Origin of the sequence: Mycobacterium shimoidei (assembly GCF_900417275.1) — a bacterium.
Lineage (GTDB): Bacteria > Actinomycetota > Actinomycetes > Mycobacteriales > Mycobacteriaceae > Mycobacterium > Mycobacterium shimoidei.
In genome coordinates this window covers 1,563,960-1,619,137 of sequence record NZ_UEGW01000001.1, presented here as the reverse complement: position 1 = coordinate 1,619,137, position 55,178 = coordinate 1,563,960, and the positions used below count along the sequence as shown (strand labels likewise).

Here is a 55,178-nt window from a genome sequence, read left to right as displayed (position 1 = left end):
GGTATTGGACCGCATCGCCGGCGAACTACCCGACCACAATGCGCTGGTCACCCCTGATCGCACCCTGACCTTCGCCGAGCTGCGCCAGCAGGTGCGCCAGGCGGCCGCGGCCATGATCAAGCTGCGTGTTCACCCCGGCGATCGGGTGGCGATCTGGTCGCCGAACACCTGGCACTGGGTGGTCGCGTGCCTGGCGACGCATTACGCGGGCGCCATCGTGGTCCCGCTGAACACCCGATACACCGCCTCGGAGGCCGCCGACATTCTGGTCCGGACCAAGGCCCCCCTACTGGTGGCAATGGGCGAATTCCTCGGCGCCGACAAGCTCGCCGATTTGGACCGCGGGGCGCTACCCGAGCTGCGCCATATCGTGCGGGTGCCGATCGAGGCCGACGACGGCAACTGGGACGAGTTCGTCGCCGCCGGCTCCAACCTGCCGGCCGCGGACGCGCGCGCCGCCGCGGTCCGGCCCGACGACGTCTCCGATGTGCTGTTCACCTCGGGCACGACCGGCCGCAGCAAAGGTGTGTTGTGCGCACACCGGCAATCGCTGGCCGGGTCGGCGGCGTGGGCCGCCTGCGGGAAGATCACCAGTGATGACCGCTACCTGTGCATCAATCCGTTCTTTCACAACTTCGGTTACAAGGCGGGCATCCTGGCCTGCCTGCAGACCGGCGCGACGCTGATCCCGCAGCTGACCTTCGACGCCGAGCAGGCGATGCGCGCCGTGGCCGAGCACCGGATCACAGTGCTGCCCGGGCCGCCGACCATCTACCAGACGCTGCTGGACCATCCCGCCCGCGCCGACTACGACCTGAGCTCGCTGCGGTTCGCGGTCACCGGTGCGGCCACCGTGCCGGTAGTGCTGATCGAGCGCATGCAGGCCGAGCTCGACATCGACATCGTGCTGACCGCTTACGGTTTGACCGAGTGCAACGGATTCGGCACTATGTGCCGGCCCGACGACGACCCGGTCACGGTCGCCACCACGTGCGGACGCCCGATCGCCGATTTCGAACTGCGCATTGGAGACCGAAACGAAGTGCTGCTGCGCGGGCCCAACGTGATGCTGGGCTACCTGGACGATCCGGAGGCAACCGCGGAGGCTATCGACGCCGACGGCTGGCTGCACACCGGTGATGTCGGAAAACTCGATGCTGCAGGCAATCTGCAGATCACCGACCGGCTCAAGGACATGTACATCTGCGGCGGGTTCAACGTCTATCCCGCCGAGGTTGAGCAGGTGCTCGCGCGGCTCGACGGTGTGCTCGACGCAGCGGTTATCGGCGTGCCCGACGAACGCCTCGGCGAGGTCGGTCGGGCGTTCCTGGTGACCCGGCCCGGGTCTGATCTCGATGAAGAGACTGTGATCGCCTATGCCCGTGAGCATCTGGCGAATTTCAAAACGCCCCGGTCTGTGAGATTCGTGGACACCCTGCCGCGCAATGCCGGTGGCAAGGTGGTCAAACCGCTGCTGCGAGAGATGCCCTGATGGACCTTGAATTCGACGACGAGACCCGCGCGTTCCAAGCCGAAGTGCGCGACTTTCTGGCCGCCAACAAGAAGGCCTTCCCGACCAAGTCCTATGACACCGCCGAAGGCTTTGAGCAGCATCGGCGTTGGGACAGAGTTCTTTTCGATGCCGGTCTATCGGTGATTACCTGGCCGCGAAAGTACGGTGGCCGCGACGCCTCACTGTTGCAATGGGTCGTCTTCGAAGAGGAGTACTTTCGCGCCGGCGCCCCGGGCCGGGCCAGCGCTAACGGCACCTCGATGCTGGCGCCGACGTTGTTCGCCCACGGCACCGAGGAGCAGCGGGACCGGGTGCTCCCCAAGATGGCCAGCGGTGAGGAGATCTGGGCGCAAGCCTGGTCGGAGCCTGAGTCGGGCAGCGATCTGGCTTCGCTGCGCTCCACGGCCACCAAAACCGACGGCGGCTGGCTGCTGAACGGCCAGAAGATCTGGAGTTCACGAGCACCATTCGGCGACAAAGCATTCGGGTTGTTCCGTTCGGATCCCGACGCGGAGCGTCACCGGGGCCTGACCTATTTCATGTTCGACCTGAAGGCGGACGGGATCACCGTGCGACCGATCGCCCAGCTCGGCGGCGCCACCGGTTTCGGCGAGATCTTCCTCGACGACGTGTTCGTGCCCGACGCCGATGTGATCGGCTCGGTGCACGACGGGTGGCGTGCGGCCATGAGCACCTCGAGCAATGAACGCGGCATGTCGCTGCGCAGCCCGGCACGATTCCTGGCGGCCGCCGAGCGGCTCGCGCAGCTGTGGAAAACCAGTGACGAGAATGCTTTCGGTGATCAGGTGGCCGACGCGTGGATCAAGGCGCAGGCCTATCGACTCCACACCTTCGGCACCGTGACCCGGCTGGCCGAGGGCGGTGAGCTGGGCGCCGAGTCGTCGGTCACCAAGGTGTTCTGGTCCGAGTTGGACGTCGCCATCCACCAGACCGCGCTGGAGATCCGCGGCGCCGACGGCGAGCTCGCCGACTCCTGGACCGACGGCTTGCTGTTCGCGTTGGGTGGTCCGATCTACGCCGGCACCAACGAAATTCAGCGCAACATCATCGCCGAGCGGCTGCTGGGTCTGCCTCGGGAGAAGGCCAGATGAGATTCGACTTGGACGCACAGCAACGCGACTTCGCGGCCAGTATCGACGCGGCTCTCGCCGCAGCGGACGTTCCGGCGGCGGTGCGGGCCTGGGCCGGCGGTGACACCGCGCCGGGCCGCAAAGTGTGGGCGCAGTTGGCCGATCTGGGCGTCACCGCGTTGATGGTTCCCGAGCGGTTCGACGGTCTGGACGCGCATCCGGTCGACCTGGTGGTCGCGCTGGAGCGACTCGGTCGCTGGTGTGTGCCCGGGCCGGTAGCCGAATCCATTGCGGTCGCCCCCAGCCTGCTGGTCAACGACGATCGGAGCGCGGCCCTGGCCGCAGGCGAGCTGATCGCCACCGTCGCGCTGCCGCCGCACACGCCGCGCGCCGTCGACGCCGACGTCGCCGGGCTGGTGCTGCTGGCCGATGGGCGCGTCAGCGAAGCGCAACCCGGTGCGCAGCACGAGTCGGTCGACCCGAGTCGTCGGCTGTTCGAGGTCACCGCGGGCGCCGTGAGCTGGGAGGCCGACGTCGCCCGCGCCTTTGAGTTCGGCGCCCTGGCAACGGCGGCCCAATTAGTCGGTGCCGGTCAGGCGCTGCTGGATGCGGCCGTCGACTACGCAAAGCAGCGCGCTCAGTTCGGCCGGGTGATCGGCTCCTATCAGGCGATCAAGCACAAACTGGCCGACGTGCACGTCGCGGTCGAACTGGCCCGCCCGCTGGTTTACGGTGCGGCGCTGTCGCTGGCTGCTGGCTCGCCCGACACCGCACGCGACGTCAGCGCCGCGAAAGCGGCGGCCTCGGATGCCGCGTTGCTGGCCGCCCGATCGGCGCTGCAGACCCACGGCGCCATCGGCTTCACTGCCGAGCACGACCTGTCGCTGTGGTTGTTGCGAGTGCAGGCGCTGCGATCGGCCTGGGGTGACCCGGCCGCGCATCGGCGACGGGTCCTGGAGGCGCTATGACCTGCGCCGGCGACGATGCAGTGGGGGCACCTCCCGCTTGCGGGGGACGCAGCGATGAGGAGGAGCGGCGCCATGACTGACGAGCGGGAATTGCTGCGCGAGACCGTGGCCGCGCTGGTGTCCAAGCACGCCACGCCGGAGGCGGTCCGAGCGGCGATGGAATCGGAGCGGGGCTACGACGAGTCGCTGTGGCGGCTGCTGTGCGAGCAGGTCGGTGCCGCCGCGCTGTTGGTGCCCGAGCAGTACGGCGGGGCCGACGGCAGCCTCGGCGATGCCGCGGTCGTCCTCGAAGAGCTCGGTAAGGTGCTGGCGCCAACGCCCTTGCTGGGCACCATGCTCGCCGAACTCGCGCTGCTCGCCGCCGACGAGCCCGACACCGCAGCACTGCAGCGGCTGGCAGAGGGCACGGCCGTCGGCGCCGTCGTGTTCGACGCCGATTACGTGATCAACGGCGACATCGCCGACATCCTCGTGGCGGCCGACGGTGGCAAGCTCACCCGGTGGACGAAATTCAGCGCCCAGCCCGTCGCGTCCATGGACCCCACCCGCCGCCTGGCCCGGGTCACGTCAGAGACCACCGCGCCGATGGGCGCCGACCCCGGCATCGCCGACACCGCGGCCATTCTGCTGGCCGCCGAGCAGATCGGCGCCGCGACCCGCTGTCTGGAGCTGACCGTCGACTACACCAAGGAACGCGTGCAGTTCGGCCGGCCGATCGGCAGCTTTCAGGCCCTCAAGCACCGCATGGCCGACCTGTACGTCGCGGTGCAGGCCGCGCGGGCGGTCGTCAACGACGCCATCTCGGAGCCGTCGGCCACATCAGCGGCGCTGGCCAGGGTGGCCGCCAGCGAGGCATTCAGCACCGTGGCCGCCGAGGGCATCCAACTGCACGGCGGCATCGCAATCACCTGGGAACACGACATGCACCTGTATTTCAAACGCGCGCACGGTAGTTCGCAGCTGTTCGGGGCGCCGCGCGACCACTTGCGCCGGCTTGAATCGGAACTGCTCTAACCTGACGCAATGAACAAGGTCGCGTTGCGAGCGGGCATCCCGCCGTTTTACGTGATGGATGTTTGGCTGGCGGCCGCAGAGCGGCAGCGCACCCACGGCGACCTGGTCAACCTGTCGGCGGGCCAGCCCAGTGCCGGGGCCCCCGAACCGGTGCGTGCCGCGGCGGCGGCAGCACTTCAAACCAACCAGCTCGGCTACACGGTGGCGTTGGGCATTCCGGAGCTGCGCGCCGCGATTGCCGCGTCCTACCAACAGCGGTACGGATTGCAGGTCGACACCGACGACGTGGTGGTGACGACAGGGTCGTCGGGAGGGTTCTTGCTCGCGTTCCTGGCTTGCTTCGACGTCGGCGATCGGGTGGCGCTCGGCAGTCCGGGATACCCGTGCTACCGCAACATCCTGTCCGCGCTCGGATGTGAGGTCGTCGAAATCGAATGCGGCCCACAGACCCGGTTCCAGCCCACCGCTGCCATGCTGGCCCAGCTCGATCCGCCCGTTCAGGGCGTGGTGGTGGCCAGCCCGGCCAACCCCACCGGAACCGTCATCCCGCCGGAAGAACTTGCGGCGATCGCTTCCTGGTGTGACGCCTCCGGCGTCCGGCTCATCAGCGACGAGGTCTACCACGGCCTGGTCTACCAGGGTGCACCGCAGACCAGTTGTGCATGGCAGACATCGCGAAATGCCGTGGTGGTCAACAGTTTTTCCAAGTACTTCGCAATGACGGGCTGGCGGCTCGGCTGGCTGGTAATGCCGTCGGAGCTGCGTCGCGCAGTCGACTGCCTCACCGGAAACTTCACCATCTGTCCGCCGGTGCTGTCCCAGTACGCCGCCGTCGCCGCGTTCACTCCCGAAGCGATCGCCGAAGCCGACGGCCATCTGCACCAGTACGCGATCAACCGCGGGCTCTTGCTCGACGGTCTGCGCGACATTGGCATCGACCGGCTGGCCCCTACCGACGGCGCCTTCTACGTCTACGCCGATGTGTCGGACTTCACCACGGACTCGTTGGACTTCTGCTCGAAACTCCTGGCGGACACCGGGGTTGCGATTGCTCCCGGTATCGACTTCGACACTGCGCACGGTGGGTCATTTGTCCGGCTGTCCTTCGCAGGCCCGAGATCGGATATCGAAGAAGCTTTGCGTCGCATGCGGAGCTGGCTTGGCCGATGACTCTCGTCATCTCCGATCACGAGCGTGCTGCGCTGGCCGAGGTGGCGCAGTTCCCGCTGTTGTCCGCCATCACCGGGCGTCGATCGCGACGATTTCCGGTGGGCGGCCGGATCCCTGCCGGAACGCTGGCCTACACAAGTCGCCGACAGGTGCAGCCGTTGTCGGAAGTCGAACGGGCACTGGTGCTTTCAATTACTGCCGGCGTCACCGGATGGCACTACGGGATTGCCCACCACCCCGGCTACGCCCCGTCGCTGCCCAACTACTCGGGCAGTGCCAGCGGTCGAACGTTTCCATCGGCGGCCGGCTTCCACACCAGCCAGCTGTTCTTCACCGACGACAGCGGGACATATCTGTTGCCTACTCGCGACGAGCCGCCACGGGAGTACGGAAGTATCGAGGACTGGATCAGCCACACCGCGGCGTCTTATGTGCGGATCTCGGACGCCCGCCTCGAAGTGCCGCGCGAAGAACCCCACATGGAGGGCCACAACACCTGGATCGGCAACCATCCGGGGAGCTTGCTGGCCTTTCCGGTGGCCGATCTCGCCGAGCATCTGATGGAGAATCTGTGGTTCTTCGCGGCCAACGGCTATCTGGTCGTCGACGACATCAACCGGCGCAATATTCCAGGGATCGAGCACTTTTCGTCACTGGCCCACGCTGATGACCCCATCCCGCTTTCGTTCGTGGAGCAGTACACGCTGACCGAGGCGACCGCGGAACTCGCGATCGCCGCCAACAACGGGGCTTTGGCGCTACAGGCGCTGGGCCTCGGCGGCTGGATCTACGACGGCCTGAACCGGTTGTCGGTGTTGGATGGACTGGGCTTCGTGTCTGACGACGACGAACGCTGGCCGTTCCCGAATGCCACCGGTCTGCCTGGATTTTTCGAGACCCTCAGCCCACCACATGTGCCGTCGGTTTCGGCCGGAGTGCACAAGCTTGTGGAGCGGAAATTCGGTCCCGGTGGGCCTTTCCACTCCGACACCCCGGGGCCGTGGTCGGACTCACCGAAGGTGCGGGCCTCCGCGCTGCCGCCCGAGGGCATCCAGGAAGTGGTGAGCTTGGAGGCGTCGTACATCTACGACACCTTCGGCAAGCTGCCGGGCACCGTGCCGACAGTGCACGTGCTGATGTATCTGCAAGCGCAGCATCTGGACACCGATTTTTACGACGCGTTCTTCGGCCCGGGCGCCTACCTGCACACGCACGCCGAGCATCAGGCGCGCTGGCACGGGCAGTAACCGACCAGAGCTAAAGCCAGGTGTCCTGGGTGGTCGTGGTCAGGAATGCCTCCAGGTCGTCGCGCCACTGCGCCGGCGTGGTCTTGTCCGGCTCGATCCCGGTGTATTCCCCGCGGTAGAACAGCAGCGGTCGCGGCTTGATCTTGGGTGCCTCCGACAACGACTTCACCGCGCCGAGGACCACGAAGTGGTCGCCGCCGTCATGTACCGAGACCACCGTGCAGTCGATGAACGCCAGCGATCCGTCGATGACCGGCGAACCCAACGGCGAAAAGGTCCAATCGATTCCAGCGAACTTGTCCGGTTCCTTGGAGCCGAAGCGGGCGGACACGTGCTTCTGGCTCTCGGTCAGCACGTTGACACAGAACTTGCCAGTGGCCTCGATGGCTTTCCAGGACCTCGACACTTTGGTCGGGCAGAACAACACCAGCGGCGGGTCCAACGACAACGCTGCGAACGACTGGCACGCGAAACCGACCGGAACGTCGTTATGCACGGTGGTGATGATCGTGATCCCGGTGCAGAACTGACCGAGCACCTGCCGGAAGGCCTGAGAGTCGATCTGCTCCGACATCGCTACCCGCGCATGCCTACCGAGAAGTCGTGGCCCCACAGGCTCACCGCGGTGCTTTCCCGGGCGACCCAGTCGTGGTCGTCGACTTGTCTTCCCTCGCAGCCGAATTCGACGTCGAATCCGCCTGGTGTCTTCATGTAGAACGACAGCATGAGGTCGTTGACGTGCCGGCCCAATGTCGCCGACATCGGCACCTTACGGCGCAAGGCCCGGTCCAGGCACAGGCCGACGTCGTCGCAGTTCTCCACCTCGACCATCAGGTGCACGATTCCGCTCGGGGTGGGCGCCGGCATGAACGCCAGGCTGTGGTGGCGCGGGTTGCACCCGAAGAAGCGCAGCCAGGCCGGCGGCCCGTCGGCGGGCCGTCCGACCAACTGCGGTGGCAGCCGCATCGAGTCCCGCAGTTTGAAACCGAGCACGTCGCGGTAGAAGTGCAGCGCCTCGGTGTCGTCACGGGTGGACAGCACCACGTGGCCCAGCCCCTGCTCGCCGGTGACGAATTTGTGCCCATAAGGACTGACCACCCTGCGGTGCTCCAGCGCGGCGCCGTGAAAGACCTCCAGGCAGTTGCCCGACGGGTCGGAGAACCGGATCATCTCGTCGACCCGGCGGTCCGCCAGTTCGGCGGCGGTGGCCTCTTTGTAGGACGTTCCCTCGATGTCGAGCCGATCCCGGATCTCCTGCAGGCCTTCGGCGTTCGCGCATTCCCAGCCGCTCTCCAACAACCGGTCGTGCTCTCCGGGCACGATCACCAGCCGGGCCGGAAAGTCATCCATCCGCAGATACAGTGTTCCTTCGGGCGCGCCTTGGCCCGCGCCTTTGCCCTCGACCATGCCGAGGACTTTCAGGCCGAATTCGCGCCAGGCCGCGACGTCGGTGGCCTCGATGCGCAGGTAGCCCAGGGACCGGATGCTCATCACCCACCTCCCAGGAAATCGATCGTGAGCCTGTTGAACTCGTCGAACTTCTCCACTTGCGCCCAATGCCCACATTGCCCGAAGACGTGCAGCTGCGCACGAGGAATGGTTTTCAGCGCAACAAGTGCCCCGTCCAGGGGATTGACGCGGTCCTCGCGGCCCCAGATCAGCAGTACCGGTTGACGCAGCCGGTACACCTCGCGCCACATCATGCCCAGCTCGAAGTCGGCGCCGGCGAACGACTTCCCCATCGCCCGGGCCGCCGTCAACGATTCCGGGGTGCTGGCCAACTCGAAACGCTGGTCGACCAGTTCCGGGGTGATCAACTTCTGGTCGTAGACCATGACCCGCAGAAACGCCTCGAGGTTCTCGCGGGTGGGTTCGTTGGTGAACTTGCCCAGCCGTTTGACGCCCTCGGTCGGGTCGGGCGCGAACAGGTTGACGCTCAAACCGCCCGGACCCATCAGCACCAGTCGGCCGGCCCGGTCGGGATAGTCGAGCGCAAAGCGCACCGCGGTGCCTCCGCCCAGCGAATTACCCACCAGCGGAACGCGTCCCAGCTCCAGCTGGTCGAACAATCCGTGCAGAGCCCGTGCGGCGTAGCGGTTGAACTGCCCGTGCTCGGCACGCTTGTCCGAGTGTCCATAGCCAGGCTGGTCGACGGCCAGCACGTGGAAATGCTTGGCCAGCACCGCGATGTTGCGGGAGAAGTTGGTCCAGCTCGACGCACCGGGCCCGCCGCCGTGCAGCAACACGATCGTGGGACCACTGCCGGCTTCGTGATAATGCAGCTTCAGCGGACCGTCGACGTCGACCTCCGCAAAGCGCGAGGTCGACTCGAACGTGAGCTCCTCGGTCGCGGTCACGGCTTACACCATCGTGTCGCCGGGCGGCAGCCCGAACTCGTGGTTCCCGAAGATCACGTACGCCCGCTCCGGGTCGTTGGCGGCGTGTACCCGACCAGCGTGGGCGTCACGCCAGAAGCGCTGCACCGGTTGGTCATTGGCCAGCGCAGTGGCGCCGGAGGCCTCGAACAGCCGGTCGATCGAAGCGATCGCCCGTCCGGTGGCGCGCACCTGGTCGCGTCGGGCGCGGGCGCGCAGCGCGAACGGGATCTCCTTGCCGGCTGCCAACAGTGCGTACTCGTCGCTGACGTTGCCGATCAGCTGCCGCCACGCCGCGTCGATGTCGCTGGCGGCCTCGGCGATGCGGACCTTGGCGAAGGGATCGTCTTTGGCTTTCTCGCCGGCGAACGCGGCGCGCACCCGCTTGCCCTGGTGCTCCACGTGCGCGTCGTAGGCCCCATAGGCCATCCCGACGATCGGTGCCGAAATCGTAGTGGGATGGATTGTGCCCCAAGGCATTTTGTAAACAGGTGCGGTGTTGGTCTTATAGCCGCCCGCCGTCCCGTCGTTCATCGCCTTGTAGGACAGGAACCGATGCCGGGGCACGAAAACATCCTTGACGACGATGGTGTTGCTACCGGTGCCGCGCAGCCCGACCACGTGCCACACATCCTCGATCTCGTATTCACTGCGCGGAATCAGAAAGCTGCCGAAGTCAACAGGCCGGCCGTCCTTGATCACCGGGCCGCCCACGAAGCACCAGGTGGCGTGGTCGCAGCCCGACGACCAGTTCCATGACCCGCTGACCAGGTAGCCGCCGTCGACCACGGTGCCAGCGCCCATCGGGGCGTACGACGAGGAGATCCGTACCGTCGGGTCGTCGCCCCAGACTTCCTCCTGGGCTTTCTGGTCGAACAGCGCCAGGTGCCAGTTGTGCACGCCGATGATCGAGCCCACCCACCCGGTCGAGCCGCACGCGCTGGCCAGCCGTCGGGCCGCCTCGTAGAACAACGCCGGGTCGCACTGCAGGCCGCCCCACTGCTCGGGCTGCAACAGGGTGAAGAAGCCGACCTCGTCGAGCGCCTTGACGGTCTCGTCCGGCAGCCGGCGCAGGTCCTCGCAGGCCTGCGCACGCTCACGCAGCTGCGGAAGCAAATCGTCGATACCCGCTAGGACCGCCTGGGCGTCACGCTGTTGAATGGAAGCTGACATAGACCAAAGACTAGAACACGTTCCGATTTGTGTCGAGCAGGGTATTCCTGCGGCTGGTAGCGATACCTAACGCGGTTTCTGTAACCTGTTCTAGTTATGACCGAGGGAAAGGCGCCGGCGGTGACGGACATCGTGCCCGACGAACCGCTTGGCAGCCACGTCCTGGAACTGCAGATCGCCGAGGTCCTCGCCGAGACCGACGACGCGCGGTCGCTGGTGTTCACCGTGCCCGACGGGGCCGACATTCCGGCCGACCGGCTGCGGTACGCCCCGGGCCAGTTCCTGACGCTGCGCGTGCCCAGCGAACGCACCGGGTCGGTGGCCCGCTGCTATTCGCTGTGCAGCTCACCGTTCACCGACGACGCGCTCACCGTCACCGTCAAGCGCGACAAAGACGGCTACGCGTCGAACTGGCTGTGCGACCACGCCCACCCCGGGATGCGGATTCATGTGCTGGCACCGTCGGGCAATTTCGTGCCCAAGACGCTCGACGACGATTTCCTGCTGCTCGCCGCGGGCAGCGGGATCACCCCGATCATGTCGATTTGCAAGTCGGCGCTGTCGGAGGGCAGCGGTCAGGTGGCGCTGATCTACGCCAACCGTGACGAGCGTTCGGTGATCTTCGGTGACGCGCTGCGCGAGCTGGTCGCCAAGTACCCCGACCGGCTGACCGTTGTGCACTGGCTGGAGTCGCTGCAGGGATTGCCGAGCGCCACCGCGCTGGCGCAGCTGGCCGCCGCCTATACCAAGCGCCAAGCCTTCATCTGCGGGCCCGGGCCGTTCATGCAAGCCGCGCGGGAAGCCCTGGACTCGCTGGAAGTCCCTGCCGCCCAAGTGCATCTCGAGGTCTTCAAGTCGCTGGAGTCCGATCCGTTCGCGGCGGTGACGATCGAGGACACCGGAGACGAGCCACCGGCGACCGCGGTGGTGCAGCTGGACGGCGAGACGCACACGGTGTCGTGGCCGCGCGGCGCCAAGCTGCTCGACGTGCTGTTGGACGCCGGTCTGGACGCGCCGTTCTCCTGCCGGGAGGGGCACTGCGGCGCGTGTGCCTGCAGCCTGCGCAAGGGCAAAGTGAACATGGAGGTCAACGACGTGCTGGAGCAGCAAGACCTCGACGAGGGGCTGATCCTGGCCTGCCAATCTCGCCCGGAAACCGATTCGGTCGAAGTCACTTACGACGAGTAGGGCCGAGGGTTAAGTTCTGCTGATGACCAAGCAGCTGGCGATTTCAGTGGCAGGCGTCGGATTGGCGTTGGCGCTGGCGCCCCCGTCCTCGGCGGCGAGCAACACCGCCACCACCTTGATGCCGATCGACGAGGCGACCCAACTGGAGACCCGCGCCGTCCTCGATTGTCACCGCGCGACGGGCAGCTGCGACTTCACCGTCGGGGCCGCATTGCGAAGGCCCGACGGGATATCGGGCTTTCCGCCCGACCTTTGGGCCAGGCAAAGCACGGAATTTCGCACCATGAGCCGGACGACGTACCTCGACGTCCATGCCGACGGTCAATACGAGCGGATCCAGAAACAGGGTGGGACCGACGTGATGACCGACATCTACATGGGTGAAGGGCCGCCCGAGAAGTATCAGAGCAGCGGCCGGATCGACGCCACCGACTGGCACACCGGCCAGCCGGAGACCAACGTGAACGTCATCATGTGTACGCACATTCAGGTGGTCTATGCCGGGGTCAACCTCACCTCGCCCAGCACCTGTGCACAGACCGGGTTCTCCTGAGCGGCAACGACATCCCTACATGCGCGAGCTGCGCTCGACGTGAGCCAAAAATTGGCGTGACTCGCGGGGGTTCCGCAGCACATGAACGTCGGCATAGGAGGCGTCGGCAGCTATCGCGGCCGTAATCCGGGGAAGGCTGCGGCGGCGATAGCAAATCACCCAACGCCAGAACTCAAGCTTTTGTCGTGACCGGCGCGCGGCTTGCCATACGCAGCGCCACAAGGAGAAGTCGAGCACGATAACGGTGTCGGCGGCCCTCAAACGCTCTGTGAGCACGTCATACTCGCCGAGATCGCCGTCAAGAATCCACCGGTCGTCGTGGACGAGTTTCTGCTGAAGCGCCGTCCACTGATCAGGGCCCATCGGAGTGAGATCGGGCGCCCAGAAATATTTGTCGAGTTCTACCACCGGCAAACCCGTGATCGAGCCGAGCTTTGCCGCAAGAATCGATTTGCCCGCCCCTCCACGGCCGAGCACGACAACGCGCTTCATCTACTGCCAATGCAGTCTATTGGCTCCCGCAACCGTCTGCGCCGCCAAATTGCGCTGAGGGTCGTGATTCAGCGAAAACCACGACCCTGACTGCAATCTCGCGGTGCGTCCGTCAGCGCGGGAGGCCCAGCAACCGCTCCGCGGCCAAGGTGAGCAGGATCTGCTCGGTGCCGCCGGCGATTGTCAGGCAACGGGTGTTGAGGAAGTCGTGGACGGTGCGGTTGTCGGCGATGCCCGCGCCCTCGGAGAGCTCCATGCGGAATTCCGCCAGCGCCTGGCGGTATCGCACCCCGATGAGCTTGCGCACACTGGATTGCGCGCCCGGGTCCTGTCCGCCGACGGCGAGCTGGGCGATCCGCTGGTCGAGCAGCGAGCCGACCTGCGCGGTGATGATCAACCGCGCCAACCGATCCTGTTGGGCGACATCGAGATTCATCTCTGAAACCGTTGCGAGCAGCTCCTCCATCGGATTGCCCAGCGCAGTCCCGGCGGCCATCGCCACCCGTTCGTTGGCCAGGGTGGTGCGGGCCAGCCGCCAGCCGTCGTTCACGTTGCCGACGACCATCTCGTCCGGCACGAACACACCGTCGAGAAAGACCTCGTTGAACAGCGAGGCGCCGGTGATCTCCCGCAGCGGCCGGATGTCGATGCCGGCCGAACTCATGTCGACCAGGAAGTAGGTAATCCCTTTGTGTTTGGGCGCTTCCGGGTCAGTCCTGGCCAGACATACTCCCCATTGCGCTTTGTGCGCCGACGACGTCCAGACCTTTTGTCCGGTGAGCTTCCAGCCGCCGTCCACCCGCTCCGCCTTGGTGCGCAGCGCCGCCAGATCGGAGCCCGCACCCGGCTCGGAAAACAGCTGACACCAGAAGATTTCCCCGCGCAGGGTAGCGGGCACGAAGCGCTCGATCTGTTCGGGCGTGCCGTGTTCGAGAATGGTCGGCGCCGCCCACCAACCGATCACCAAATCCGGCCGGGACACACCCGCCGCCGACATCTCCTGGTCGATCAGCAACTGTTCGGCAGGACCGGCGCCGCGGCCGTATGGCGGCGGCCAGTGCGGGGCCAACAGCCCCGCTTCGGCCAGCGCCGCTTGACGTTGATCGGCGGGCAGCGCCGCGACCTTCGCGACCGCCTCGGCGATCTGGGGCCGCAGGTCGGCGACGTCGCTGAGGTCGATGGACAGCTTGCGCCTGACACCGGTCTGGGTCAGCGCGGCCGCGCGGCGCAGCCAGCGCGGTGAGCCGCCGAGGAATTGCCCGATGCCGTAGGCGCGGCGCAGGTACAGATGCGCGTCGTGTTCCCAGGTGATGCCGATGCCGCCGAGCACTTGGATGCAGTCTTTGACGTTGGCCTTGGCCGCCTCGATCCCGACGCCGGCCGCGATGGCGGCGGCGATGGACAGTTGGCTGCGCTCCGAATCGGCGGTGGCGTGGGCGGCGTCGGCGGCGGCGACCGCAGCCTGCTCGGCCCGGCACAGCATCTCCGCACAGATGTGCTTGATCGCCTGGAAGCTGCCGATCGGCTTGCCGAACTGCTCGCGCACCTTGGCGTAGGCCACCGCGGTGTCCAGCGCCCACCGGGCGATTCCCGCCGCCTCGGCGGACAGCACGGTCGCGGCGAGATCTTCCAGTTGCGGCGCATCTAGCGCCGTGACCGGGGCGGAGTCCAGGACCACTCGGGCCAGCGGCCGGGAGAAGTCGGTGGCCTGCAGTGGCTCGACCGTGACGCCGTCGGCGCCGGCCTCGACCAGCAACCATCTGCCGTCGGTCGGCACCAGCAGCAGGCCATCGGCGTCGGCGCCGAGCACCCACGGCAAACTGCCCGACGCGCGTTGCGCCGCGGCGTCGAGGGACACGTCGCCGGTGAGCGCCAGCCCGGCCACCCGCTCGCCGGACATCAGCGCGCCCAGCGGTTCGGGATCCTCGACTACCAGCGTGGCCAGCGCCGTCGTCGCCACCGGTCCGGGGACCAGCGCCTTGGCCGCCTCGTCGACCATGGCGCACAGGTCCTCGATGCTGCCGCCGGCTCCGCCACGGTCGTCGGGAACCGCCACACCGAACAGGCCGAGACTGGCCAGACCGGCGAAAACCGGTCGCCAGGCCTGCGGTTTGCCCTGCTCGATGTCGCGGACCGCCGCCGTTGTACCTGCCCCGGCGGCCCAATCGCGTACCAGCTCACGCGCCGCGAACTGTTCGTCGGTGATAGTGACTGGCACGGTTAAGGCTCCTCGGTTGACTAGAACGTGTTCTAATAGTGCCAGCGATCGACCGTCAAGTCGAACGCCATCGCAGCAGGACATGCCGCTGCCAGGGTGGCACGGATGTGAGAGGTTCGCGCTCGAACATGCGTATCGTTTTGAGCGGGAACGCAAGAGGAAGGAGCTGCCCGTCACATGTCTCGCCCCGTTTCGGAGCCAGCGGCGTCCAAACCGGGCCGCGCTTCTGATGCGCAGCCCCGCGAGGTCATGAACGTGGCCGTCCTAGCGGAGTCCGAGCTCGGATCCGACGCCCAGCGCGAGCGTCGCAAACGGATCCTGGACGCGACGATGGCGATAGCCTCCAAAGGCGGCTACGAGGCAGTTCAGATGCGCGCGGTGGCCGACCGGGCCGACGTCGCCGTCGGCACGCTGTACCGCTACTTTCCGTCCAAGGTGCACCTGCTGGTTTCGGCACTGGGCCGAGAATTCGAACGCATCGACGCCAAGACCGACCGGTCGACGCTGACCGGAGGGACGCCGTATCAGCGGCTGAGCTTCATGGTCAGCAAGCTCAACCGCGCGATGCAGCGCAACCCGTTGCTGACCGAGGCCATGACCCGGGCCTACGTGTTCGCCGACGCGTCGGCCGCGGGCGAGGTCGACCACGTCGAAAAGCTCATCGACTCGATGTTCGCCCGGGCCATGGCCGACGGCGAACCGACCGAGGATCAGTACCACATTGCCCGGGTGATCTCGGATGTGTGGCTGTCCAACCTGCTGGCGTGGCTCACCCGGCGCGCATCGGCCACCGACGTCACCAAGCGGCTGGATCTGGCGGTGCGGCTGCTGATCGGAGACCAGGACCAGCCAAAGACCTAAGGGTGATCGCAAGCGCGGCGTAGCCGGGCGCAGCGGGTCACCCTCAAAGAGTCAAGGGTGATCGCAAGCGCGGCGTAGCCGGGCGCAGCGGGTCACCCTCAAAGAGTCAAGGGTGATCGCAAGCGCGGCGTAGCCGGGCGCAGCGGGTCACCCGCAAAGATTCAGCCCGGAGGCCCGGCGGTACGTCCGCGGATCAACTCGGTGTCCAGCATCTCGACGACCGGCGAGCCGATCCTGGCGGAGTTCAGAAGTTCGCCGGCACGCCGGCCTTTGCGCAGACTCGGCTGCGCCACTGTGGTCAGGCCCCGGCTGATCGCTTCGGGTATGCCGTCGAAGCCGGTGACGCTGATCTGACCGGGCACGAAGATGCCCCGGCCGCGCAGGTAGTCCATCGCCGACAGCGCCAGCACGTCGGCGGTACACATCAGCGCGGTGATCCGCGGGTTGGCCTCCAGGGCGACTCTGGCCGCAATACCGCCCGACGCCGCAGTGTGCTCGTAGCTTTCCACCACGGTCAGTGACTCGGGTGCGATCCCGGCTGCGGCCATCGCGTCGCGGACACCGTTGACACGGTCGCTTTGCACCTGAAACGTCGCTGACCGTAGCCGTTGCGCATCGACCGGGCCGTTGCGCCCGTCCGGCCGCAGCCGCATGGTCAGCAGGCCGATCTCGCGATGGCCCAAGGCGAGCACGTGCTCGGTGAGCTCGCACATCGCCGCCCGGTCGTCGATGCCCACCCGGGACGCGCCAGCCACATCCTTGGGCTGATCGACCACCACCACCGGCAGCCGCCGTCGCAGCGCGACCTCCAGGTAGGGATCGTCCTCGGACAGCGAATACACCACGAAGCCGTCGACACCCGCGGCCAGCACCGACGCGCTGCCCTCAGCGACGGTGCGGCTCGGTCCGACCGCCACCAGCATCAGTCCCTGTCCCAGCTCCTCACATGACTGGGCAAGTCCTGCAACGAAATCCAGCGCTGCCGGGTCGCGAAACGAATAGGTCAACGGCTCGGTGATCAACAGTCCCACCGCACCCGCTTTGCGGGTGCGCAGTGACCGCGCCACCGGGTCCGGCCCCGGATATCCCAGCCGTTTCGCCGCGGCCAGCACCCGCTCTCGCAGCTCGGGCGAGAGCTGATCGGGCCGGTTGTAGGCATTGGAGATCGTGGTCCGCGAGACCTTGAGCTCGGCGGCCAGCGATGCCAGCGTGGCCCGTCGCCGCGGCGTGGGACTCCCGGACATGCTCTGTGACGCTACAGCGCCTACTGTCAAAACGTGACTTCTGTCGACCTCGACGCCGACCTGGGTGAGTTCAGCTGATGCGGCTGCGGCCGGGGCGCCCCGACATCGCCCGCTATTCCCACAGGTTCACCGTGCCCGCCGCCAAAGCCGATGCGCCGCTGGCGGTGACGTGGCTCGGAGTTTCGACGCTGCTGCTGGATGACGGATCGTCGGCGATCATGACCGACGGCTACTTCTCCAGGCCCAGCCTGACGCAGCTGGCGTCGCGGAAGGTCTCACCATCGACCGCCCGGGTCGACGGGTGCCTGAGCCGCGCCAAGGTAACCCGACTCGACGCGGTCATCCCGGTACACACCCATGTCGACCACGCGATGGATTCCCCGCTGGTCGCCGAGCGCACCGGCGCCCAGCTGGTGGGTGGCGAGTCGGCGGCCAACGTCGGACGGGGCTACGGATTGGCCGAAGACCGCTTGGTCGTCGCAACTCCTGGTGAGCCAATCCGGTTGGGCAATTTCGAAATAACGTTGATCGAGTCGCACCATTGCCCACCCGACCGGTATCCCGGGGTGATCGATCGACCAGTTGTTCCGCCGGTGCGGGTGTCGGCCTACCGGTGCGGCGAGGCATGGTCGACGCTCGTACACCACCGACCATCGGATCGTCGGCTGTTGATCCAGGGCAGCGCCGGATTCGTCAACGGCGCACTGGCCGGACAGCGCGCCGATGTGGTGTACTTCGGGGTGGGCCAGCTGGGCCTACAGCCGGAGTCCTACCTTGTCGACTACTGGACCGCGACGGTCCGCGCGGTCGGCGCACGCCGCGTGGTGTTGATCCACTGGGATGATTTCTTCCGTCCACTGTCAAAGCCGTTGCGGGCGTTGCCCTATACGGTCGACGACTTGGACGCCTCAATGCGCATCCTGGACGAGCTCGCCGCGCAGGACGGCGTCGCGCTGGATATGCCCACCGTGTGGCGACGCGAAGACCCCTGGATCTGAACAACGTTGGTGCGCGGCAGCTAGCGATGAGCCGGGGCCGGGGCCGGCATGCCGAGTTTGGCCATTACCGTGCGCAGGACCGCGGGATAGTCGGTGATAATGCCGTCGACTCCGGCGGCGATCAGTGCGTGCATGTCGTCGGCTTCGTTCACCGTCCACGGAAGTACTTTGAGGCCCAACGCATGTGCGCGCTCGACCAGCGCCGCGTCGACGAGCGAATAAACCGGCGAGATGATGCTCGCCCCGATCATCCTCGCGGCGATGACGGGATCGCCGACGACGGCCGGGTCGATGCCGGCCAGCCAAGGCGATCTGGGGCGCCACGTGGTCTGGTTCCACAGGGTCACCACCGGAATCGACGGGTGCAGCTGGCGGGTAATCACCAGCGTTCGCCAGTCGAAGCTTTGTATTTCGATCCGGTCGATTTTCCCCGCAGCACTGGCCGCCGCGACGATCACGTCGACAAATTCATCGGGAGCTGCTGTGGCAGAAGGCTCCTCGGGGTCCACCTTGGTTTCGATATCGTAGCGAACCTCAGCGTGGTAAGAGTCGCTGAGCGCAAAGATCTCCGGCAGGGTTGCGATCGGGCCACCGCAGTCAAGCGTGCGAACCTGCGCCAGCGTGAGCTCGTGCACGAGCTTTCCGACGTAAGGGTATTCAGGGTCCGCCGCCGATACGGGGCCACGGTCGGTGCACTTCAGCGGATGGATATCCTGGTCGTGCCATACCACCGGTTGATGGTCCTTGGTGATACCGATATCGAATTCCAAGGTGCTGACTCCGATTTCGAGTGCGCTGGCACCGCCTTGGTGGGCAACCACATCGAAGTCGGATGATTGGGCGGTCGCGGTCGGGTGCGCCCCGAGGACAACTACGACCGCCAGTACCAGGACCCGCCGACGCAGCCTCATGCCCGGCAGTTAACGCCTGCGCTGGCGTGCTATTTCAGCTAGCACAACTCCGGCGGCCACCGACGCATTCAGCGACTCGGCGGGCCCGGCCATGGGTATGGACACCACGGCGTCGCAGTTTTCCCGCACGAGCCGCGACAGTCCCTTGCCCTCCGATCCGACGACCACGACGACCGGGCCAGTAGCGTCCATGTCGTCGAGCGGGGTCGGGCCTTCGGTATCCAGCCCGATCAGCTGCAAGCCCGCAGCCGCCCACTCTTTGAGTGTGCGAGTCAGATTCGTGGCCCGCGCGATCGGAACGCGCGCCGCTGCGCCGGCGCTGGTCCGCCAGGCTACCGCGGTCACCGATGCCGAGCGCCGCTGCGGGATCAGCACCCCATGACCGGCGAATGCCGACACCGAGCGCACGATCGCGCCCAGGTTGCGTGGATCGGAGATGTTGTCCAGCGCGACCAACAACGCCGGCGGAGAGTCCATGGCGGCCTGCAACAGGTCGTCGGGATGGGCGTAGTCATAAGCCGGCACCTGCAATGCGATGCCCTGATGCAAGCCATTGGTGGTCATCCGGTCCAAATCGCTGCGCGGCACCTCCAAGATCGCGATGCCGGAATCGGCCGCGCGCGTCACAGATTCGGTGAGCCGTTCGTCGGCCTGGGCGCCGAGCGCAACGTAGAGCGCGGTCGCCGGCACGCCGGCCCGCAGGCACTCCAACACCGGGTTGCGGCCCAGCACGGTCTCTGTCTCGTCGCGAGTGCGCCGAGTCGCCGATCGGCGCGCTTGGGCCTTGGCGCGTTTGGCGGCCGGGTGGTGCGGTCGCATGTGCGCGGGCGGCGTCGCCCCGCGGCCCTCCAGACCCCGTCGACGTACTCCGCCGGATCCGACCGTCGGGCCCTTCTTGGTGCCGGGTTTGCGCACCGCCCCGCGCCGTCGCGAGTTACCGGCCATTGGTGCCGGTCTCCAGCGACCACTGCGGCCCGTCGGCGGTGTCGGTGACTTCGATGCCGGCGTCTTTGAGGCGGTCGCGGATCTCGTCGGCCAACGCCCAGTTGCGCTGTTCGCGGGCCTTCTCGCGTCGTTCCAACTCAGAACGCACCAGCACGTTGAGGGCAGCCATCGCGGCCGACGTCTCATCGCGCGATTCCCAGCGCTCGTCGAGCGGGTCGCAGCCCAGGATGCCCATCATCGCGCGGATCGCGCCGGCATGAGCCAGGGCGGCGTCGTGATCGCCGGCGTCGAGCGCCCGGTTGCCTTCGGCCCGGGTATGGTGCACTTCCGCCAGTGCGATCGGCACAGCCAGATCGTCGTCGAGCGCTTCGGCGAACCGCGGGGTCCACTGCCCGGGCACCACTGCCCCGACCCGGTTGCGCACCCGGTGCAGAAAGTCCTCGATCCCGACGTAGGCTTTGACCGCGTCCTGCAGCGCGGTCTCGGAGAACTCCAGCATCGACCGGTAGTGAGCACTGCCGAGGTAGTAGCGCAGCTCCGCGGGCCGAACCCGTTGCAGCACAGCCGGAATCGTGAGCACATTACCCAGCGACTTGCTCATCTTTTCCCCGCCCATGGTGACCCAGCCGTTGTGCAGCCAGTAACGGGCGAATCCGTCGCCGGCCGCGCGGCTCTGAGCGATCTCATTCTCATGATGCGGGAACACCAAATCCATTCCGCCGCAGTGGATATCGAACTCGGCACCGAGGTACTCGCGCGACATCGCGACGCATTCAGTGTGCCAGCCGGGACGTCCCCTACCCCAGGGAGTCGGCCACGACGGTTCGCCCGGCTTGGCGCCCTTCCACAACGTGAAGTCGCGCTGATCGCGCTTGCCGGGCGCCACCCCCTCGCCCTGATGGACGTCATCGATGCGGTGGCCGGACAGCTCGCCGTAGTCGGGGTAGCTCAACACATCGAAGTAGACGTCGCCACAGCCGGTATAGGCGTGCCCGGACGCGATCAGCCGCTCGATCAGCTCGACCATCTGGGTGATGTGCCCGGTGGCGCGGGGTTCCGCCGAAGGCGGAAGCACCCCCAGCGCGTCGTAGGCGGCCGTAAACTCCCGCTCGTAGGTGGCTGCCCATTCCCACCACGGGCGACCGGCCGCAGCAGCCTTGTTGAGGATCTTGTCGTCGATGTCGGTGACGTTGCGGATGAACGCGACATCCCAGCCACGCGCCATGAGCCAGCGGCGCAGGATGTCGAATGCCACACCGCTGCGGACATGACCGATGTGCGGCAAGCCCTGGACGGTGGCGCCGCAGAGGTAGATCGAAACCTTGCCGGCCCGTAACGGAACGAACTCACGCACGGCACCGGTCGCCGTGTCATGAAGCCGCAACGGGGCGCGATCGGTCACGACGTGCCAGCTTACCGGGGGTCCGAGCGGGTCTCGAACGGCATCACCGCCAGCTGCGCATGGGTCCCCCGCCGCGCTTCTTCGAACGCGTGTTGTTAGCTGTCCGGCGCCCGCCAGGTGGCGGCGCTAGGTATTTGCAATCTCCTTGCAATCAACTTCACCGATTCTGTTCGATGTTTTGCGGCTGCGTGTAATATCCCTGAGGTGAGTAAGCAGCTAGTGGCAGCCTCGGGGGTACTCCTAGCTGCAGCAATAGCGAACGCGGCAACGGCGAGCGCTGAGGGGCCAGTGCCTCCGCCGGATCCAGTTTCGAAAACCGCTGAAGTCGCCGCGCAACGACAGGCTGACGCGGTCGCACAGCAGCAGGTCATCGCCGCACAACAACAGGCTCAAGCCGCCGCGCAAGAACAACAGCAACGACAGGCTGAGATGGCCGCACAGCAACAAGCTGAGGCCGTCGCGCAACAGCAGGCCGAACAGGCCACCTCGGCCGCTCCGGCGGCTGCGGCGTCAGCCGGCATAGCCGGTCCCGCCGGGGCCAGTTCGCTGACCTCAATGGGCATGTCCATGGCGATGATGGCGCCGATGATGGCGATGTATCTGCCGATCATGGGCTTGCCGTTCATATTGGGATCTCTTGGTGCGGCACTTCCGCCGGTTGAACCCCCCGTCGACGACGAAGGCGCCGGCGACGCAGCCAACGCAGCAGCCGCCGCTTTGACCCCTGATCTGACCTCGGCGCTCACATCGACTCCTGACCTCGACCTCAGTGCGCTGGCCGAGCCGACAAGCCTCGACCTCAGTGGGCTGCTCGATCCGACTAACCTCGACCTCAGTGGGCTGCTCGATCCGACCAACCTCGACCTCAGTTCGCTGCTTGAGCCGATCGAACTCGATCTGAGTTCGCTGGTCGGATCGATTGGCGACTTCGACCTCGGTTCGATGCTCGGATTGGCTCCAGACGTTGATCTGGCATCTGACCTGGCAGCTCAGTTGGCGTCCGCCTTCGACGTGACTTCTGCGCTCGATCCCGGCGACATCGGCGGCACTGTGGTGTCGGCTCTTCTCGGCCTGTTAGGTCTCTGACCAACGAGCGCTATTTAGGGATCACCAGCGCGGTGGCGATGGCGGCCCGCCCTTCGCCGCGTCCGGTCAGGCCCAAGCCGTCGGTGGTGGTCGCCGACACCGAAACCGGCGCACCCAACAAGTCGGACAGCAACTGCTGCGCCTCCTCGCGGCGGGGGCCGACCTTCGGCCGGTTTCCGATGACCTGCACGGCGGCGTTGCCGAGCCGCCACCCTTCGGCGCTGAGCAAGCCGGCGACGTGGCGCAGCATGCCGGCCCCGCTGGCGTCTTTCCACCGCGGGTCGTCGACACCGAACACCGCGCCGATGTCACCGAGCCCGGCCGCCGACAGCAGCGCGTCGCATAGTGCGTGGGCGGCGACGTCACCGTCGGAGTGTCCGGCGCAGCCATCGGCGTCGTCGAACAACAAGCCCAGCAGCCAACAGGGGCGTCCGGGTTCTATCTGGTGGACGTCGGTGCCCACACCGATACGCGCGTTCACCGGTTCACGATCGCTTGGGCCAGCAGGACGTCGAGCGGGGTGGTGATCTTGAACGCCAGCGGATCACCCTCGACGATGTGGACTTGGCCGCCGATGTGCTCGACCATCGATGCGTCGTCGGTGAAGTCGGCGGCTCCCGCCTGCTGATACGCACGCTGCAGCAGCTCGGCCGTGAATCCCTGTGGGGTCTGCACCGCGCGCAGCCCAGCCCGTTCCGGCGTGCCCAGTACCACGCCATTTGCATCGACGGCTTTGATGGTGTCTAAAAGCGGCAGAGCGGGCACCACAGCGGAATCTCCGGCCCGCAGTCTTTCGACCACACGCGTCACCAATCCCGGCGGTGTCAACGCCCGCGCCGCGTCGTGCACCAGCACGAATTCCGTCTCACCTGCGGCTGCCAAGCCCCGCGCCACCGACTCGGCACGGTTGGCGCCGCCGGCAACGACGGTCGCGAGCCGACCCAAGATCAGCTTGGCCTCGTCGGTGCGGTCGGCGGGAACCGCCACCACGACCCGGTCGACAACACCGGATTCCAGCAAACCGGCGACGGCGCGTTCAACCAGCGTGCGCCCACCGAGATGAAAGAACGCTTTGGGAACACCGGCGGCCAGCCGCTGGCCCGACCCCGCGGCCGGGACCACCGCGACCGTGCCTGTCACAGTCAGGAGGCGGCGGCGAGCACCTCGTCGAGAATGGTTTCCGCCTTGGCGTCGTCGGTGCTTTCGGCCAACGCCAACTCACCAACCAGGATTTGCCGCGCCTTGGCCAGCATGCGCTTCTCACCCGCGGACAGACCGCGCTCCTGGTCGCGGCGCCACAGATCACGCACTACCTCGGCGACCTTGTTGACGTCACCGGAGGCAAGTTTCTCCAGGTTCGCCTTGTAGCGGCGCGACCAGTTGGTCGGCTCCTCGGTGTGCGGGGCGCGCAAAACCTGGAAAACCTTGTCCAGGCCTTCCTGACCCACAACATCGCGGACACCCACGTACTCGGCGTTTTCGGCGGGCACTCGAACTGTCAGGTCTCCCTGCGCCACCTTCAAGACGAGATATTCCTTTTGTTCCCCTTTGATGGTCCGAGTTTCGATCGCCTCGATTAGCGCAGCACCGTGGTGTGGATAGACAACGGTGTCTCCGACCTTAAAAATCATCTGGTTCGAGCCCCTTTCGTTAGTTCAATCTTAACACGGCGCGTGAACACGCGCGGATCAACGGTGCAGGTCAGGGGCACCGCGCGGGTAGAGAGGGGGTTGACAGACAGCTGAATTCGTGCATAGCAGGGGCCTTCTGAAGACCTTCTGAAGACCGATCGGAACCCAGCCGAGGGCACTCGAGCATGGTACTGCGCGACCCTGACACGCTCTCAGGCGGCCTCGGCTACCGCCCCGGCGGGCGACCTACTACTGTGCATAGTCGACCCGTAGGCATGGTTGGATCCAGGGCCGCGCCGAGGCCCAGCAGGAGGCTTGAGTGAACCGCTTCATGATCCCTCGGCCCATCCGCCGAGTCCGGCACTCAACACACCTCGCCGCGTTGGCCGCCGGCGGTCTGATCGGTGCGGTCGCCCTCACTGGATGTGGCACCGGCCAGCTCTCCCAGATGGCCGCGCAGATGCCCTCGGTCAACGGCACCCAGGCCATGGTCGACGACGTGGCCCTGCGCAATGTGCATATCCAAGCGGTGCAGAGGACCGACTTCTTGAAGCCCGGTCAGTCGGTGGATCTGGTGCTGGTGGCCGTCAACCAGTCACCGGACACCGCCGACAAGCTCGTCGGGATCACCACCGATATCGGGACGGTGACACTGTCCGGCGACTCCACATTGCCGCCCGGCGGGATGCTGTTCGTCGGTGCCGGCGGCGGCCAGAACACCGAGGCCATCAAGCATGTCGAGGCTGCCAAGACGGCCAAGGCGACGGTGGCGCTGAGCAAGCCGATCACCAACGGGCTCACCTACGATTTCACCTTCAAGTTCGAGAAGGCCGGCAGCACCCGCGTGAGTGTGCCGATCTCGGCCGGGCTCGCGCCGCAAACGAGCGAAGCCCCGCCGCCGGTCGAACACCCATAACGGCGCTTGCCGCCGGCCGTGTCACGGCCGGATCTGTCGTATCCGCCGGATACGGTTCAGTGCGTGGCCAGGTCACGCTCGCAATACCGCTGCTCGGAATGCCAGCATGTCACCGCTAAATGGGTGGGACGCTGCCTGAAGTGCGGTACCTGGGGCACGGTCACCGAGGTGGCGGTGCTGTCCGCCGTCAGCGGCAACAACCGCCGCCCGGTAGCCCCTGCGGCGGCTGCGGTTCCGATCAGCTCCATCGAGCCGCGCACCGCCCGGCACTGCGCCACCGGCGTCGCCGAGCTCGACCGGGTGCTCGGCGGCGGCGTGGTGCCGGGGTCGGTGACGTTGCTGGCCGGCGATCCCGGGGTGGGTAAGTCGACGCTGCTCTTGCAGGTCGCCCACCAGTGGGCCAAGTCGGGGCGTCGGGCCTTGTACGTCTCCGGCGAGGAGTCGGGCGGCCAGATCCGGATGCGCGCCGACCGCACCGGTTGCAGCCACGACGAGGTCTTCCTGGCCGCCGAATCCGATCTGCACGCCGTGTTGGGGCACATCGAGGCCGTGCGGCCGACGCTGGTGGTGGTGGACTCCGTGCAGACCATGTCGAGCACCGATGCCGACGGTGTCACCGGTGGCGTCACCCAGGTGCGCGCGGTGACCACCGCGTTGACGGCCGCGGCGAAAACCAGCGGTGTGGCGATGATCCTCATCGGCCACGTCACCAAGGACGGGGCGATCGCCGGGCCGCGCTCGCTCGAGCACCTGGTCGACGTCGTGCTGCATTTCGAAGGCGACCGCAACTCCGCATTGCGGATGGTGCGCGGGGTCAAGAACAGATTTGGTGCCGCCGACGAGGTCGGATGCTTCCTGCTGCACGAGGGCGGCATCGAAGGTGTGGCCGACCCGTCCGGGCTGTTTTTGGATCAGCGGCCGCGACCGGTTCCGGGCACCGCGATCACGGTAACCCTCGACGGTAAGCGACCGCTGGTCGGCGAGGTGCAGGCGTTGCTGGCCAGACCGTCGGACGCGCGACCACGCCGCGCTGTCAGCGGCATCGACCACGCACGAGCGGCGATGATCCTCGCTGTGCTGGAAAAGCATGCGCGACTTGATCTTTCGGCCAACGACACGTTCCTGTCCACTGTGGGCGGCATGCGGTTGACCGATCCGTCGTCGGATCTGGCGGTGGCGATCGCGTTGGCATCGGCATACGTGACCCTGCCGCTGCCCACCACCGCGGTGATGATTGGTGAGGTCGGGTTGGCCGGTGATCTGCGGCAGGTGCCCGGGATGGAACGTCGGCTTGCCGAGGCCGCCCGGCAGGGATTCACCATCGCACTGATTCCACCGGGATCTACCAGCGCACCCCCGGGTTTGCGTGTCTTGCCGGCGGCCACCATCGTCGCTGCCCTGCAGCACATGCTCGACATCGTCGAACATGCCAATCAGCCGCCACCTCCATTACGCCTGCTGGAACCGCCGCCGGCATAGCACAATGGCTGGTGATGACTGCGAGCAAGGCGAGAGCCAACGGCGCGGCCCAGGCGACGCGACCCACCCTGCGTGACGTCGTCGGCCGGCTGGCGCCCGGAACTGCGTTGCGCGACGGGCTGGAGCGGATCCTGCGCGGACGCACCGGCGCCCTGATCGTGCTCGGCTACGACGACAGTGTCGAGGCCATCTGCGACGGCGGCTTCTCGTTGGACGTGCGGTACGCGCCGACCAGGCTGCGCGAGCTGTGCAAGATGGACGGGGCGGTAGTGCTGTCCACCGATGGCAGCCGCATCCTGCGGGCCAACGTGCAGTTGGTTCCCGACCCGTCGATCCCCACTGACGAATCCGGCACCCGGCACCGCTCAGCCGAGCGAGCCGCCATCCAGACCGGCCATCCGGTGATCTCGGTCAGCCATTCGATGAACATCGTGACCGTGTATTTCGCCGGGGAGCGCCACGTGCTGGCCGACTCGGCCACCATCCTGTCGCGGGCCAACCAGGCCATTGCCACCCTGGAGCGCTACAAGGCACGGCTCGACGAGGTGAGCCGGCAGCTGACTCGCAACGAGATCGAAGACTTTGTCACGCTGCGCGACGTGATGACCGTCGTGCAGCGGCTGGAGCTGGTTCGCCGCATCGGTCTGGTGATCGACTACGACGTGGTCGAATTGGGCACCGATGGACGTCAACTGCAGTTGCAGCTCGAGGAGTTGCTCGGCGGCAACGACATTGCCCGCGAACTGATCGTGCGCGACTACCACGCCAACCCCGAACCGCTTTCCAAGGCTGAACTCATTGCCACCCTCGACGAGCTGGATGCCCTGTCGGACACCGAACTACTCGATTTCACCGCGTTGGCAAAGGTTTTCGGATACCCGTCGACAACCGAGGCGCAAGATTCGGCGATGAGTTCGCGGGGCTACCGGGCGATGGCAGGAATCCCACGGCTGCAGTTCGCCCACATCGACCGGCTGGTACGCGAATTCGGCACGCTGCAAGGTCTGCTGGCCGCAAGCGCCAGCGATCTGCAATCGGTGGAGGGTATCGGCGAGATGTGGGCGCGGCACGTGCGCGAGGGACTGTCGCAATTGGCCGAGTCGACGATCGCCGACCCGGTCGGCTAGTCCTACTGCCCGGCGGCCGGCGGCCCCGGTGGGGGCCCCATCGGTGCCTGTCCCGGTGCGCCCGGCGGCACCGGTCCCGCGGCCCCCGGCGGCGGCGCACCCTGCGGACCCGTATCCGCCAGGATGAACGGCACCGGGGCCGAGCGCAGGTTGCCAAGTTGCACGACGAGGTTGTAGGTGCCGGCCCCGATCGGTTGGCGCGGCAGCGGGCATTGTGGCGCCGACCCCATGCCGGTCCAGGTCACCGCCGTCGTCACCTGCTCGCCGGGCGCGAAGGTCTTCACCAGCGTCTCGTTGGACGGTGCGCAGTCCAGGTTGGACCACAACCGCTTGTTGTCCAGCGAGTACACATACGCGGCCAGCACAGCCGCTCCCACATCGCGTTTACAGGCCACCAGTCCGATGTTGGTGACGACCATGGTGAATTTCGGCTGGTCACCCGTCGCATACTGCGGCGCGTTGGTGTAACCCTTGACGGCCAGCGTCGAGTCGGGGCAATCGTCGCCCTCTTTGAGCGGCGGTGGTGGCTGCACCGCCGCGGTCGGTGTTTCGGCCGGTGCCTGGTTCGGGGCGGCCGACGGCGCAGCCGGTGCCTCGCCCTGTGGCTGCTGCACGATCGGCGACTTCGGGGGCGCCGACTGGCCGGAGGCGGGCTTGTCGGACGCGGTGTTGGCGTCCGCGTGTCCGCTCATCAGGGCGACGATGGTCGCGACCACGATCCCGACCACCACAACCGCAATGCCCGCCGCCAGCCCCCGGCGTCGCCAGTAGATCTCCGGCGGGAGCGGGCCACGCGGTTCAAGATCCAGCACGTTCACACGGTAAGCCCAGGTCACCGCCAGGCGTCCGACCGCTCTCGGCGTGTCGCGTGGCGCTTCACGCGCGGCGACCCTGAATTCAGGCCGCGGGCTCGTCTCCGACGTTGCCGATGTGATCGCGCAACACCACTTGCCCGTCGGCAAGGCGGTAGGTGACACCGACGATCGCGAGCTTTCCAGCGGTCAGCCGCTCGGAAATGGCCGCGGAACGCATCACCAGCTGAGCGCCCGTTTCCACGACGTGCCGCGCCTCGAACTCGTCCACCCGGGTCAAGCCCTCGCGCCGGCCCAACAAAATCGACGGCGTGACCCGCTCGACCAGGTCGCGCACGTATCCGCCGGGCAGGACGCCGTCGTCGAGTGCGGCCAGCGTCGCCTGGACCGCGCCGCAGCTGTCGTGGCCCAAGACCACCACCAGCGGCACCTCGAGCACCGTCACCGCGTACTCGATGGAGCCCAGCACCGCTGAGTCGATGACATGTCCCGCCGTACGGACCACGAACATGTCGCCCAAACCCTGGTCGAAGATGATCTCGGCGGCCACCCGACTGTCCCCGCAGCCAAACACCACTGCGGTCGGCTTCTGCGAAGTGGCCAGGCCGGCGCGGTGATCGACACTCTGGCTGGGGTGTTCGGGCCGGCCGGCGACGAACCGCTCGTTACCCTCTTTGAGTGCCTTCCACGCACTTTCGGGACTGCCACTGGGCATGGCGCACATTGTGCCGCACCTGATGACCGTGCGCGCGGCAGAACTGCTCAGCTGGTACGACCGATCGCGTCGCGACCTGCCGTGGCGGGAACCCGGGGTGAGCCCATGGCAGATCTTGGTCAGCGAGTTCATGCTGCAGCAGACGCCGGTGTCCAGGGTGCTGCCGATATGGACGGACTGGGTGGCGCGCTGGCCCACACCGTCGGCAACCGCAGCAGCAAGCGCCGCCGACGTCCTGCGCGCCTGGGGCAAGCTCGGCTATCCGCGGCGGGCCAAGCGGCTGCACGAGTGCGCCACGGTGATCGCGCGCGATCACGGTGATGTGGTTCCCGACGACGTCGACACCTTGCTCACGCTGCCCGGGGTCGGCGGCTATACCGCGCGGGCGGTGGCCTGCTTCGCCTACCAGCAGCCGGTCCCGGTGGTCGACACCAATGTCCGCAGGGTGGTGGCTCGCGCCGTGCACGGCCGCGCCGACGCCGGTGCGCCGTCACCGGCGCGCGATCACGCCGACGTCGCCGGCCTTTTGCCGAATAACGGCACTGCACATCGGTTTTCGGCCGCGTTGATGGAATTGGGCGCGACGGTATGCGTCGCGCGGGCACCACGCTGCGGGCTGTGCCCGATCACCGACTGCGCCTGGCGGCAAGCCGGTTACCCACCGGGCGACGGGCCGGCCCGACGGCCGCAAACCTATGCCGGGACCGATCGGCAGGCGCGCGGCCGGTTGCTGGATGTATTGCGCGCCAGCGATTCTCCCGTCAGCAGCGCCCAGTTGGACGTAGCGTGGCTGACCGATCCCGCGCAACGCGAGCGGGCGTTGGATTCGCTGCTCGCTGACGGTCTGGTGACGCGGACGCCTGACGGTCGCTACGCGCTAATCGGCGAAGAGGACCGCTAGCGTCGCATCGGTTTGCTCACCCGTCAGGACGCCAAGAAGGATTCCACCGCCTCCTGATACACCTCGGGTGCTTCGTCGTGAACTAGATGGCCGGCTTCCGGCACAAGTAAATACGTTGTTCGGTAGCCGGTTTCATGCATTCGGCGCATCTGGCCCTCGGGTGTGACCGAGTTGCCGGCTTCGATCAGCAATGCGGGGACGCGTACCGCCTGCCACTGCCGCCAGTAGTCGCGGGTGCCCCACTCGGCGGCGATCTCGATCCATATCGAGGTATGGCCGTGTAGTCGCCAACCGGTCGCGGTGCGGTCGAACGCATCCAGGAAATACTGCCCGGCGACCTGGCCGAATTCAGCGAATACTTGTTCAGCAGAATCGAATTCGACCGGCAGAGCATGCAGCCACGGCTCCCACGGGCCAGTCGTGCGGCCACGAAAATCCGGTGCCATATCCTCGATGACCAGCGCCGACACCAGCTCGGGACATTCCGCGGCCAGGCACCAGGAGTGCAGTGCGCCCATGGAATGGCCGATCAGCCGTGCCGGCGTGCCCAGCGTGGCCACCGCGTCGCGCAGGTCGGCCACGAAGCGTTCGGTGCTGATCGGGTACGCGTCGGCGACATCGCGGCCGCGGTGCCACGGCGCGTCGTAGGTGTACACCGTGCCCAGGCCCCTCAGCCAGGGCAGCTGACGCGACCAGGTGCTGCCCCGGCCCATCAGCCCATGCACCAGCACCACCGGCTCGCCTCGCCCGCCGCGAAGGGTGAGCAGATCGTCGGGCACGTCTCCATCTTGCCCGGCTCCACCTCGGGCGCTTCCCGCCCGCATCGTCGCCGGGCGTCCATCTTGCCCGGCTCCACCTCGGGCGCTTCCCGCCCGCATCGTCGCCGCGCGCCGCACGGTAGCCTGACGACATGCCAGTGGTGAAGATCAACGCAATCGAGGTGCCAGCAGACGCCGGTCCCGAGCTGGAGAAGCGGTTCGCCCACCGAGCTCACGCAGTCGAGAACTCGCCTGGCTTTCTCGGCTTTCAGCTGCTTCGCCCGGTCAAGGGCGAAGATCGCTACTTTGTGGTGACTCAGTGGGAGTCCGAAGAGGCCTTCCAGGCCTGGGCAACCGGCCCGGCCATCGAAGCCCACGCCGGCCACCGCGCCAACCCGGTGGCGACCGGCGCGTCGCTGCTGGAGTTCGAGGTTGTGTTGGACGTTGCCGGGTCCGGCCAGAAGGCGTAGCGGCCGGATCGACCTCCGTGTTGCGGCACTGGCTGCTGTCGCCACGCTGGTCGTCGCCCTGGCCCCGGCTTGCGCCCCGTCACCGACTCCCTCCGCGCATGCCGCGGACAGCAGTGTCCGGATAGACATCAGGACGCCGCCCGGTCTGCGCGCTCAGCAGATCCTCGACATGCTCAACTCGGACTGGCCCATCGGCCCGGTCGGAGTCCGCACGCTGGCCGCGCCCGACATGGTCAAGCAAGTCGAGCACACCATGGAACAGCTGTGGTGGGATCGCCCCTTCGCGCTGACCGGTGTCGATATCCGCGCCGGCGCCGCCACCCTCAAACTCACCACGTCTTACGGCGCGCAGCAGCACATCCGGATTCACACCGACGACGCCACTCTGGTGGACGGATTCGATGTCACCACGCATGCACCCACCATCTCCTCCTGGCGCGACGTCGACGCCGCCTTGCGCAAGACCGGCGCCCGCTACTCATGGCAGGTGGCCAAGGTCAACGACGGAAGCTGCGAGCGGGTAGCAGGAACCAATACCACCCAATCCTTGCCATTGGCTTCGATTTTCAAGTTGTACGTGCTCTACGCGGTGGCAGAGGCGATCAAACGAGGAACCGTGTCCTGGGATGATCAGCTGACCATCACCGAGAAGGGCAAAGCGGTCGGCTCGGGCATAGAATTACCGGTCGGAGCCCATGTTTCGGTTCGAACAGCCGCCGAGAAGATGATCGCCACCAGCGACAACATGGCCACCGACTTGCTGATCGAAAAAGTCGGCACCCGAGCTGTCGAAAACGCCTTGGCCGATACGGGTCATCACGATCCGGCAGCCATGACGCCGTTCCCCACCATGCACGAGCTGTTCTCGGTCGCCTGGGGACAGCCAGATCTACGTGCGCAATGGAAGCAGGCTACACCGCAGGTCCGTGCCGAGTTGCTCCAGCAGGCGAATTCTCGTCCGTACCAACCTGATCCGACTCGAGCCCATACTCCGGCATCAGAGTTCGGTGCGGAATGGTACGCGAATGCCGAGGACATCTGCCGGGTGCACGCGGCTCTGCAGACCGGCGCAGTGGGCGCCGCCGCGCCTGTCAAGCAGATCATGTCCGCCATCCCCGGCATTGACCTCGACCGGCATGACTGGCCGTACATCGGCGCCAAAGCCGGTGGGCTGCCTGGGGATTTGACGTTCAGCTGGTACGCCGTCGACCGGTCGGGACAAGCCTGGGTGGTCAGTTTCCAGCTGAACTGGGATCGCGACCACGGGCCGAGCGTGACGAGCTGGATGCTGCAGGTGGCCAAGCAGGTCTTCGCGCTGTTACCCGCGTAACGCTAGTTCGGTAAAGGGGTTTCATGGTTTCCAGCACGCAGGTGGCCACTCGTCGTGTCAGGCTGTCGTGGAATTGGAACCGGCGTGACCGCATCGAAATCAGCGTATTGCTGGGCTTTGTCGCGCTGATACATCTCGTCGGCTTCATCACCTTGATCGTCTTCGTCGCGCCGCACCGCTATCAAACCGGAAGCGACGTCTTCGGTGTCGGCCTGGGTCTCACGGCCTACTTGTTCGGCGTGCGCCACGCATTCGATGCCGACCATATCGCCGCGATCGACAACACCACCCGCAAACTGATGAGCGACGGTCACAAACCCAAATCCGTTGGATTCTGGTTTGCGATGGGTCATTCCACCATCGTGATGCTGATGGCGGTGATGGTCGTCGTCGGGGCCCGGGCGGTGGGCACCCTGGTCGACGACGGCTCGCCGACCCGACATGCGCTGGGCTTCACCGGGACGTTGGCCTCCGCACTGTTCCTCTATCTGATCGCGGCCATGAACATCATCGCGATGGTGGGGATCACCAGGGCGTTCAACAAACTTCGGCGCGGGACCTACTCCGATGACGAACTCGAAGCGGCGCTCGATGACCGTGGTTTTCTGGCACGGCTGCTGCGGCCGTTCATGAACCGCATCAAGCGCCCGATGCAGATCTACCCCGTCGGGTTGCTGTTCGGCCTCGGGTTCGACACCGCCACCGAAATCGCGTTGCTGGCATTGGCCGGCACCGGGGCAGCCGCCGGTCTGCCGTGGTACGCCGTGCTGGTGCTGCCGGTGCTGTTCGCGGCCGGCATGAGCCTGATGGACACCATGGACGGCCTGCTGATGACGGCAGCCTACGACTGGGCGTTTATGCAGCCGGTCCGCAAGATCTACTACAACCTCACCGTCACCGGGTTGTCGATCGCCGTCGCTTTCCTGATCGGATCCATCGAACTGGTGACAATCCTGCACGACGACCTCAAGTGGGATGACCCCGTGACCACATGGGTCAGCGGCATCAACCTCAACAGCGCCGGTCTGGGGATCGTCGGCCTGTTCGCCATCACCTGGCTGGCCGCGATCGCCTACTGGAAGCTGGCCGGCGTCGAGACACGCTGGGGCCGCACCCATCGCCGCGAAAGCGCAACTGCCGACACCTATCCCGAGTAGGGGTGTCGGCAGCTGCGCTGCGGACCCAGGCTACTGAGAGGGCTATTGAGAGCTTGCGCTCTCAGCGCTGTGCGCTCCGGCCTTGGCCAGATCCGCCTCGACCGGCTCGGCCGGCTTGCGGGCGCCGGTGAAGGTGAACACCGCGTCCTCGCCGGCGCCCTCACCGTCCCAGTTGTCCACATCGACGGTGACGATCTGGCCCGGCCCGACCTCCTCGAAGAGGATCTTCTCGCTCAAAGCGTCCTCGATCTCGCGCTGGATGGTGCGCCGCAACGGGCGGGCACCCAGCACCGGGTCGAAGCCGCGCTTGGCCAGCAGCGACTTGGCCTTGTCGGTGAGCACCAGCGCCATGTCCTTGCTCTTGAGCTGCTTGTCGACCCGGCCGATCATCAGCTCGACCATCCGGATGATCTCTTCGCGAGTCAGCTGGTGGAAGACGATGATGTCGTCGATGCGGTTGAGGAACTCCGGGCGGAAGTGCTTCTTGAGCTCGTCGTTGACCTTCTGCTTCATCCGCTCGTAGTTGTTCTCCCCGCCGCCCTGGGAGAAGCCCAGGCCAACCGCCTTGGAGATGTCGGCGGTACCGAGGTTGGACGTGAAGATCAGCACGGTGTTCTTGAAGTCGACCGTGCGGCCCTGCCCGTCGGTCAGCCGCCCGTCCTCGAGCACCTGCAACAGGCTGTTGTAGATCTCCTGGTGGGCCTTCTCGATCTCGTCGAACAACACCACCGAGAACGGCTTGCGCCGGACCTTCTCGGTGAGCTGGCCGCCCTCCTCGTAGCCGACGTATCCCGGCGGGGCGCCGAACAGCCGCGACGCGGTGAACCGGTCGTGGAACTCGCCCATGTCGATCTGGATGAGCGCGTCGTCGTCCCCGAACAGGAACTCCGCCAACGCCTTGGACAGCTCGGTCTTACCGACGCCGGACGGGCCGGCGAAGATGAACGAGCCGGACGGGCGCTTGGGGTCCTTCAGCCCGGCGCGGGTGCGGCGAATCGCCTTGGAGACGGCCTTGACCGCGTCCTCCTGGCCGATGATGCGCTTGTGGATCTCTTCCTCCATGCGCAGCAGCCGGGTGGTCTCCGCTTCGGTGAGCTTGAACACCGGGATACCGGTCCAGTTGCCCAGCACCTCAGCGATCTGCTCGTCGTCGACCTCGGCGACCACGTCGAGATCACCTGAACGCCATTGCTTTTCGCGCTCGGCCCGCCGTGCGACGAGTTGCTTCTCGCGGTCGCGCAGGCTGGCCGCCTTCTCGAAGTCCTGCGCGTCGATCGCGGACTCCTTCTCGCGGCGCGCCTCGGCGATTTTCTCGTCGAACTCGCGCAGGTCTGGCGGCGCGGTCATCCGGCGGATCCGCATCCGCGCGCCCGCCTCGTCGATCAGGTCAATCGCCTTGTCCGGCAGGAACCGGTCGTTGATGTAGCGGTCGGCCAGCGTGGCCGCGGCGACGATCGCGTCGTCGCTGATGGACACCCGGTGGTGGGCCTCGTAGCGGTCTCGCAGACCCTTGAGGATCTCGATGGTGTGCTCCACCGTCGGCTCCCCGACCTGAACCGGCTGGAACCGGCGCTCCAGGGCGGCGTCCTTCTCGATGTACTTGCGGTACTCGTCGAGCGTGGTGGCGCCGATGGTCTGCAGCTCACCACGAGCCAGCTTCGGCTTGAGGATCGAGGCAGCGTCGATCGCGCCCTCGGCGGCGCCCGCCCCGACCAGCGTGTGCAGCTCGTCGATGAACAAGATGATGTCGCCGCGGGTGTTGATCTCCTTGAGCACCTTCTTCAGGCGCTCCTCGAAGTCACCGCGGTAACGGCTGCCCGCGACCAGTGATCCCAAGTCGAGGGTGTAAAGCTGCTTGTCCTTCAGCGTCTCGGGGACCTCGCCGTGCACGATGGCCTGCGCCAAGCCCTCGACGACGGCGGTCTTGCCGACGCCGGGCTCGCCGATCAGCACCGGGTTGTTCTTGGTGCGCCGGCTCAGGACCTGCATCACCCGCTCGATTTCTTTCTCGCGGCCGATGACCGGGTCCAGCTTGCCCTCCATCGCCGCGGCGGTGAGGTTGCGGCCGAATTGGTCGAGCACCAACGACGTAGACGGGGAGCCGGACTCTCCGCCCCGCCCACCGGTGCCGGCCTCGGCAGCTTCTTTGCCCTGGTAGCCGCTCAGCAGCTGGATCACCTGCTGGCGCACCCGGGTCAGCTCGGCGCCCAGCTTGACCAGCACCTGTGCCGCCACGCCCTCACCCTCGCGGATCAGGCCCAGCAAGATGTGCTCGGTGCCGATGTAGTTGTGGCCGAGCTGCAGCGCCTCGCGCAGGCTCAGCTCGAGAACTTTCTTGGCACGCGGGGTGAACGGGATGTGGCCCGACGGCGCCTGCTGGCCCTGGCCGATGATCTCCTCGACCTGGCTGCGGACACCCTCCAACGAGATGCCCAGCGACTCCAGCGACTTTGCGGCTACGCCCTCGCCTTCGTGGATGAGCCCCAGCAGGATGTGCTCCGTGCCGATGTAGTTGTGGTTGAGCATCCGGGCCTCTTCTTGCGCCAGGACGACGACCCTGCGGGCACGGTCCGTAAATCTCTCGAACATCGGCGGTTACCTGCTCTCCCTCACATCGGTACTCCGACTCGCATCGGCACGTAAAGCCAACACCGCGTACCTGCCATCCACTGTAATGGGCGGCCGGCCGGGCTTCCTACCTTGCGGTCGTTACCACAATCAACATGCCCGGTGCTCACGCAGCCGTAATACGGCAACGCGGAATATTGGTGAAACGTTTCCCGGGATGGACGGATGATCAGTTCGCCACCAGCGAACGTGCTCCGAACTGTCAGGTGGCGGCGTGGAATGCGTCGATGATGTCGGCGGGGATACGGCCGCGTGTGGACACATTGTGGCCATTGCGACGCGCCCACTCCCGGATCGCCGCACTTTGCTCGCGGTCGATGGTGCCGCGACCGCGGCCGGCGGAACGACCTCGACGGCGACCACCGACTCGGCGGCCGGCGTCGACCCACTTCTTCATGTCGTTGCGCAGTTTTGTAGCGTTCTTGGTCGAAAGGTCGATCTCATAGGTCACCCCGTCGAGTCCGAATTCGACCGTTTCGTCGGCGGCGCCTTCACCGTCGAAATCGTCGACCAAGGTGACGGTCACTTTCTTCGCCATTACTCACCCGTCTCTTTCCGTGCACTGTGGATTTTGTGTGCAAGCCGTGCAAGAAGTTTGCAACCCGGTGACACCAATGTGCCATATGAACGCATGGTATTCAATAGCGTCAGCATCGCACAGTTCAGTTGCCATGCGGGCGAACAATCGGAAACAAAACTGTCTCTCTAATTGACAGTCCAGTCAAAGCCATCAGCAGTCTATCGATACCCATTCCAGTTCCCGTGCAAGGCGGCATACCGTACTCCAGCGCAGCCAGAAAATCCTCATCAATCGCCATAGCTTCGTCATCGCCGGCCGCGGCCGCACGCGCTTGGGCGGCGAATCTCTCCCGTTGCACGATCGGGTCGATCAACTCGGAGTATCCGGTGGCCAGCTCGACGCCGCGCAGGTAAAGGTCCCACTTCTCGGTGACGCCAGGGGTGGTGCGATGCTGCCGGGTCAAAGGCGTTGTTTCCACGGGGAAATCGCAGACAAAGGTGGGCGCGGTCAACCGGGCGCCGACCGTATGCTCCCACAGTTCTTCGACGAGTTTGCCGTGCCCGTAGCCACGGTCGGTGGGAACCTCGAGGCCGAGCCCGTCGGCGATACCACGCAAACGCTCCACGGTAGTCTCAGGCGTAATCTCTTCGCCAACGGCCTCGGATAACGAAGGATACATTTGAATCGAGGCCCATTCTCCGTCGATGTCATAGACACTGCCGTCAGGGAACGGAAGTTGCCGAGTGCCGATCGCCTCATCGGCTACCTGTTGAATGAGCTCACGGGTGACAACAGCCGAATCTTCATAGGTTCCATATGTCTGGTAGGTCTCGAGCATTGAGAATTCCGGCGAATGGGTGGAATCGGCGCCTTCGTTTCGGAACACCCGATTTAGTTCGAAGACCTTGTCAAACCCGCCCACCACGCAGCGCTTCAAGAACAGTTCCGGGGCGATCCGAAGGTACAGATCGATGTCGAGCGCATTGGAATGGGTCACAAACGGCCGCGCGGCCGCACCGCCGGCCAATGTCTGCAACATCGGCGTTTCCACCTCGAGAAACCCGCGCTGCTCGAGCGCCGAGCGTAATGCGCGGACAACCGCAATTCGCTGCCGGGCGACGCTGCGGGCCTGCGGCCGGACGATCAGGTCGACGTAGCGCTGCCGGACCCGCGACTCTTCATTCATCTCCTTGTGCGCGACCGGCAGCGGGCGTAACGCCTTGGACGCCATCTGCCAGGAATCACCGAGAACGGACAGCTCGCCGCGGCGTGAGCTGATGACCTCGCCGTGCACGAAGACGATGTCGCCGATATCGACATCGGCCTTCCAGGCGTCCAGCGCTTCCTGTCCCACGCCGGCCAGGCTGATCATCGCCTGCAAATTGGTGCCATCGCCGTCCTGCAGTGTTGCGAAACACAATTTCCCGGAATTGCGGATGAAAATCACCCGGCCGGCGACGCCCACGATTTCACCGGTGGTCGCGTCGGCAGGCAGATCGGGGTAGGCGGCGCGGATCTGCGCCAGCGTGTGAGTGCGTTCGACGGCGACCGGATAGGGATCGCGGCCCTCGGCGAACAACCGGGCGCGCTTGTCCCGACGGATCCGAAACTGCTCGGGGATGTCGCGATCGTCGGAGCTCACGACGTGCCAGCTTAAATCAGCCCGTCAGCGGGCCGTCTTGAGCCGCCCGCGCTGGCTGTCGCGGTTGCGTTCGAACACCAGCCGCAGCCCGTGCAGGGTCAGGTGCTGGTCGTAGTGGTCGACGGAGTCCAATTCGGCCAGCAGCAGGGGAGCGGTGTGCCCGGTGGCCACCACCACGGCGTCGGTGCCGCCGAAGCCGTCTACGTCCTCGCGGATCCGCTGCACCAGCCCGTCGACCAGGCCAGCGAACCCGAACACCGCGCCGGCCTGCATGCACTCGACGGTGTTCTTGCCGACCACCGAGCGGGGTCGGGTCAGCTCGACTCGCCGTAACGCGGCCGACCGGGCTGCCGCGGCATCGGAGGAAACCTGTACACCGGGTGCGATGGCGCCGCCGAGGAACTCTCCTTTTGCCGACACCACGTCCACGCAGATCGACGACCCGAAGTCGATGACGATCGCCGCCTTTCCGTACTTGTGAAAAGCTGCCAGGCAGTTGACGATTCGGTCGGCACCCACCTCTTTCGGGTTGTCGACGAGCAGCGGGATGCCGGTGCGCACGCCGGGTTCGATCAGCACATGCGGAACCGACGGCCAGTACTGCTCCAACATCACCCGAACCTCGTGCAGCACCGATGGAACGGTCGACAGCGCCGCTGCGCCGGTGAGTCGCTCGGAGTCATCACCAATCAGGCCGTCGATCGTCAGTGCCAGTTCGTCGGCAGTGACTTCGGCTTCGGTGCGGATCCGCCACTGCTGCACCACCTTCGCGTGCTCCTTAGCCCCGGACAGCAGCCCGACGACGGTGTGCGTGTTGCGTACGTCGATTGCGAGAAGCACGATTATCGGGGGGAGAGAAGTTCGCCGGCATCGTCGGGCACGAAGGCGGGATCGTGACCCAGGTCGATCGGACGGTTGTCGGCGTCGACAAAGACGATCCGCGGCTGGTAACTGCGTGCTTCGGTGTCATCCATGGTCGCGTAGGCGATTAGGATCACCAGGTCGCCGGGGTGAACGAGATGTGCTGCGGCCCCGTTGATTCCGATCACACCGCTACCCCGCTCGCCGGTGATCGCGTAAGTGACAAGCCGGGCGCCGTTGTCGATGTCGACGATGGTCACCTGTTCGCCCTCGAGCAGGTCGGCAGCGTCCATCAGGTCGGCGTCGATGGTCACCGAGCCGACGTAGTGCAGGTCGGCCTGCGTGACGGTCGCCCGGTGAATTTTCGACTTGAGCATTGTCCGTAGCATCAATTCCTCCAACCTGATTCATATCCGGTCGACACAGCGGGCTCCCGCCCGTCGACTCCGACGGCAGTTCCGATTTCGATTGCGACGTTGTCGAGCAGTCTGGTAGTCCCGAGTCGGGCCGCGACCAACAGTCGGGCGGGGCCGCTGGCGGGCGCAGGCCCCAATGCCGGGTTGCGCACCTCCAGATAGTCGACCTCGATCGCGGGTATCGCCGCGAGCACCTCGCGGGCCGCCTGAAGTGCGGCGTCCGCACCGGCCGGTGCGGCGCGCATGCCGGCCAACAGCGCCGCCCACAGCATGCCGGCCAGTTCCCGCTGCTGTGGGTCGAGGTAGCGATTCCGCGAAGACAGTGCCAGGCCGTCGGTTTCGCGCACGATCGGCACACCGATCACCTGCACGTCGACGTTGAGGTCGGCGACCATCTGGCGCACCAGGACAAGTTGCTGATAGTCCTTCTCGCCGAAGAAGATCCGGTCGGGCCGCACGATCTGCAGCAATTTCAGCACGACGGTCAGCATGCCGCCGAAATGCGTGGGCCGGGCCGCGCCTTCCAGTGCGGATCCGAGCGGACCGGGGTGGACGGCGGTGCGCGGCCCGTCGGGGTACATCGCAGCGGCCGTCGGGGTGAACGCCACCTCCACTGCTTCGCCACGCAGCAAGGCCAAGTCGGCTTCCAGGGTGCGGGGATAGGCGTCGAAGTCCTCGTTCGCGCCGAATTGCAAGGGGTTGACGAAAATCGACACCACGACCACCGAACCGGGCACCCGTTTGGCGGCACGGATCAGGGCCAGGTGCCCGTCGTGCAGTGCCCCCATGGTGGGCACCAGCATTACCCGCCGCCCGGTGTGCCGCAGGGCACGGCTGACGGCGGCGACGTCACCGGGTAAGGAGTACACGTTGAGCTCGCCGGCCTTAAACGTCGGCGCCGTGTTGATGCTCATCGCGTCAACACCTCGAACATCTCGGCAGGGCTGTCGGCGCGCTCGGCGGTGCGCAGCGCGTTCACCCGGTAGGCCTGGGCCAGCGCCGGATCCACCGCCGTCAGCGCGGCCAAGTGGGCCGCGACGACGTCGGCGTCGCCGCGTGCTATCGGGCCGGTGAGCGCGGCCTGCCCCCGTTGCAGAGTGTTGTCGAGGGCCGCGCGGGCCAGCGGTCCAAGGACGCGTTCGGCGATTCCGTCGGGGTCGTCGACTCCGAGTTCCCCGGGCAACGCCGCCCGCAGGGCCTCCAGCGCATCAACGAGCACGGTGACGAGGTGATTGCTGCCGTGCGCCAACGCGGCGTGATAGAGCATGCGGGCCTCTTCGCGGACCCGGAACGGTGCGCCGCCGATTTCCAGCACCAGCGACTCGGCAATGGTGTAGCCAACTTCGTCGGCGGCCGTGATCCCGAAAGCGGTGTCCGCCAGACGGGCGACGTCCTCGTCGGATCCGGTGAAGGTCATCGCCGGGTGAATGGCCAGCGGTACGCAGTCCTGGCCGGTCAGCGGCGCCAGCACACCGATACCGTTGGCTCCCGATGTGTGGGCCACGATGGTCCCGGGCCGCACCGCCGAGATGGCGGCCAAACCCGAAACCAGCCCGCCCAACTCGGCGTCCGGCACCGCCAGAATGAGCAACTCGGCGCTGCCGGCAACGTCGTCAACGGGCGCTACCGGGGTGTCGGGCAGCCACCGCTGCGCGCGCCGGCGCGATGCTTCGGAAACGGCGCTGCACGCCACGACGACGTGGTCGACGTGCTCCAAGGCGGCGCCCAAGGCGGTGCCTACCCGGCCGGCGGAGATGATTCCCACCTTGAGCCGGGCCGGGCGCAATCCGTCGAGCTGCACCATCGCAGACGACCCTCGCAAGTTTCTTAGTTCGTTCCAGTCCCGCGTTGCGGGTACCGGACGGTCACCAAGACTTTACCCCGGTGATGATCTCGGCCGCGACGTGGCCTGCGCCACGGTCAGTCCTCGCGACGCCGGCGCCGACCGCCCGGGGTTGGGGTGGCCTGCAGCCGGGCCAGCAGTTCGGCGACGGACTGACTGCCGCTCGGCGGAGCAGACGGATCCGACGTGTCGTCGCTGCGGTGCCGGGCCGCCGGCTGCGGCGGTGACGACATGACCGGGGCTGTGTGCGGTGGTTGCGGCGGCGGCTCCGCCGTGGATTCCGCGGCATGGCGGGCCCGCCGGCCACCGGATTCGTCAGCTCGCCAGCCGCTTTCAGCGCCGGCGGCAGGCGTCGGCTCGGCTGGCGTGGCGTGTCGGCCGCGTCGCTCGGCAGGCGGCGGGGTCGCCAGTGTGGGCTCGCGGGCCGCCGTCGCAGTGTCCTCGGGCGCGCTGCTGGGGACCCCGGTGCCGGCAACCCAACTGCTGCCCGGCGATTCCGGTGGTTGCCATTGCCTTGCGGAGCTGACCGGCTGCCAGTCGGAGGCCGGCGGTGGCGGTGTCGGAGGTGGCGGTGTCGGGGGTGGCGGTGTCGGAGGTGGCGCAGGCTCGTATCGCGGCTCGGGCGGCGGCGGTGCCGACGCCTCATGCCGCGGCCGGATGTACGGCGGCGGTTCGGCCTCGTAGCGCTCTTGCGGAGCCCAGGCACTGGGTGGCGGCGGCGACGATTGGTCGGCCGGTGCTTGGCGCTCTGGTTGCGGCCACTGCGCCCCGCGGTAGGGGGAAGCGGGCTCAAACGGGGGACGGTATGGGTCCTGGTAGTCGTGCCGCGGCGGCGGCACCAGCGGTTCCTCGGGTACGTCGATGATCGAGCTGTCATCGGACCGGCGGGACGCCTCCTCCGCCCGGACCGAGGCGACCCGGTTGATCCGTTCCCGTGGGCTTTCGGTCTCCCGGTCCCACTCGCTGTAGCCCCGCACGCTGCCGCGCTCTGTTTCCAGCGCCGGCCGGTGGTTCAAATCGGTGTCGAACAATATCTCCAGGTTGGTGCGCAGCGCGGACAACTCGGCCCGCAGTGCCGCCAATTCGTCGGCGGCCTGCGCACGCAGCTCGGAGGCGAGTTCGCGACGCAGTTGGGACTCGACCGTGAGCTCGTATTCGCGGCGCGCTGAAATCTCCCGGTCCAACTGCAAGTCATAGACCAACTTCAGGTCCCGCACCCGCGCCTGGTCCACGTCGCTTTGCCGGCGATAGATCACCGACACGAAGGCGGCGACGACGGCGGCCCACAGCGCCAGAATCACTGCTAGCTTGAGGAGCTCCACCCGGTTGGTGAAAACCAGTGCGGAACTGGCCGCGATGGCGAGAACCAGCAACGCCGTCAAGAGCAGCCAACCCGGCCTGCGGCCGCCGCGCCGGACCCGGGCGCCGCGGGACAGAACGGTCATGGGCCTGAGAGTACCGGGCCGAGGTCAATCCGCGTGTCGTCGCAGTCCGGCGATTCTCACCTGGGCTAATCGCCCGGCAACTGCGGGGGCTAACCGCTCGCCCCCTCGCCGCCCTCGGTCGGCTCGCCGGGCGACTTGCAGCAATGTTGTAGCCAGAGCGCGGCAATCACCAGAGCCAGCGCGCTGACGGCAGCCACCGCCGTGCCCGCCGTGTCCTCCCCGGCCACCCGAAGCCACGACCGTCGCGGCAGCAGGTAGGCCAGCACACCCAGCCACCAACCCAGCACCAGCGCGCCGACCCAGGCCGAGGCCTTGGCGACCACCAGGCTGCGTGCCACCGCGAGCGGGTGCAGCCAGCCGGGCCCGTCGCCGATCTCGCCGTCGTCGATCTTGGCCCGCACGTAGCGCCCCCACAACGCCTCGGCGACCGCGACCGCGAGCAGCGAGAGCCCTGTCCACACCGTGATCGGCGGGAACCACCGATATAGCAGCACCACCAGCAGGTATCCGACAATCGCAGCGCCGACGGCCGCGGCAGTCAGGTGACGCTTGCGGGTGGGCCCCATCAGCTTCCCGACGGATGGAGCGTCAGTTCGGTCTTGCGGACACCTGCGCGGTCGGCCGGGTCCAGTTCGGCCAGCAGCTTTGCGACGAGTCGACGCTGGCCAGTGACCGTCAGCTCGGCGTCGGGATCGATCGCCAGCCAGGGCACCAACACGAAGGCCCGCAGATGCGCCAGCGGGTGCGGCAGGGTCAGTCCGTTGTCGCGGGAGAACAGCTCGGTGCCGTCGTCGTAGCCGCTGATCAGATCGACGTCGAGGGTGCGCGGACCCCAACGCTGGCCCCGCACCCGGTCAGCCGCCTGCTCCATCTCTTGGGCGCGGCGCAGCCAGCCGTGCGCGTCGAGCGTCGCCTCTTCGGCGATCAGCACCGCGTTGAGAAACGGTCCCTGCTCCACACCGCCCCACGCCGCAGTCTCGTATACCGGGGAAACCGACAGCACCGTCGGACCCAGCCGGTCGAGCACCGACTGCAGCCGGGCCAGCCGGTCGCCGAGGTTGGAGCCGATCGAGAGCACGACTCGTGTCATTGCAGCCCTCCGGCGGGGATCACCGACCCCCGGCCGCCGCGCCTTGACCGTCGCGCCACCACCGCCACGTCGGAGAACGGGTGCTGGATCGGGGCGTGCGGTTTGTGCACTGTCACTTCGACGGCGTGAACTCGCTTGTCGTTCATCACATCCTCGGCGATCTCGCCGGCAACGGTTTCGATCAGGTTGCGGGCCGGCCCGGCTACGATATCCGCTGCCCGTTGAGCCAGCAGCCCATAGTCATAGGTGTCCGCCAGGTCGTCGCTGGCGGCCGCGTCGGCCAGGTCGATCCACACCGTGATATCCACGACGAAATCCTGACCGTCGGCGCGCTCATGCTCGAAGATGCCGTGCCGACCGCGAACAGTCAAGCCGCGCAACTCGATTCGGTCAGCCATCGGTCCAGGCTCCCACGACCTTGAGCGCGTCAACGGTAGCCCGCACGTCGTGCACCCGCACGCCCCACACCCCGTCGAGCGCAGCCAGCGCGGAGATCACGGCGGTCGCGGTCTCGCGGCCGTCGGGTGGCCGCACGGCCCCGTCCGGACCGGCCAGCAGCGTTCCCAGGAATCGCTTGCGTGAGGCGCCCACCAGCACCGGCATCCCGGTGGCGACTAACTGCGGCAGCGCATGCAACAGCGCCCAATTATGTTGTGCCGTCTTGGCAAATCCCAGTCCGGGATCGATGATCAGCTTCGCCGGGTCGACGCCGGCGGCCACCGCTGCGTCGACGCTTTGCAGCAACTCGGCGCGCACCTCGCCCACCACGTCGTCGTACCGCGGCACCTGATGCGGGCGCGCGCCCGAGACCGATCGCCAGTGCATCAGCACCCAAGGCACACCGGCCTCGGCCAGCAGTGGGGCCATCGCCGGATCGGCCCGCCCGCCGGACACGTCGTTGACGATCTGCGCGCCGTTATCCAGTGCGGCACGTGCCACGTCGGCGTGCATGGTGTCGATGCTGACTGTAACGCCTTCTGCGGCAAGGGCTTTGATCACGGGTACGACGCGAGCGGTCTCGACGTGCGTGTCGATGCGCACCGCGCCGGGCCGGGTCGACTCACCCCCCACATCGATGATGACCGCGCCGTCGGCGGCCAACGCCAGGCCGTGCTCGACGGCGCTGTCGACGTTCAGGTAACGTCCGCCGTCCGAGAACGAATCGTCGGTGGCGTTCACCACTCCGATGACCTGGACGCGGATCGTGCTCACTTGCGCAGGATGAGCTCGAGCGCTTCAGCTCGAGATGCCTGATTGGTCTTGAACTGGCCGCGCACCGCCGACGTCGTGGTAATCGCGCCGGGCTTACGGACGCCGCGCATCGACATGCACAGGTGCTCGGCTTCCACCACGACGATGACTCCGCGGGGATCGAGCTTGCGCATCAGGGCGTCGGCGATCTGAGCGGTGAGCCGCTCTTGCACTTGCGGCCGCTTGGCGTACAGGTCAACCAATCGAGCGATCTTGGACAAACCGGTGACCCGGCCGTCATGGCCGGGGATGTAACCCACGTGCGCCACGCCGTGAAACGACACCAGGTGGTGCTCACAGGTGGAATACAGCGGGATCTCCTTGACCATGACCAGCTCGTCGTGCTGTTCGTCGAACGTGGTGTCCAGCACGCTGTCCGGGTCGGTGTAGAGCCCGGCGAACATCTCTTGGTAGGTGCGCGCGACCCGGGCCGGGGTGTCCTCGAGGCCGTGACGGTCCGGGTCCTCGCCGACCGCGTACAGCAGCTCACGGATCGCTGCCTCGGCGCGCTCTTGGTCGAACGTGGGCTTACGCAGGCTCCTAAAGCGGGGATCCGGCTGTGCTGTTGATGTCATCGATGGCCCCGTATTCTCAGCCGCGCGCGGGCGGGTTAGACCGGCTCGGGTCCCCACTTTGTTGGTCAGGGGGCGGGCCGGCCTCCGGCGTCGGCTTACCAGGCGGCGGGTATGGCGGGTAAGGCGGCGCTGGCTGGCCCGGATGACCACCGTAATGCTGCGGTGGTTGCGGCCAATGCGGGGGCTGCGATCCCGGCGGCGGGTACCAGTAAGTGGGCGGCTGCGGAGGCGGGGGCCACCCGGGAGCACGCCATCCGGCGGGCGCCCCGTAGTCAGGTTGTTGTGCATGCGGTGCAACCGGCTGCCGCGGATCGTGGGAACCGTTGGCTCCGTTGGTAGCCCGTTCGGCCTCGGCCTGAGCGGCTTCTTGTGACGCACGAGCGATCGCAGCCTTGAACGCGGGCTCGGGCGCCGGCTTGGGCCAGGGCTCGCCGCGCTCGATGGCCAACTCGCCGGGAGTCTTGATGGGCGGCTTGTCGGACGGGACGCGGCCACCGAAATCGTCGAACATGGTTAGTCGCGGGCGCTTTTCGACGTCGGCGAAGATCGCCTCCAACTCCGCGCGGTGCAGCGTCTCCTTCTGCAACAGTTCGCCGGCCAACGTGTCGAGCACGTCGCGGTATTCGGTGAGGATCTCCCAGGCTTCGGTGTGGGCGGCCTCGATGAGTTTGCGGATCTCCTCGTCGATTTCGCGGGCCACCTCGTGCGAGTAGTCCGGCTGAGTGCCCATGGTGCGGCCCAGGAACGGGTCGCCGTGTTCGGTGCCGTATTTGACCGCACCCAGCCGTGAGCTCATGCCGAACTCGGTGACCATCGCCCGGGCAACCTGGGTGGCCTTCTCGATGTCGGATACCGCACCGGTCGTCGGCTCGCGGAACACCAGCTCCTCGGCGGCCCGACCGCCCATCGCGAACACCAGCTGCGCGATCATCTCCGAGCGGGTGCGAAGACCCTTGTCCTCCTCGGGGACCGCGACCGCGTGCCCGCCGGTGCGTCCACGGGCAAGGATCGTCACCTTGTAGATCGGTTCGATGTCGGGCATCGCCCAGGCCGCCAGCGTGTGCCCGCCCTCGTGGTAGGCGGTGATCTTCTTCTCCTGCTCGCTGATGAGTCGGCCCTTGCGGCGCGGTCCGCCGATCACCCGGTCGACCGCCTCCTCCAGGGCCGCGCTGGTGATCACGGTGCCGTTCTCGCGCGCGGTCAGCAGTGCGGCCTCGTTGATGACGTTGGCCAGGTCGGCGCCGGTCATGCCGACGGTGCGCTTGGCCAGCCCGTCGAGGTCGGCGTCGGGGGCCATCGGCTTGCCCTTCGAGTGCACCCGCAGAATCGCTTTGCGACCGTTGAGATCCGGGTTGGAGACCGGGATCTGGCGGTCGAAGCGGCCGGGCCGTAGCAGCGCGGGGTCCAGGATGTCGGGGCGGTTGGTAGCCGCGATCAGGATGACGCCGGCGCGCGGGTCGAAACCGTCCATCTCGACCAGCAGCTGGTTGAGCGTCTGTTCGCGCTCGTCGTGGCCGCCGCCCAGGCCGGCGCCGCGCTGGCGGCCGACGGCGTCGATCTCGTCGACGAAGATGATGCAGGGGTTGTTCTGCTTGGCCTGCTCGAACAGGTCTCTGACCCGGGAGGCGCCGACGCCGACGAACATCTCGACGAAGTCCGACCCGGAGATCGTGAAGAACGGCACCCCGGCCTCCCCGGCGACCGCGCGCGCCAGCAGCGTCTTACCTGTCCCGGGTGGGCCGTAGAGCAGCACGCCCTTGGGGATCTTGGCGCCCAGCGCCTGATACCTGGCGGGGTTCTGCAGGAAGTCTTTGATCTCGTAGAGTTCCTCGACCGCCTCGTCGACGCCGGCCACGTCAGCGAATGTGGTCTTGGGCATGTCCTTGCTGAGTTGCTTGGCCCGCGATTTGCCGAAGCCGAAACCCATCCGGGCTCCGCCCTGCATGCGGGAGAACATCACGAACAGCCCGACCAGCAGCAGCAGCGGCAGCACATAGATGAGCAGCGATCCCAGGATGTTGCCCTGGTTGACCACCGTGGCGATCTGAGTGTTCTTGCTGCTCAATGCGTCGAACAGCGGTACGGCGTATCCGCTGGGGAATTTGGTGATGACTTTGTCGGACCCGTCGGTGTCCTTGTTGGCCTGTTTCAGGGTCAACCGCAGCTGCTGCTCGCGGTCGTCGATCTGGGCGCTCTTGACGTTGTCGGCCTTGATCTGCGCGACCGCCACCGAAGTGTCGACGGGCTTGTACCCGCGAGTGTCGTCACTGAAGTAGAAGAACGACCAGCCGAGCAGCAACACCACGGCGATCGCCGTCAGTGTCCGGATCACGTTTTTTCGGTTCATCAATCATCGGCCGTGCCCGGCCAGGTCCTTCCCGATACGCGCAGCTCGAATATCCAGGTTACCGTCCGGGCCTCTGACCCGGCGCGCCCCCGTCGGCATACTGTTAGATCAACGAACGAAGGTTCCCAACACCTTCCCGGGTGGCGGAGCTTGTGCTTTGGTGAGACACGTGCCCGATACTGTGCCCTCGACTGAACGCACCATCGAAACCAATGGTGTGCGCCTGCACACCATCGAAGCCGGGGAACGCGGCTCGCCCGTCGTCGTCTTAGCGCATGGGTTCCCCGAGCTCGCCTACTCGTGGCGCCACCAAATCCCGGTACTCGCCGCCGCCGGGTATCACGTGCTGGCCCCTGATCAGCGCGGGTACGGGCGCTCCAGTAGGCGCGACGCGATTTCCGACTACAACATCGCCGAATTGAGCGCCGATCTGGTCGGGCTGCTCGACGACGTCGGCGCCGAGCGGGCGGTGTTCGTCGGCCACGACTGGGGCGCCCCGGTCGCGTGGAGTTCGGCCCAGCTGCACCCGGACCGAGTGGCCGCAGTGGCCGGGTTCAGTGTTCCGGCCGTGCCGCGCGCGGCGGTGCCGCCGACGCAGGCGTTCCGTGAGCTGTTCGGCGAGAACTTCTTCTACATGCTCTATTTCCAGGAGCCGGGGGTAGCCGACGCCGAACTGGGCGCCGATCCCGCGAAGACCATTCGGCGCATGATGGCGGGCCTGCGGCCACCGGGTGATCACGAAGCCGCCGCGCGCATGCTGCAACCGGGTCCGGCGGGGTTCGTCGAGCGGTTGCCCGAACCGGACGGCCTGCCGAGCTGGATCAGCGCCGAGGAGCTCGACCACTACATCCGCGAGTTCACCCGCACCGGCTTCACCGGCGGGCTGAACTGGTACCGAAACCTCGACCGCAACTGGGAGATCCTGGCCAACCCGGTGTCGGCGACCATCACGGTGCCGGCGATGTTCGTCGCCGGCGCCGACGATCCCGTGCTGGGATTCATGCGCCGCGACCGCGCGACCGAAGTGGTGACGGGCCCGTACCACGAGGTGATCATCGAGGGGGCCGGCCACTGGCTGCAGCAGGAACAACCGGACCGGGTCAACGAGGTGTTACTGGACTTCCTATCTGGATTGGAGCTGAAGTGAACCGCCCACTGAACTTCGGGGTGTTCATCACCCCGTTCCACCCGACCGGCCAATCCCCCACGGCGGCACTGGAATACGACATGGATCGGGTGGTGGCGCTGGACCGGCTGGGTTTCGACGAAGCCTGGTTCGGTGAGCACCATTCAGGTGGCTATGAGCTGATCGCCTGCCCGGAGGTTTTCATCGCCGCGGCGGCCGAGCGCACCAAGCACCTTCGGCTGGGCACCGGTGTGGTGTCGCTGCCGTACCACCATCCGTTGATGGTCGCCGACCGGTGGGTGCTGCTCGATCACCTGACTCGCGGGCGGGTGATGTTCGGCACCGGCCCGGGCGCGCTGCCGTCGGACGCCTACATGATGGGCATCGACCCCGTCGAGCAGCGGCGGATGATGCAAGAGTCGTTGGAGGCGATCCTGGCGCTGTTTCGCGCCGCGCCCGACGAGCGGATCAGCCGTCACTCCGATTGGTTCACGCTTCAAGACGCGCAGCTGCACATCCGGCCCTACACCTGGCCGTATCCGGAAATCGCCACGGCAGCAATGATTTCACCGTCCGGTCCCCGACTCGCGGGGTCAATGGGCACGTCACTGCTGTCGCTGTCGATGTCGGTGCCCGGTGGCTACGCGGCGGTGGAGAACACCTGGGAGATCGTCCGCGAGCAGGCCAAGAAGGTTGGCCGCGACGAACCCGACCGGGCCAACTGGCGGATCCTGGGCATCGTGCACCTGGCCGACAGCCGGGATCAGGCGATCGACGACTGCACCTACGGGTTGCAGGATTTCGCGATGTACTTCGGTGCGGCCGGATTTGTGCCGTTGGCCAATCTGGTCGAGGGCGCCCAGTCACCGCACGAGTTCGTCGAAGACTATGCAGCCAAAGGGAACTGCTGTATCGGCACGCCGGACGATTGCATCGCCTATATCGAGGATCTGGTGGAGCGGTCCGGTGGCTTCGGCACCTTCCTGCTGCTCGGTCACGACTGGGCTTCCCCGCAAGCCACCTATCACTCGTACGAACTGTTCGCCCGCAAGGTGATTCCGCATTTCAAGGGACAACTCGAAGCACCGCGGGCATCCCACGAGTGGGCTCGCGGTATGCGCGATCAGCTGTTGGGCCGGGCCGGCGAGGCGGTGGTCAAGGCCATCAACGAACACACCGACGAGCTGAAGCTGGAAAGCGAGCAGGCCTGATGCGCGCCGCGGTACTGCGCGACCGGCGCATGGTGTTCCGCGATGACGTCCCCGATCCCGTTCCCGGCCCCGGTCAGGTGCTGGTTTCGGTGCGCGCGTGCGGAATCTGCGGATCCGATCTGCATTTCGCCGCGCACGGCGACGAGATGCTGTCTATGACAGAGCAAATGGGTGTTGGTGCCCCGACCGTCGACCTACAGAGCGACGTTTTCATGGGCCACGAATTCAGCGCCGAGGTCCTGGAAGCCGGACCCGACACCGACACCCATGCACCGGGGACTCTCGTAACGTCGATTCCGGTGCTGGCGTCCCCCAGCGGCTTCGAGCCGATCGTCTACTCCAACACCACACTCGGTGGTTATGCCGAACGGATGCTGCTCTCGGCGCCGCTGCTGTTGCCGATTCCCAATGGGTTGGACCCTAAGCATGCCGCGTTGACTGAACCCATGGCGGTCGGCCTGCACGCAGTGAACAAGTCGGCCATTGCGCAGGGTGAAACCGCGTTGGTATTGGGCTGCGGTCCGATCGGAATCGCCATCATCGCAGCATTGCGTATCCGCGGCGTCGAAACCATTGTGGCGGCGGACTTCTCACCGAAACGACGTCAACTTGCCGCCGCGATGGGCGCCAGCGATACGATCGACCCCGCCGAGGGCTCACCATTCGACACCGTCAACCCGAAGGTGGTCTTCGAAGCCGTCGGGGTGCCCGGGATCATCGACGACGTGATGCGCCGCATTCCGCCCGGGAGCCGCATCGTCGTTGCCGGGGTGTGCATGCAGCCGGACACCGTGCATCCGTTCTTCGCGATCGCCAAAGAGATCAACGTGCAGTTCGTGCTTGCCTATGACCCGACCGAGTTTGCCGAATCGCTGCGCTCGATCGCCGAAGGCGACATCGACGTGCGGCCGATGATCACCGGCGAGGTCGGCCTCGACGGGGTCGGGGACGCGTTCGACGACCTGGCCGATCCCGAGCGACACTGCAAAATTCTCGTCACCCCTTGAGGGGGTCTAGCGCCAGCCGACGGACTTTAGCTAGCCTGCGTTTTAGCCCTCGAATCGGAAGGGGGTGCCATCGGGTTGATTGGGCAGAGCGCCATCAACAGGGTGTGATCCGGCGCAGATCCGCGCCGCTCGACCGCAAATCGAATTCATTGCATACCAACCCATACCCCGTTAAAGAGGGAGAAATGCCATGATGCTAACGGGCTTTCGGATGCCCGCCGCGATCTTTATGACCGGCGGCGCGGTGGTCGCGGCACTCGGTTTGGCTGCGGCCCCAGCCGCCTACGCCGATGATGAAGGCTGGGGCGCGATCGCCGTCTCGATCGACGGAAAGTCCATCGGGGTGGCGACGAATCAGCCGAATTTGTACCTGGCCAACTTGGCGGCGACCAATGACTGCCAACAGGGCGATGCCACCTGTAACGTGCTGGTCTCCTTCAAGTCCCCCGACTGCGGCGCGGTTGTCAAAAACAACGACCAGTATTTCGGCGATATCGGTGCCACGGTGCAAGAGGCTGAGCAGAACGCCATGAACCAAAGTCCGGCCAGCACGGTGCTCCGCTCGGCATGCAACAACAACGCGTCTGCTGGCACCAGCAGCACACCGACCAGCGAAGACACCACGCCGACAAGCCCGAACTCCACTCCGCCCGGCGGGTGACAGTGGCTCGCGCATTGCGCGGGCAGACAACGAAATTCAGCGGCGACTGGAACCGGTCAGTATCGCGGCCAGCGTGTCCAGGGCGCCGGGGACGAGTCGGTAGTACGCCCATTTACCGCGTTGCTCACGCTCGACCAAACCTGCGTCGACGAGAACTTTGAGGTGATGCGAGACGGTGGGCTGGGATAGGCCCACGGGTTCGGTCAGATCGCAAACGCACGCCTCGGCGTTCTCATGCGCGGCAATCATCGACACCAGCTGCAGGCGGGTCGGCTCGGCCAACGCCTTGAGCACGGCCGCGAGCCGCTCGGCGGCTGCGCTGTCGAGGACGCCGCCGGTGACCGGCTGGCAGCAAGCGGATAGATCCGTGACCAGCATGGAACGATTCTGCCACACATATTGACAAACATCGATCTATAGGCCATTCTGCATGTCATATAGACAGTCATCGATGCAAAGGTTACGAAAATGACGAAGCCAGACGCCGAACTTCAGGAACAGGTGAGGTCCCGCTACGCCGAAGCGGCCACGGCAATCACCGCCGGCGATACCGAACTCCTCACCGCGGACAGCTGTTGCGGCTCATCCGGGCCAGCGGATCTCGAGGAGATCTTCGGGGCCACCCTCTACAGCGCCGACGAGCAGGCCGAGCTGCCCGCCGAGGCCGTCGCTGCGAGCCTTGGTTGCGGCAATCCGACGGCGGTCGCCGAACTGCGGGCAGGCGAACGGGTCCTCGACCTCGGCTCTGGCGGCGGCATGGATGTGCTGCTGTCGGCGAAACGGGTGGGGCCGACCGGATTCGCCTACGGCGTTGACATGACGGACGAGATGCTTGCTCTCGCGGAGGCGAACAAGGCCAAAGCCGGCGTCACTAACGTCGAATTCCTCAGGGGCACAATCGAAGACATCCCGTTACCGGATGCCGCTGTCGACGTGGTGATCTCCAACTGCGTGATCAACCTCTCGGTGGACAAGCCCACCGTCTTCGCCGAGATCTTCCGAGTTCTGGCGCCCGGCGGGAGGATCGGAATCTCCGATGTCGTCGCCGAAAATCAGCTCAGCTCAGCCGACCGATCCGAACGTGGCTCTTACGTCGGCTGCATTGCGGGCGCCCTGTCCCAACAGGAGTACCTCGACGGGTTGGCGGCAGCCGGATTCATCGACGCGTCGGTGACCTTTACGCATCGGGTCGCCGACGGCATGCATTCCGCGATCATCCGGGCCACCAAGCCGGCTACGGCTCTACGTTGAGATTGCGCGCAGGGTCGTGATTTCGCTCAGACAACTGCACTGAAGCGCAATCTCAACGGTGAATGGTTAGCGCTTTGCCAGCGCGGCAAGGTCGTGCGGCCCAGCAGCCGGGTAGCCGCCCGCTGATTGCAGCTGTCGCGACCACCCACCGACGAGGTCGATCAGCTCGTCGAGGTCGTCAGCCAATGCGGCAGTGATCGGCGCACATCCCGCATCGGTGGCAACCTCGATGGCCTCCCGCGCTTCCCGGCCGGCGTCGGTGAGCGCACCATCGCGGATCAGTCCGCGCGATTGCAGGCGTTCCTCCCCCGCAGCGAGGTCGTCGTCGGTCCAGGCTCTGGTGCGTATGTAGCTGCGCAGCGGCAATCCCCAGTAGAGCTCGGTGATCAGGCCGATCTCCACAGCGTCGAAATCGGCAGTGGTCCAGACATTCACGTGGACATCGCCGCGGTACTCACGCAGCTCGTCGGCCAAACGCCAGGCGTCTGCCAACGGTTCACCAGGCAGGCCCTGGGCGACCAGACCTGAAAAGAGCGGCTTGCCGGCCAACGGCAACCGTTCAGTGGCCCGCCGGAGCAGCTCCAGCACACGGCCGACGCCGTCTGGCTCAGCGCCGAGAACACGATGCAGTTGGCGCACCGCACCGTCGGTTCGTGTCGCACAGAGCGTTTCCACGTCGGTCAGCGTCCATCCCTTGGTGACCGCCGGCACCACGACCGCCGGGTTGAACACCGCGAAAGCCGCGGCAACCACCTCACCGGGCACCTGTCCCATCACCGAGCCGCGGCTGCAGAAGTAGGCCGCACCGTCCGGCATCTCGACCTCGCCCGTCTTGCCGGGGCTGGGCCCGAACCCGAGTGCCTGATAGCCGCTGTGGCATTCCGGCGCAAAGTACACCTGTCCCGCGAAGGGCTCGAGGGCGTTGGCGAGCGCTCTTTCCGGTGTGACGGTCATGACTGGCAATCCTCGCATAGGGTGCCTGTCATGCTCCGTCTTGTCGTCGCGTTGATCCTCGCCGCCGCCACGCTATCGGCATGTGACGGCGATTCTGCTCCGGTCAAAGACAATCCGCGGCAGGTGACAGTCGTGGGCGCCGGCCACGTGGAGGGTGTGCCGGACACCCTGACCGCCGACGTCGCCATCGAGTTCGTCGCGCCCGACGTCACCACGGCGATGGACAGGACCAACGACCGCCAGCAGGCCGTCATCCGCGCGCTGACCAACGCCGGTGTGGACAGCAAGGACATCAGCACCACCGACGTCACCTTGCAACCGCAATACGCCGGCAGTCCCGGAACCATCACGGGCTATCGCGCGGCCAACTCCATCCGGGTCAAGATCCGCAAGACGGACGCGGCGTCGCACCTGCTGGCCGTCATCGTCGAGACCGGGGGCGACGCGACCCGGATCAATTCGGTCAGCTATTCGATCGCCGATGACTCGCAGCTGGTGAAGGACGCGCGGGCACGTGCGTTCCAGGACGCCAAGAACAGGGCCGAGCAGTACGCGCAGCTGTCCGGGCTCAAACTGGGCAAGGTGCTGTCGATTTCGGAGAGTTC

The 55,178-nt window shown here is 66.5% G+C and carries 55 protein-coding genes and 2 pseudogenes (2 of these 57 cut by a window edge); 25 read left to right on the top strand and 32 right to left on the bottom strand.

Annotation, left to right across the window (positions count from 1 at the left end):
- From fadD3 to MSP7336_RS07805, 7 genes and pseudogenes are all read left to right on the top strand, one after another.
- Positions 1 to 1,492, top strand: partial view of a 3-((3aS,4S,7aS)-7a-methyl-1,5-dioxo-octahydro-1H-inden-4-yl)propanoate--CoA ligase FadD3 gene (gene fadD3 / locus MSP7336_RS07830; RefSeq protein ID WP_069394779.1) — the 3' portion only. It extends 29 nt beyond the left edge of the window; the window shows 1,492 of its 1,521 coding nt (coding positions 30–1,521); the start codon falls outside the window, past its left edge; its stop codon occupies positions 1,490 to 1,492.
- Positions 1,492 to 2,625, top strand: coding sequence for an acyl-CoA dehydrogenase family protein (locus MSP7336_RS07825; RefSeq protein ID WP_069394778.1), 1,134 nt, complete (start codon positions 1,492 to 1,494; stop codon positions 2,623 to 2,625). Before fadD3 ends, MSP7336_RS07825 begins: the two co-directional genes overlap by 1 nt.
- Entirely contained in the window at positions 2,622 to 3,572 is a 951-nt protein-coding gene (locus MSP7336_RS07820; protein ID WP_069394777.1) for an acyl-CoA dehydrogenase family protein, read from the top strand. The genes MSP7336_RS07825 and MSP7336_RS07820 overlap by 4 nt, the downstream gene beginning before the upstream one ends.
- 5 nt (positions 3,573 to 3,577) lie before the next feature.
- Positions 3,578 to 3,652, top strand: a pseudogene (locus MSP7336_RS24185) (16S rRNA (guanine(966)-N(2))-methyltransferase RsmD); the annotation flags it as partial.
- Positions 3,645 to 4,586, top strand: coding sequence for an acyl-CoA dehydrogenase IpdE2 (ipdE2, locus tag MSP7336_RS07815; protein ID WP_069394776.1), 942 nt, complete (start codon positions 3,645 to 3,647; stop codon positions 4,584 to 4,586). The pseudogene MSP7336_RS24185 and the gene ipdE2, both read left to right, overlap by 8 nt.
- Before the next feature lie 9 nt (positions 4,587 to 4,595).
- Complete coding sequence (locus tag MSP7336_RS07810) at positions 4,596 to 5,756, top strand: pyridoxal phosphate-dependent aminotransferase (RefSeq protein ID WP_069394775.1); 1,161 nt, start codon at positions 4,596 to 4,598, stop codon at positions 5,754 to 5,756.
- A complete protein-coding gene (locus MSP7336_RS07805) occupies positions 5,753 to 7,003 on the top strand; it encodes a hypothetical protein (protein WP_113963435.1) in 1,251 nt (416 codons plus the stop codon). Before MSP7336_RS07810 ends, MSP7336_RS07805 begins: the two co-directional genes overlap by 4 nt.
- Before the next feature lie 10 nt (positions 7,004 to 7,013).
- Here MSP7336_RS07805 and hsaB read toward each other — a convergent pair whose 3' ends face one another.
- From hsaB to hsaA, 4 genes are read right to left on the bottom strand one after another with little or no spacing between them, the layout of a single operon-like run.
- Positions 7,014 to 7,577, bottom strand: a complete 564-nt coding sequence (gene hsaB / locus MSP7336_RS07800; protein WP_069394773.1) for a 3-hydroxy-9,10-secoandrosta-1,3,5(10)-triene-9,17-dione monooxygenase reductase subunit — start codon at positions 7,575 to 7,577, stop codon at positions 7,014 to 7,016.
- Positions 7,578 to 7,579: 2 nt separating this feature from the next.
- Positions 7,580 to 8,494, bottom strand: a complete 915-nt coding sequence (gene hsaC / locus MSP7336_RS07795; RefSeq protein WP_069394772.1) for an iron-dependent extradiol dioxygenase HsaC — start codon at positions 8,492 to 8,494, stop codon at positions 7,580 to 7,582.
- Positions 8,494 to 9,360, bottom strand: a complete 867-nt coding sequence (gene hsaD, locus MSP7336_RS07790; protein WP_069394771.1) for a 4,5:9,10-diseco-3-hydroxy-5,9,17-trioxoandrosta-1(10),2-diene-4-oate hydrolase — start codon at positions 9,358 to 9,360, stop codon at positions 8,494 to 8,496. The genes hsaC and hsaD overlap by 1 nt, the downstream gene beginning before the upstream one ends.
- 3 nt (positions 9,361 to 9,363) lie before the next feature.
- Positions 9,364 to 10,551, bottom strand: coding sequence for a 3-hydroxy-9,10-secoandrosta-1,3,5(10)-triene-9,17-dione monooxygenase oxygenase subunit (gene hsaA / locus MSP7336_RS07785; protein WP_069394770.1), 1,188 nt, complete (start codon positions 10,549 to 10,551; stop codon positions 9,364 to 9,366).
- Positions 10,552 to 10,647: 96 nt separating this feature from the next.
- Between hsaA and MSP7336_RS07780 the strand changes: the two genes are divergently transcribed.
- Both MSP7336_RS07780 and MSP7336_RS07775 read left to right on the top strand, forming a co-directional pair.
- Complete coding sequence (locus MSP7336_RS07780) at positions 10,648 to 11,739, top strand: ferredoxin--NADP reductase (protein WP_069394769.1); 1,092 nt, start codon at positions 10,648 to 10,650, stop codon at positions 11,737 to 11,739.
- Between the two features lie 22 nt (positions 11,740 to 11,761).
- Complete coding sequence (locus tag MSP7336_RS07775; protein WP_069394768.1) at positions 11,762 to 12,292, top strand: hypothetical protein; 531 nt, start codon at positions 11,762 to 11,764, stop codon at positions 12,290 to 12,292.
- A gap of 15 nt (positions 12,293 to 12,307) precedes the next feature.
- Here the strand turns inward: MSP7336_RS07775 and MSP7336_RS07770 are convergent, their stop codons facing one another.
- Together MSP7336_RS07770 and MSP7336_RS07765 are read right to left on the bottom strand one after the other, a co-directional pair.
- The gene (locus MSP7336_RS07770; protein WP_069394767.1) at positions 12,308 to 12,784 is read right to left on the bottom strand and encodes a P-loop NTPase family protein; all 477 of its coding nucleotides are present in this window, start codon (positions 12,782 to 12,784) and stop codon (positions 12,308 to 12,310) included.
- Positions 12,785 to 12,896: 112 nt separating this feature from the next.
- Positions 12,897 to 15,002 (bottom strand): acyl-CoA dehydrogenase family protein, encoded by a 2,106-nt coding sequence (locus MSP7336_RS07765; protein ID WP_113963434.1) that lies wholly within the window; start codon positions 15,000 to 15,002, stop codon positions 12,897 to 12,899.
- 255 nt (positions 15,003 to 15,257) lie between these two features.
- On the opposite strand from MSP7336_RS07765, the gene kstR reads away from it, so the two are divergent.
- Positions 15,258 to 15,863, top strand: coding sequence for a cholesterol catabolism transcriptional regulator KstR (gene kstR, locus MSP7336_RS07760; RefSeq protein WP_181786643.1), 606 nt, complete (start codon positions 15,258 to 15,260; stop codon positions 15,861 to 15,863).
- Between the two features lie 161 nt (positions 15,864 to 16,024).
- On the opposite strand, the gene MSP7336_RS07755 is transcribed toward kstR, so the two are convergent.
- Positions 16,025 to 17,107 (bottom strand): Rv3575c family transcriptional regulator, encoded by a 1,083-nt coding sequence (locus tag MSP7336_RS07755; RefSeq protein WP_113963432.1) that lies wholly within the window; start codon positions 17,105 to 17,107, stop codon positions 16,025 to 16,027.
- Positions 17,108 to 17,184: 77 nt separating this feature from the next.
- Here MSP7336_RS07755 and MSP7336_RS07750 point away from each other — a divergent pair, with 77 nt between their 5' ends.
- Positions 17,185 to 18,105 (top strand): MBL fold metallo-hydrolase, encoded by a 921-nt coding sequence (locus tag MSP7336_RS07750; RefSeq protein ID WP_113963431.1) that lies wholly within the window; start codon positions 17,185 to 17,187, stop codon positions 18,103 to 18,105.
- A gap of 20 nt (positions 18,106 to 18,125) precedes the next feature.
- Here the strand turns inward: MSP7336_RS07750 and MSP7336_RS07745 are convergent, their stop codons facing one another.
- From MSP7336_RS07745 to cysS, 3 genes are read right to left on the bottom strand one after another with little or no spacing between them, the layout of a single operon-like run.
- Complete coding sequence (locus tag MSP7336_RS07745; protein ID WP_181786950.1) at positions 18,126 to 19,010, bottom strand: glycerophosphodiester phosphodiesterase family protein; 885 nt, start codon at positions 19,008 to 19,010, stop codon at positions 18,126 to 18,128.
- A gap of 15 nt (positions 19,011 to 19,025) precedes the next feature.
- Positions 19,026 to 19,961 carry a 23S rRNA (guanosine(2251)-2'-O)-methyltransferase RlmB gene (gene rlmB, locus MSP7336_RS07740; RefSeq protein ID WP_113963429.1) on the bottom strand — a complete coding sequence of 312 codons (936 nt, stop codon included), beginning with the start codon at positions 19,959 to 19,961 and terminating at the stop codon, positions 19,026 to 19,028.
- Positions 19,951 to 21,363, bottom strand: a complete 1,413-nt coding sequence (gene cysS, locus MSP7336_RS07735; protein WP_113963428.1) for a cysteine--tRNA ligase — start codon at positions 21,361 to 21,363, stop codon at positions 19,951 to 19,953. The genes rlmB and cysS overlap by 11 nt, the downstream gene beginning before the upstream one ends.
- A gap of 204 nt (positions 21,364 to 21,567) precedes the next feature.
- Between cysS and MSP7336_RS07730 the strand changes: the two genes are divergently transcribed.
- The gene (locus MSP7336_RS07730; RefSeq protein ID WP_142706764.1) at positions 21,568 to 22,449 is read left to right on the top strand and encodes a hypothetical protein; all 882 of its coding nucleotides are present in this window, start codon (positions 21,568 to 21,570) and stop codon (positions 22,447 to 22,449) included.
- A 10-nt stretch (positions 22,450 to 22,459) separates the two neighbouring features.
- Here the strand turns inward: MSP7336_RS07730 and ispF are convergent, their stop codons facing one another.
- The 3 genes from ispF to carD are packed head-to-tail and all read right to left on the bottom strand — an operon-like array spanning position 22,460 to position 24,080.
- Positions 22,460 to 22,930, bottom strand: a complete 471-nt coding sequence (gene ispF, locus MSP7336_RS07725; protein ID WP_069394758.1) for a 2-C-methyl-D-erythritol 2,4-cyclodiphosphate synthase — start codon at positions 22,928 to 22,930, stop codon at positions 22,460 to 22,462.
- Positions 22,927 to 23,595, bottom strand: coding sequence for a 2-C-methyl-D-erythritol 4-phosphate cytidylyltransferase (gene ispD, locus MSP7336_RS07720; protein ID WP_069394757.1), 669 nt, complete (start codon positions 23,593 to 23,595; stop codon positions 22,927 to 22,929). The genes ispF and ispD overlap by 4 nt, the downstream gene beginning before the upstream one ends.
- Positions 23,592 to 24,080, bottom strand: a complete 489-nt coding sequence (gene carD, locus MSP7336_RS07715) for an RNA polymerase-binding transcription factor CarD (protein WP_045382876.1) — start codon at positions 24,078 to 24,080, stop codon at positions 23,592 to 23,594. The genes ispD and carD overlap by 4 nt, the downstream gene beginning before the upstream one ends.
- Positions 24,081 to 24,399: 319 nt before the next feature.
- Between carD and MSP7336_RS07710 the strand changes: the two genes are divergently transcribed.
- The 3 genes from MSP7336_RS07710 to disA all read left to right on the top strand — a co-directional run bounded on the left by MSP7336_RS07710 (position 24,400) and on the right by disA (position 27,602).
- Positions 24,400 to 24,996: a copper chaperone PCu(A)C domain-containing protein gene (locus MSP7336_RS07710; protein ID WP_425325736.1), complete on the top strand. Its 597-nt coding sequence runs from the start codon at positions 24,400 to 24,402 to the stop codon at positions 24,994 to 24,996.
- A gap of 63 nt (positions 24,997 to 25,059) precedes the next feature.
- A complete protein-coding gene (gene radA / locus MSP7336_RS07705) occupies positions 25,060 to 26,475 on the top strand; it encodes a DNA repair protein RadA (RefSeq protein WP_113964828.1) in 1,416 nt (471 codons plus the stop codon).
- Between the two features lie 14 nt (positions 26,476 to 26,489).
- Positions 26,490 to 27,602: a DNA integrity scanning diadenylate cyclase DisA gene (disA, locus tag MSP7336_RS07700; RefSeq protein WP_069394756.1), complete on the top strand. Its 1,113-nt coding sequence runs from the start codon at positions 26,490 to 26,492 to the stop codon at positions 27,600 to 27,602.
- Between the two features lie 2 nt (positions 27,603 to 27,604).
- On the opposite strand, the gene MSP7336_RS07695 is transcribed toward disA, so the two are convergent.
- Both MSP7336_RS07695 and MSP7336_RS07690 read right to left on the bottom strand, forming a co-directional pair.
- Positions 27,605 to 28,414 (bottom strand): hypothetical protein, encoded by an 810-nt coding sequence (locus MSP7336_RS07695; RefSeq protein WP_113964827.1) that lies wholly within the window; start codon positions 28,412 to 28,414, stop codon positions 27,605 to 27,607.
- An 85-nt stretch (positions 28,415 to 28,499) separates the two neighbouring features.
- Positions 28,500 to 29,129 carry a carbonic anhydrase gene (locus tag MSP7336_RS07690; protein ID WP_069394754.1) on the bottom strand — a complete coding sequence of 210 codons (630 nt, stop codon included), beginning with the start codon at positions 29,127 to 29,129 and terminating at the stop codon, positions 28,500 to 28,502.
- Between MSP7336_RS07690 and MSP7336_RS07685 the strand changes: the two genes are divergently transcribed.
- The gene (locus MSP7336_RS07685; RefSeq protein WP_069394753.1) at positions 29,128 to 30,030 is read left to right on the top strand and encodes an HhH-GPD family protein; all 903 of its coding nucleotides are present in this window, start codon (positions 29,128 to 29,130) and stop codon (positions 30,028 to 30,030) included. The genes MSP7336_RS07690 and MSP7336_RS07685 overlap by 2 nt on opposite strands.
- Before the next feature lie 23 nt (positions 30,031 to 30,053).
- On the opposite strand, the gene MSP7336_RS07680 is transcribed toward MSP7336_RS07685, so the two are convergent.
- Positions 30,054 to 30,854, bottom strand: a complete 801-nt coding sequence (locus MSP7336_RS07680) for an alpha/beta fold hydrolase (protein WP_113963426.1) — start codon at positions 30,852 to 30,854, stop codon at positions 30,054 to 30,056.
- A gap of 86 nt (positions 30,855 to 30,940) precedes the next feature.
- Between MSP7336_RS07680 and mhuD the strand changes: the two genes are divergently transcribed.
- Genes mhuD through nicT form a run of 3 tightly spaced genes read left to right on the top strand, consistent with a single transcriptional unit; the run spans position 30,941 to position 33,745 of the window.
- Entirely contained in the window at positions 30,941 to 31,258 is a 318-nt protein-coding gene (gene mhuD / locus MSP7336_RS07675; RefSeq protein ID WP_069394751.1) for a mycobilin-forming heme oxygenase MhuD, read from the top strand.
- On the top strand, positions 31,233 to 32,588 hold the full coding sequence (locus MSP7336_RS07670) for a serine hydrolase (RefSeq protein WP_069394750.1): 1,356 nt from the start codon (positions 31,233 to 31,235) through the stop codon (positions 32,586 to 32,588). The genes mhuD and MSP7336_RS07670 overlap by 26 nt, the downstream gene beginning before the upstream one ends.
- A 23-nt stretch (positions 32,589 to 32,611) precedes the next feature.
- The gene (gene nicT, locus MSP7336_RS07665) at positions 32,612 to 33,745 is read left to right on the top strand and encodes a Nickel transporter NicT (RefSeq protein ID WP_069394749.1); all 1,134 of its coding nucleotides are present in this window, start codon (positions 32,612 to 32,614) and stop codon (positions 33,743 to 33,745) included.
- Positions 33,746 to 33,787: 42 nt separating this feature from the next.
- On the opposite strand, the gene clpC1 is transcribed toward nicT, so the two are convergent.
- The 14 genes and pseudogenes from clpC1 to ftsH all read right to left on the bottom strand — a co-directional run bounded on the left by clpC1 (position 33,788) and on the right by ftsH (position 48,363).
- The gene (clpC1, locus tag MSP7336_RS07660) at positions 33,788 to 36,334 is read right to left on the bottom strand and encodes an ATP-dependent protease ATP-binding subunit ClpC (protein WP_069394748.1); all 2,547 of its coding nucleotides are present in this window, start codon (positions 36,332 to 36,334) and stop codon (positions 33,788 to 33,790) included.
- A 241-nt stretch (positions 36,335 to 36,575) separates the two neighbouring features.
- Entirely contained in the window at positions 36,576 to 36,911 is a 336-nt protein-coding gene (lsr2, locus tag MSP7336_RS07655; protein WP_069394747.1) for a histone-like nucleoid-structuring protein Lsr2, read from the bottom strand.
- A 124-nt stretch (positions 36,912 to 37,035) separates the two neighbouring features.
- Entirely contained in the window at positions 37,036 to 38,535 is a 1,500-nt protein-coding gene (gene lysS / locus MSP7336_RS07650) for a lysine--tRNA ligase (RefSeq protein ID WP_069394746.1), read from the bottom strand.
- A 24-nt stretch (positions 38,536 to 38,559) separates the two neighbouring features.
- Positions 38,560 to 39,375, bottom strand: coding sequence for a type III pantothenate kinase (locus MSP7336_RS07645; protein WP_069394745.1), 816 nt, complete (start codon positions 39,373 to 39,375; stop codon positions 38,560 to 38,562).
- 2 nt (positions 39,376 to 39,377) lie between these two features.
- Positions 39,378 to 39,785 (bottom strand): aspartate 1-decarboxylase, encoded by a 408-nt coding sequence (gene panD / locus MSP7336_RS07640; protein ID WP_069394744.1) that lies wholly within the window; start codon positions 39,783 to 39,785, stop codon positions 39,378 to 39,380.
- Entirely contained in the window at positions 39,785 to 40,726 is a 942-nt protein-coding gene (gene panC / locus MSP7336_RS07635; protein ID WP_113963425.1) for a pantoate--beta-alanine ligase, read from the bottom strand. Before panC ends, panD begins: the two co-directional genes overlap by 1 nt.
- Positions 40,723 to 41,616: a Rossmann-like and DUF2520 domain-containing protein gene (locus MSP7336_RS07630; RefSeq protein ID WP_069394742.1), complete on the bottom strand. Its 894-nt coding sequence runs from the start codon at positions 41,614 to 41,616 to the stop codon at positions 40,723 to 40,725. Before MSP7336_RS07630 ends, panC begins: the two co-directional genes overlap by 4 nt.
- Before the next feature lie 116 nt (positions 41,617 to 41,732).
- Positions 41,733 to 43,100 carry a DUF6779 domain-containing protein gene (locus MSP7336_RS07625; protein WP_069394741.1) on the bottom strand — a complete coding sequence of 456 codons (1,368 nt, stop codon included), beginning with the start codon at positions 43,098 to 43,100 and terminating at the stop codon, positions 41,733 to 41,735.
- An 89-nt stretch (positions 43,101 to 43,189) separates the two neighbouring features.
- Entirely contained in the window at positions 43,190 to 43,666 is a 477-nt protein-coding gene (locus MSP7336_RS07620; RefSeq protein ID WP_069394740.1) for a DUF3180 domain-containing protein, read from the bottom strand.
- The gene (gene folK / locus MSP7336_RS07615; protein WP_069394739.1) at positions 43,666 to 44,190 is read right to left on the bottom strand and encodes a 2-amino-4-hydroxy-6-hydroxymethyldihydropteridine diphosphokinase; all 525 of its coding nucleotides are present in this window, start codon (positions 44,188 to 44,190) and stop codon (positions 43,666 to 43,668) included. Before folK ends, MSP7336_RS07620 begins: the two co-directional genes overlap by 1 nt.
- Positions 44,187 to 44,561, bottom strand: a complete 375-nt coding sequence (gene folB, locus MSP7336_RS07610) for a dihydroneopterin aldolase (protein WP_415858487.1) — start codon at positions 44,559 to 44,561, stop codon at positions 44,187 to 44,189. Before folB ends, folK begins: the two co-directional genes overlap by 4 nt.
- Positions 44,562 to 45,402 (bottom strand): annotated as a pseudogene (gene folP, locus MSP7336_RS07605) (dihydropteroate synthase); the annotation flags it as partial.
- Complete coding sequence (folE, locus tag MSP7336_RS07600) at positions 45,399 to 46,016, bottom strand: GTP cyclohydrolase I FolE (RefSeq protein ID WP_069394737.1); 618 nt, start codon at positions 46,014 to 46,016, stop codon at positions 45,399 to 45,401. The gene folE and the pseudogene folP, both read right to left, overlap by 4 nt.
- A 16-nt stretch (positions 46,017 to 46,032) precedes the next feature.
- The gene (gene ftsH / locus MSP7336_RS07595; RefSeq protein WP_069394736.1) at positions 46,033 to 48,363 is read right to left on the bottom strand and encodes an ATP-dependent zinc metalloprotease FtsH; all 2,331 of its coding nucleotides are present in this window, start codon (positions 48,361 to 48,363) and stop codon (positions 46,033 to 46,035) included.
- A 169-nt stretch (positions 48,364 to 48,532) separates the two neighbouring features.
- On the opposite strand from ftsH, the gene MSP7336_RS07590 reads away from it, so the two are divergent.
- The 4 genes from MSP7336_RS07590 (at position 48,533) to MSP7336_RS07575 (ending at position 52,368) form a co-directional block, all read left to right on the top strand.
- Positions 48,533 to 49,510, top strand: a complete 978-nt coding sequence (locus MSP7336_RS07590) for an alpha/beta fold hydrolase (protein ID WP_269749322.1) — start codon at positions 48,533 to 48,535, stop codon at positions 49,508 to 49,510.
- Positions 49,507 to 50,700, top strand: a complete 1,194-nt coding sequence (locus MSP7336_RS07585) for an LLM class flavin-dependent oxidoreductase (RefSeq protein WP_069394734.1) — start codon at positions 49,507 to 49,509, stop codon at positions 50,698 to 50,700. The genes MSP7336_RS07590 and MSP7336_RS07585 overlap by 4 nt, the downstream gene beginning before the upstream one ends.
- Entirely contained in the window at positions 50,700 to 51,707 is a 1,008-nt protein-coding gene (locus tag MSP7336_RS07580) for a zinc-binding dehydrogenase (RefSeq protein WP_069394733.1), read from the top strand. Before MSP7336_RS07585 ends, MSP7336_RS07580 begins: the two co-directional genes overlap by 1 nt.
- A 190-nt stretch (positions 51,708 to 51,897) precedes the next feature.
- Positions 51,898 to 52,368, top strand: a complete 471-nt coding sequence (locus MSP7336_RS07575; RefSeq protein WP_113963424.1) for a DUF4189 domain-containing protein — start codon at positions 51,898 to 51,900, stop codon at positions 52,366 to 52,368.
- Positions 52,369 to 52,404: 36 nt separating this feature from the next.
- Here MSP7336_RS07575 and MSP7336_RS07570 read toward each other — a convergent pair whose 3' ends face one another.
- The gene (locus MSP7336_RS07570; RefSeq protein WP_113963423.1) at positions 52,405 to 52,746 is read right to left on the bottom strand and encodes an ArsR/SmtB family transcription factor; all 342 of its coding nucleotides are present in this window, start codon (positions 52,744 to 52,746) and stop codon (positions 52,405 to 52,407) included.
- Between the two features lie 90 nt (positions 52,747 to 52,836).
- On the opposite strand from MSP7336_RS07570, the gene arsM reads away from it, so the two are divergent.
- Complete coding sequence (gene arsM, locus MSP7336_RS07565) at positions 52,837 to 53,619, top strand: arsenite methyltransferase (RefSeq protein ID WP_113963422.1); 783 nt, start codon at positions 52,837 to 52,839, stop codon at positions 53,617 to 53,619.
- Between the two features lie 66 nt (positions 53,620 to 53,685).
- On the opposite strand, the gene MSP7336_RS07560 is transcribed toward arsM, so the two are convergent.
- Positions 53,686 to 54,573 carry an SCO6745 family protein gene (locus MSP7336_RS07560; protein WP_113963421.1) on the bottom strand — a complete coding sequence of 296 codons (888 nt, stop codon included), beginning with the start codon at positions 54,571 to 54,573 and terminating at the stop codon, positions 53,686 to 53,688.
- A 30-nt stretch (positions 54,574 to 54,603) separates the two neighbouring features.
- On the opposite strand from MSP7336_RS07560, the gene MSP7336_RS07555 reads away from it, so the two are divergent.
- Positions 54,604 to 55,178, top strand: partial view of an SIMPL domain-containing protein gene (locus MSP7336_RS07555; RefSeq protein ID WP_113963420.1) — the 5' portion only. It continues 118 nt past the right edge of the window; the window shows 575 of its 693 coding nt (coding positions 1–575); the start codon lies at positions 54,604 to 54,606; its stop codon lies off the right edge, out of view.

What these genes read in the sequence shown, in the direction of transcription:
- MSP7336_RS07625 (WP_069394741.1), bottom strand. Translation starts at nt 43,100, where the DNA reads ATGACCGTTCTGTCCCGCGGCGCCCGGGTCCGGCGCGGCGGCCGCAGG.
- rlmB (WP_113963429.1), bottom strand. Translation starts at nt 19,961, where the DNA reads ATGGCCGGTAACTCGCGACGGCGCGGGGCGGTGCGCAAACCCGGCACC.
- MSP7336_RS07750 (WP_113963431.1), top strand. Translation starts at nt 17,185, where the DNA reads ATGCGGCTGCGGCCGGGGCGCCCCGACATCGCCCGCTATTCCCACAGG.
- panD (WP_069394744.1), bottom strand. Translation starts at nt 39,785, where the DNA reads ATGCTACGGACAATGCTCAAGTCGAAAATTCACCGGGCGACCGTCACG.
- clpC1 (WP_069394748.1), bottom strand. Translation starts at nt 36,334, where the DNA reads ATGTTCGAGAGATTTACGGACCGTGCCCGCAGGGTCGTCGTCCTGGCG.
- nicT (WP_069394749.1), top strand. Translation starts at nt 32,612, where the DNA reads ATGGTTTCCAGCACGCAGGTGGCCACTCGTCGTGTCAGGCTGTCGTGG.
- MSP7336_RS07780 (WP_069394769.1), top strand. Translation starts at nt 10,648, where the DNA reads ATGACCGAGGGAAAGGCGCCGGCGGTGACGGACATCGTGCCCGACGAA.
- MSP7336_RS07685 (WP_069394753.1), top strand. Translation starts at nt 29,128, where the DNA reads ATGGCGCACATTGTGCCGCACCTGATGACCGTGCGCGCGGCAGAACTG.
- folK (WP_069394739.1), bottom strand. Translation starts at nt 44,190, where the DNA reads ATGACACGAGTCGTGCTCTCGATCGGCTCCAACCTCGGCGACCGGCTG.
- ftsH (WP_069394736.1), bottom strand. Translation starts at nt 48,363, where the DNA reads ATGAACCGAAAAAACGTGATCCGGACACTGACGGCGATCGCCGTGGTG.
- hsaA (WP_069394770.1), bottom strand. Translation starts at nt 10,551, where the DNA reads ATGTCAGCTTCCATTCAACAGCGTGACGCCCAGGCGGTCCTAGCGGGT.
- disA (WP_069394756.1), top strand. Translation starts at nt 26,490, where the DNA reads ATGACTGCGAGCAAGGCGAGAGCCAACGGCGCGGCCCAGGCGACGCGA.
- MSP7336_RS07825 (WP_069394778.1), top strand. Translation starts at nt 1,492, where the DNA reads ATGGACCTTGAATTCGACGACGAGACCCGCGCGTTCCAAGCCGAAGTG.
- MSP7336_RS07680 (WP_113963426.1), bottom strand. Translation starts at nt 30,854, where the DNA reads ATGCGGGCGGGAAGCGCCCGAGGTGGAGCCGGGCAAGATGGAGACGTG.
- lsr2 (WP_069394747.1), bottom strand. Translation starts at nt 36,911, where the DNA reads ATGGCGAAGAAAGTGACCGTCACCTTGGTCGACGATTTCGACGGTGAA.
- MSP7336_RS07820 (WP_069394777.1), top strand. Translation starts at nt 2,622, where the DNA reads ATGAGATTCGACTTGGACGCACAGCAACGCGACTTCGCGGCCAGTATC.
- ipdE2 (WP_069394776.1), top strand. Translation starts at nt 3,645, where the DNA reads ATGACTGACGAGCGGGAATTGCTGCGCGAGACCGTGGCCGCGCTGGTG.
- mhuD (WP_069394751.1), top strand. Translation starts at nt 30,941, where the DNA reads ATGCCAGTGGTGAAGATCAACGCAATCGAGGTGCCAGCAGACGCCGGT.
- MSP7336_RS07560 (WP_113963421.1), bottom strand. Translation starts at nt 54,573, where the DNA reads ATGACCGTCACACCGGAAAGAGCGCTCGCCAACGCCCTCGAGCCCTTC.
- MSP7336_RS07805 (WP_113963435.1), top strand. Translation starts at nt 5,753, where the DNA reads ATGACTCTCGTCATCTCCGATCACGAGCGTGCTGCGCTGGCCGAGGTG.
- carD (WP_045382876.1), bottom strand. Translation starts at nt 24,080, where the DNA reads ATGATTTTTAAGGTCGGAGACACCGTTGTCTATCCACACCACGGTGCT.
- panC (WP_113963425.1), bottom strand. Translation starts at nt 40,726, where the DNA reads ATGAGCATCAACACGGCGCCGACGTTTAAGGCCGGCGAGCTCAACGTG.
- folE (WP_069394737.1), bottom strand. Translation starts at nt 46,016, where the DNA reads ATGACATCAACAGCACAGCCGGATCCCCGCTTTAGGAGCCTGCGTAAG.
- hsaC (WP_069394772.1), bottom strand. Translation starts at nt 8,494, where the DNA reads ATGAGCATCCGGTCCCTGGGCTACCTGCGCATCGAGGCCACCGACGTC.
- MSP7336_RS07690 (WP_069394754.1), bottom strand. Translation starts at nt 29,129, where the DNA reads ATGCCCAGTGGCAGTCCCGAAAGTGCGTGGAAGGCACTCAAAGAGGGT.
- hsaB (WP_069394773.1), bottom strand. Translation starts at nt 7,577, where the DNA reads ATGTCGGAGCAGATCGACTCTCAGGCCTTCCGGCAGGTGCTCGGTCAG.
- MSP7336_RS07570 (WP_113963423.1), bottom strand. Translation starts at nt 52,746, where the DNA reads ATGCTGGTCACGGATCTATCCGCTTGCTGCCAGCCGGTCACCGGCGGC.
- MSP7336_RS07630 (WP_069394742.1), bottom strand. Translation starts at nt 41,616, where the DNA reads ATGGTGCAGCTCGACGGATTGCGCCCGGCCCGGCTCAAGGTGGGAATC.
- MSP7336_RS07810 (WP_069394775.1), top strand. Translation starts at nt 4,596, where the DNA reads ATGAACAAGGTCGCGTTGCGAGCGGGCATCCCGCCGTTTTACGTGATG.
- MSP7336_RS07755 (WP_113963432.1), bottom strand. Translation starts at nt 17,107, where the DNA reads ATGTCCGGGAGTCCCACGCCGCGGCGACGGGCCACGCTGGCATCGCTG.
- MSP7336_RS07575 (WP_113963424.1), top strand. Translation starts at nt 51,898, where the DNA reads ATGATGCTAACGGGCTTTCGGATGCCCGCCGCGATCTTTATGACCGGC.
- arsM (WP_113963422.1), top strand. Translation starts at nt 52,837, where the DNA reads ATGACGAAGCCAGACGCCGAACTTCAGGAACAGGTGAGGTCCCGCTAC.
- MSP7336_RS07620 (WP_069394740.1), bottom strand. Translation starts at nt 43,666, where the DNA reads ATGGGGCCCACCCGCAAGCGTCACCTGACTGCCGCGGCCGTCGGCGCT.
- MSP7336_RS07580 (WP_069394733.1), top strand. Translation starts at nt 50,700, where the DNA reads ATGCGCGCCGCGGTACTGCGCGACCGGCGCATGGTGTTCCGCGATGAC.
- MSP7336_RS07775 (WP_069394768.1), top strand. Translation starts at nt 11,762, where the DNA reads ATGACCAAGCAGCTGGCGATTTCAGTGGCAGGCGTCGGATTGGCGTTG.
- MSP7336_RS07770 (WP_069394767.1), bottom strand. Translation starts at nt 12,784, where the DNA reads ATGAAGCGCGTTGTCGTGCTCGGCCGTGGAGGGGCGGGCAAATCGATT.